54 protein-coding genes and 1 pseudogene (1 of these 55 only partly in view) are annotated in these 55,784 nt (G+C 74.5%); 29 read left to right on the top strand and 26 right to left on the bottom strand.

Annotated elements, in window-relative coordinates; all coding sequences use genetic code 11:
- Together ACFY00_RS11720 and ACFY00_RS11715 are read right to left on the bottom strand one after the other, a co-directional pair.
- A protein-coding gene (locus ACFY00_RS11720) for a hypothetical protein (protein WP_388029992.1) crosses the window boundary here: on the bottom strand, positions 1-462 show its 5' portion. 309 nt of this gene lie to the left of the window's left edge; 462 of the gene's 771 nt are visible here — the first part of the coding sequence; the start codon lies at positions 460-462; its stop codon lies beyond the left edge, outside the window.
- Between the two features lie 130 nt (positions 463-592).
- Positions 593-1,729: a Cmx/CmrA family chloramphenicol efflux MFS transporter gene (locus ACFY00_RS11715; RefSeq protein ID WP_388029989.1), complete on the bottom strand. Its 1,137-nt coding sequence runs from the start codon at positions 1,727-1,729 to the stop codon at positions 593-595.
- Positions 1,730-2,178: 449 nt separating this feature from the next.
- On the opposite strand from ACFY00_RS11715, the gene ACFY00_RS11710 reads away from it, so the two are divergent.
- On the top strand, positions 2,179-2,472 hold the full coding sequence (locus ACFY00_RS11710) for a hypothetical protein (RefSeq protein WP_388029987.1): 294 nt from the start codon (positions 2,179-2,181) through the stop codon (positions 2,470-2,472).
- A 14-nt stretch (positions 2,473-2,486) separates the two neighbouring features.
- Here ACFY00_RS11710 and ACFY00_RS11705 read toward each other — a convergent pair whose 3' ends face one another.
- Together ACFY00_RS11705 and ACFY00_RS11700 are read right to left on the bottom strand one after the other, a co-directional pair.
- Entirely contained in the window at positions 2,487-2,885 is a 399-nt protein-coding gene (locus tag ACFY00_RS11705; protein WP_388029985.1) for a DUF1992 domain-containing protein, read from the bottom strand.
- Positions 2,886-3,118: 233 nt separating this feature from the next.
- Positions 3,119-4,135 (bottom strand): ROK family protein, encoded by a 1,017-nt coding sequence (locus ACFY00_RS11700; protein ID WP_388029984.1) that lies wholly within the window; start codon positions 4,133-4,135, stop codon positions 3,119-3,121.
- Between the two features lie 339 nt (positions 4,136-4,474).
- Between ACFY00_RS11700 and ACFY00_RS11695 the strand changes: the two genes are divergently transcribed.
- From ACFY00_RS11695 to ACFY00_RS11670, 6 genes are all read left to right on the top strand, one after another.
- Positions 4,475-5,785, top strand: a complete 1,311-nt coding sequence (locus ACFY00_RS11695; protein ID WP_388029983.1) for an extracellular solute-binding protein — start codon at positions 4,475-4,477, stop codon at positions 5,783-5,785.
- 98 nt (positions 5,786-5,883) lie between these two features.
- Positions 5,884-6,858, top strand: coding sequence for a carbohydrate ABC transporter permease (locus tag ACFY00_RS11690; protein WP_388029981.1), 975 nt, complete (start codon positions 5,884-5,886; stop codon positions 6,856-6,858).
- A gap of 71 nt (positions 6,859-6,929) precedes the next feature.
- The gene (locus ACFY00_RS11685; protein WP_388030232.1) at positions 6,930-7,721 is read left to right on the top strand and encodes a carbohydrate ABC transporter permease; all 792 of its coding nucleotides are present in this window, start codon (positions 6,930-6,932) and stop codon (positions 7,719-7,721) included.
- 62 nt (positions 7,722-7,783) lie between these two features.
- Positions 7,784-8,821: a LacI family DNA-binding transcriptional regulator gene (locus ACFY00_RS11680; protein ID WP_388029978.1), complete on the top strand. Its 1,038-nt coding sequence runs from the start codon at positions 7,784-7,786 to the stop codon at positions 8,819-8,821.
- Between the two features lie 217 nt (positions 8,822-9,038).
- Complete coding sequence (locus ACFY00_RS11675; RefSeq protein WP_388029977.1) at positions 9,039-9,650, top strand: SGNH/GDSL hydrolase family protein; 612 nt, start codon at positions 9,039-9,041, stop codon at positions 9,648-9,650.
- A gap of 120 nt (positions 9,651-9,770) precedes the next feature.
- Complete coding sequence (locus tag ACFY00_RS11670) at positions 9,771-10,802, top strand: LacI family DNA-binding transcriptional regulator (protein ID WP_388029974.1); 1,032 nt, start codon at positions 9,771-9,773, stop codon at positions 10,800-10,802.
- A 142-nt stretch (positions 10,803-10,944) separates the two neighbouring features.
- Here the strand turns inward: ACFY00_RS11670 and ACFY00_RS11665 are convergent, their stop codons facing one another.
- Positions 10,945-11,604: a hypothetical protein gene (locus ACFY00_RS11665; RefSeq protein ID WP_388029972.1), complete on the bottom strand. Its 660-nt coding sequence runs from the start codon at positions 11,602-11,604 to the stop codon at positions 10,945-10,947.
- A 146-nt stretch (positions 11,605-11,750) separates the two neighbouring features.
- On the opposite strand from ACFY00_RS11665, the gene ACFY00_RS11660 reads away from it, so the two are divergent.
- Complete coding sequence (locus tag ACFY00_RS11660; RefSeq protein ID WP_388030229.1) at positions 11,751-12,767, top strand: LacI family DNA-binding transcriptional regulator; 1,017 nt, start codon at positions 11,751-11,753, stop codon at positions 12,765-12,767.
- A gap of 17 nt (positions 12,768-12,784) precedes the next feature.
- Here the strand turns inward: ACFY00_RS11660 and ACFY00_RS11655 are convergent, their stop codons facing one another.
- The 4 genes from ACFY00_RS11655 to ACFY00_RS11640 all read right to left on the bottom strand — a co-directional run bounded on the left by ACFY00_RS11655 (position 12,785) and on the right by ACFY00_RS11640 (position 17,536).
- Positions 12,785-13,189, bottom strand: coding sequence for a hypothetical protein (locus tag ACFY00_RS11655; protein WP_388029970.1), 405 nt, complete (start codon positions 13,187-13,189; stop codon positions 12,785-12,787).
- Between the two features lie 112 nt (positions 13,190-13,301).
- Positions 13,302-13,790 (bottom strand): hypothetical protein, encoded by a 489-nt coding sequence (locus ACFY00_RS11650; RefSeq protein ID WP_388029968.1) that lies wholly within the window; start codon positions 13,788-13,790, stop codon positions 13,302-13,304.
- A gap of 328 nt (positions 13,791-14,118) precedes the next feature.
- Positions 14,119-15,972 carry a hypothetical protein gene (locus ACFY00_RS11645; RefSeq protein WP_388029966.1) on the bottom strand — a complete coding sequence of 618 codons (1,854 nt, stop codon included), beginning with the start codon at positions 15,970-15,972 and terminating at the stop codon, positions 14,119-14,121.
- A 511-nt stretch (positions 15,973-16,483) separates the two neighbouring features.
- A complete protein-coding gene (locus ACFY00_RS11640) occupies positions 16,484-17,536 on the bottom strand; it encodes a LacI family DNA-binding transcriptional regulator (protein ID WP_388029964.1) in 1,053 nt (350 codons plus the stop codon).
- Between the two features lie 296 nt (positions 17,537-17,832).
- On the opposite strand from ACFY00_RS11640, the gene ACFY00_RS11635 reads away from it, so the two are divergent.
- The 3 genes from ACFY00_RS11635 (at position 17,833) to ACFY00_RS11625 (ending at position 23,483) form a co-directional block, all read left to right on the top strand.
- The gene (locus ACFY00_RS11635; protein ID WP_388029961.1) at positions 17,833-19,488 is read left to right on the top strand and encodes a cellulose binding domain-containing protein; all 1,656 of its coding nucleotides are present in this window, start codon (positions 17,833-17,835) and stop codon (positions 19,486-19,488) included.
- Positions 19,489-19,772: 284 nt separating this feature from the next.
- A complete protein-coding gene (locus tag ACFY00_RS11630; RefSeq protein WP_388029958.1) occupies positions 19,773-22,253 on the top strand; it encodes a glycoside hydrolase family 2 protein in 2,481 nt (826 codons plus the stop codon).
- Positions 22,254-22,373: 120 nt separating this feature from the next.
- Positions 22,374-23,483: an ADP-ribosylglycohydrolase family protein gene (locus ACFY00_RS11625; protein WP_388029956.1), complete on the top strand. Its 1,110-nt coding sequence runs from the start codon at positions 22,374-22,376 to the stop codon at positions 23,481-23,483.
- A 31-nt stretch (positions 23,484-23,514) separates the two neighbouring features.
- Here the strand turns inward: ACFY00_RS11625 and ACFY00_RS11620 are convergent, their stop codons facing one another.
- Positions 23,515-24,420: an aldo/keto reductase gene (locus ACFY00_RS11620; protein ID WP_388030226.1), complete on the bottom strand. Its 906-nt coding sequence runs from the start codon at positions 24,418-24,420 to the stop codon at positions 23,515-23,517.
- Between the two features lie 297 nt (positions 24,421-24,717).
- On the opposite strand from ACFY00_RS11620, the gene ACFY00_RS11615 reads away from it, so the two are divergent.
- The 3 genes from ACFY00_RS11615 (at position 24,718) to ACFY00_RS11605 (ending at position 27,158) form a co-directional block, all read left to right on the top strand.
- On the top strand, positions 24,718-25,392 hold the full coding sequence (locus tag ACFY00_RS11615; protein ID WP_388029954.1) for a DedA family protein: 675 nt from the start codon (positions 24,718-24,720) through the stop codon (positions 25,390-25,392).
- 136 nt (positions 25,393-25,528) lie between these two features.
- Entirely contained in the window at positions 25,529-26,206 is a 678-nt protein-coding gene (locus ACFY00_RS11610; RefSeq protein ID WP_388029953.1) for an O-methyltransferase, read from the top strand.
- Between the two features lie 61 nt (positions 26,207-26,267).
- A complete protein-coding gene (locus ACFY00_RS11605) occupies positions 26,268-27,158 on the top strand; it encodes a Gfo/Idh/MocA family protein (RefSeq protein WP_388029951.1) in 891 nt (296 codons plus the stop codon).
- 39 nt (positions 27,159-27,197) lie between these two features.
- Here the strand turns inward: ACFY00_RS11605 and ACFY00_RS11600 are convergent, their stop codons facing one another.
- Positions 27,198-28,286, bottom strand: coding sequence for a hypothetical protein (locus ACFY00_RS11600; RefSeq protein WP_388029949.1), 1,089 nt, complete (start codon positions 28,284-28,286; stop codon positions 27,198-27,200).
- 109 nt (positions 28,287-28,395) lie between these two features.
- On the opposite strand from ACFY00_RS11600, the gene ACFY00_RS11595 reads away from it, so the two are divergent.
- Positions 28,396-29,556, top strand: a complete 1,161-nt coding sequence (locus tag ACFY00_RS11595) for a damage-control phosphatase ARMT1 family protein (RefSeq protein ID WP_388029947.1) — start codon at positions 28,396-28,398, stop codon at positions 29,554-29,556.
- A 33-nt stretch (positions 29,557-29,589) separates the two neighbouring features.
- Here the strand turns inward: ACFY00_RS11595 and ACFY00_RS11590 are convergent, their stop codons facing one another.
- Positions 29,590-30,291 carry a hypothetical protein gene (locus ACFY00_RS11590; protein ID WP_388029945.1) on the bottom strand — a complete coding sequence of 234 codons (702 nt, stop codon included), beginning with the start codon at positions 30,289-30,291 and terminating at the stop codon, positions 29,590-29,592.
- A 241-nt stretch (positions 30,292-30,532) separates the two neighbouring features.
- Here ACFY00_RS11590 and ACFY00_RS11585 point away from each other — a divergent pair, with 241 nt between their 5' ends.
- Positions 30,533-30,721 carry a hypothetical protein gene (locus ACFY00_RS11585; RefSeq protein WP_388029943.1) on the top strand — a complete coding sequence of 63 codons (189 nt, stop codon included), beginning with the start codon at positions 30,533-30,535 and terminating at the stop codon, positions 30,719-30,721.
- Positions 30,722-30,759: 38 nt separating this feature from the next.
- Here ACFY00_RS11585 and ACFY00_RS11580 read toward each other — a convergent pair whose 3' ends face one another.
- The 4 genes from ACFY00_RS11580 to ACFY00_RS11565 form a co-directional block, all read right to left on the bottom strand.
- Complete coding sequence (locus ACFY00_RS11580) at positions 30,760-32,118, bottom strand: hypothetical protein (protein ID WP_388029941.1); 1,359 nt, start codon at positions 32,116-32,118, stop codon at positions 30,760-30,762.
- A 177-nt stretch (positions 32,119-32,295) separates the two neighbouring features.
- On the bottom strand, positions 32,296-33,486 hold the full coding sequence (locus ACFY00_RS11575) for a barstar family protein (protein ID WP_388029940.1): 1,191 nt from the start codon (positions 33,484-33,486) through the stop codon (positions 32,296-32,298).
- Between the two features lie 47 nt (positions 33,487-33,533).
- On the bottom strand, positions 33,534-34,049 hold the full coding sequence (locus tag ACFY00_RS11570) for a DinB family protein (RefSeq protein ID WP_388029939.1): 516 nt from the start codon (positions 34,047-34,049) through the stop codon (positions 33,534-33,536).
- A gap of 145 nt (positions 34,050-34,194) precedes the next feature.
- A complete protein-coding gene (locus tag ACFY00_RS11565) occupies positions 34,195-36,597 on the bottom strand; it encodes a bifunctional serine/threonine protein kinase/MFS transporter (RefSeq protein WP_388029936.1) in 2,403 nt (800 codons plus the stop codon).
- Between the two features lie 170 nt (positions 36,598-36,767).
- Between ACFY00_RS11565 and ACFY00_RS11560 the strand changes: the two genes are divergently transcribed.
- Positions 36,768-37,718 (top strand): GNAT family N-acetyltransferase, encoded by a 951-nt coding sequence (locus tag ACFY00_RS11560; protein WP_388029934.1) that lies wholly within the window; start codon positions 36,768-36,770, stop codon positions 37,716-37,718.
- Positions 37,719-37,756: 38 nt separating this feature from the next.
- The gene (locus ACFY00_RS11555; RefSeq protein WP_388029931.1) at positions 37,757-38,491 is read left to right on the top strand and encodes a class I SAM-dependent methyltransferase; all 735 of its coding nucleotides are present in this window, start codon (positions 37,757-37,759) and stop codon (positions 38,489-38,491) included.
- 72 nt (positions 38,492-38,563) lie between these two features.
- On the opposite strand, the gene ACFY00_RS11550 is transcribed toward ACFY00_RS11555, so the two are convergent.
- Positions 38,564-39,436 (bottom strand): lysozyme, encoded by an 873-nt coding sequence (locus ACFY00_RS11550; protein WP_388029929.1) that lies wholly within the window; start codon positions 39,434-39,436, stop codon positions 38,564-38,566.
- A gap of 317 nt (positions 39,437-39,753) precedes the next feature.
- Here ACFY00_RS11550 and ACFY00_RS11545 point away from each other — a divergent pair, with 317 nt between their 5' ends.
- A complete protein-coding gene (locus ACFY00_RS11545) occupies positions 39,754-40,629 on the top strand; it encodes a metallophosphoesterase family protein (protein WP_388029926.1) in 876 nt (291 codons plus the stop codon).
- Positions 40,630-40,692: 63 nt separating this feature from the next.
- On the top strand, positions 40,693-41,889 hold the full coding sequence (locus tag ACFY00_RS11540) for a DNA glycosylase AlkZ-like family protein (RefSeq protein WP_388029923.1): 1,197 nt from the start codon (positions 40,693-40,695) through the stop codon (positions 41,887-41,889).
- Here the strand turns inward: ACFY00_RS11540 and ACFY00_RS11535 are convergent, their stop codons facing one another.
- Positions 41,890-42,474 (bottom strand): hypothetical protein, encoded by a 585-nt coding sequence (locus ACFY00_RS11535; protein WP_388029921.1) that lies wholly within the window; start codon positions 42,472-42,474, stop codon positions 41,890-41,892.
- 318 nt (positions 42,475-42,792) lie between these two features.
- Here ACFY00_RS11535 and ACFY00_RS11530 point away from each other — a divergent pair, with 318 nt between their 5' ends.
- A complete protein-coding gene (locus ACFY00_RS11530) occupies positions 42,793-43,371 on the top strand; it encodes a GNAT family N-acetyltransferase (RefSeq protein WP_388029919.1) in 579 nt (192 codons plus the stop codon).
- Positions 43,372-43,402: 31 nt separating this feature from the next.
- Here ACFY00_RS11530 and ACFY00_RS11525 read toward each other — a convergent pair whose 3' ends face one another.
- Complete coding sequence (locus ACFY00_RS11525; protein ID WP_388029917.1) at positions 43,403-45,454, bottom strand: glycosyl hydrolase family 28-related protein; 2,052 nt, start codon at positions 45,452-45,454, stop codon at positions 43,403-43,405.
- 114 nt (positions 45,455-45,568) lie between these two features.
- A complete protein-coding gene (locus tag ACFY00_RS11520; RefSeq protein WP_388029914.1) occupies positions 45,569-45,949 on the bottom strand; it encodes a YkvA family protein in 381 nt (126 codons plus the stop codon).
- Positions 45,950-46,155: 206 nt separating this feature from the next.
- Here ACFY00_RS11520 and ACFY00_RS11515 point away from each other — a divergent pair, with 206 nt between their 5' ends.
- Entirely contained in the window at positions 46,156-46,398 is a 243-nt protein-coding gene (locus tag ACFY00_RS11515) for a hypothetical protein (protein ID WP_388029911.1), read from the top strand.
- Between the two features lie 33 nt (positions 46,399-46,431).
- Here the strand turns inward: ACFY00_RS11515 and ACFY00_RS11510 are convergent, their stop codons facing one another.
- Together ACFY00_RS11510 and ACFY00_RS11505 are read right to left on the bottom strand one after the other, a co-directional pair.
- The gene (locus tag ACFY00_RS11510; RefSeq protein ID WP_388029908.1) at positions 46,432-47,016 is read right to left on the bottom strand and encodes an isochorismatase family protein; all 585 of its coding nucleotides are present in this window, start codon (positions 47,014-47,016) and stop codon (positions 46,432-46,434) included.
- Between the two features lie 116 nt (positions 47,017-47,132).
- Entirely contained in the window at positions 47,133-47,627 is a 495-nt protein-coding gene (locus ACFY00_RS11505) for a glutathione peroxidase (protein WP_388029905.1), read from the bottom strand.
- A 236-nt stretch (positions 47,628-47,863) separates the two neighbouring features.
- On the opposite strand from ACFY00_RS11505, the gene ACFY00_RS11500 reads away from it, so the two are divergent.
- On the top strand, positions 47,864-48,064 hold the full coding sequence (locus tag ACFY00_RS11500; protein ID WP_388029903.1) for a hypothetical protein: 201 nt from the start codon (positions 47,864-47,866) through the stop codon (positions 48,062-48,064).
- A 106-nt stretch (positions 48,065-48,170) separates the two neighbouring features.
- Positions 48,171-48,887, top strand: a complete 717-nt coding sequence (locus ACFY00_RS11495) for a flavodoxin family protein (RefSeq protein ID WP_388029901.1) — start codon at positions 48,171-48,173, stop codon at positions 48,885-48,887.
- 93 nt (positions 48,888-48,980) lie between these two features.
- Here the strand turns inward: ACFY00_RS11495 and fxlM are convergent.
- Together fxlM and ACFY00_RS11485 are read right to left on the bottom strand one after the other, a co-directional pair.
- Positions 48,981-49,901: pseudogene (gene fxlM / locus ACFY00_RS11490) on the bottom strand (methyltransferase, FxLD system); the annotation flags it as partial.
- A gap of 178 nt (positions 49,902-50,079) precedes the next feature.
- Entirely contained in the window at positions 50,080-50,514 is a 435-nt protein-coding gene (locus ACFY00_RS11485) for an ATP-binding protein (protein ID WP_388029898.1), read from the bottom strand.
- A gap of 175 nt (positions 50,515-50,689) precedes the next feature.
- Here ACFY00_RS11485 and ACFY00_RS11480 point away from each other — a divergent pair, with 175 nt between their 5' ends.
- On the top strand, positions 50,690-52,081 hold the full coding sequence (locus tag ACFY00_RS11480) for a Tat pathway signal protein (RefSeq protein ID WP_388029895.1): 1,392 nt from the start codon (positions 50,690-50,692) through the stop codon (positions 52,079-52,081).
- Positions 52,082-52,124: 43 nt separating this feature from the next.
- On the top strand, positions 52,125-52,640 hold the full coding sequence (locus ACFY00_RS11475; protein WP_388029893.1) for a TrmO family methyltransferase: 516 nt from the start codon (positions 52,125-52,127) through the stop codon (positions 52,638-52,640).
- A 108-nt stretch (positions 52,641-52,748) separates the two neighbouring features.
- On the opposite strand, the gene ACFY00_RS11470 is transcribed toward ACFY00_RS11475, so the two are convergent.
- Entirely contained in the window at positions 52,749-53,366 is a 618-nt protein-coding gene (locus ACFY00_RS11470) for a hypothetical protein (protein ID WP_388029890.1), read from the bottom strand.
- A 309-nt stretch (positions 53,367-53,675) separates the two neighbouring features.
- On the opposite strand from ACFY00_RS11470, the gene ACFY00_RS11465 reads away from it, so the two are divergent.
- Positions 53,676-54,212, top strand: coding sequence for a hypothetical protein (locus tag ACFY00_RS11465; protein WP_388029887.1), 537 nt, complete (start codon positions 53,676-53,678; stop codon positions 54,210-54,212).
- Positions 54,212-54,919: an ATP-binding protein gene (locus ACFY00_RS11460; RefSeq protein WP_388029886.1), complete on the top strand. Its 708-nt coding sequence runs from the start codon at positions 54,212-54,214 to the stop codon at positions 54,917-54,919. Before ACFY00_RS11465 ends, ACFY00_RS11460 begins: the two co-directional genes overlap by 1 nt.
- 51 nt (positions 54,920-54,970) lie before the next feature.
- Here ACFY00_RS11460 and ACFY00_RS11455 read toward each other — a convergent pair whose 3' ends face one another.
- On the bottom strand, positions 54,971-55,303 hold the full coding sequence (locus ACFY00_RS11455; RefSeq protein ID WP_388029884.1) for a hypothetical protein: 333 nt from the start codon (positions 55,301-55,303) through the stop codon (positions 54,971-54,973).
- Between the two features lie 49 nt (positions 55,304-55,352).
- On the opposite strand from ACFY00_RS11455, the gene ACFY00_RS11450 reads away from it, so the two are divergent.
- Complete coding sequence (locus tag ACFY00_RS11450; RefSeq protein ID WP_388029882.1) at positions 55,353-55,577, top strand: hypothetical protein; 225 nt, start codon at positions 55,353-55,355, stop codon at positions 55,575-55,577.
- Positions 55,578-55,784 lie beyond the last annotated feature (207 nt).

The following is a 55,784-nucleotide window of genomic DNA, read 5'->3' as shown; positions in this document are numbered from 1 at the left end:
CGAGCCGCCGGTCGGCGAGTAGCCGCCGAGCATCGCGGTCGCGGCCTGCGCGGCGTCCGGGAACGAGCCCTCCATCGCCACCGCCAGCAGCTCGCTCTCCCGCAGGCCGGTGGCGCCCGGCTGCCCGTACCCCTGCACCTGGACGACCCGCGGGACGTAGCGCCTGCTCCGCTGCGCCTCGTACTCGGCCCGGAGGGTGCGCAGGTCCTGGTCCTCGGCGACCCGGGGCAGGTTCGCGAACCCGGTCGGCAGCGCCACCCGGTGCTGGGTGATCTCCGAGTCCAGCGACCGGATCGCCAGGCACGCCACCAGCAGCACGGCCAGGCAGCCCGCCGTGACGCCGACCTGCCTCCGCGTCACCCGCCGGTGCCAGGGCGGCACCGGCTGCCCGCCCGCCGCCCAGATCGAGCGCAGGCTGTCGATCGACCGCGCTCTCTCCCGGTCCTGCTCGGTGCTCGGCACGGCGCCCCCTCGCATAGCGGAATGCAATCTTCCGGTTGATGTTCGCGAGCACTGTACCGGCGCCCCGGACCGGGCCGCCGCCGGGCCCGGGGTTCACGAACCGCCGCAGGTCGGGGTGGGCGCCGGTGGCTCAGCCGCGGGTCAGGGGACGGCCTACCGCCCCGAGCAGCAGCGCCACCGCGACCAGCGCCGCGGCCGCCCGGAACGGCCCGGTCGCGGACGGCAGGGTGGTGGCGGCCAGCAGTGGGCCGACGGCCGCGCCGAGGTTCAGCGCGGCCGTCGCGTACCCGCCCGCCATCGTCGGCGCGCCCGAGGCCTCGTACAGCGCCCGGGTGACCAGCGTCGCGCCGACCGCGAAGGACAGCGCGCCCAGCAGCAGGACCAGCGGCAGCAGCAGCGCCGGACGACCCGCGCACACCGCCAGCGCGGGCCAGCCGAGCAGCAGCAACGGGCCTCCCACACACAGGAGTTGACGGGACCAGGTGTCGGCCAGCCGCCCCGCCGCGCTCACCCCCAGGAAGGTGCCCGCGCCGAACAGCACCAGCACCACCGGCACCCAGCCCCGCCCCAGTCCCGCCGGGCCGGTCACCACCGGGGCCAGGAAGGTGAACGCGCCGAACGTCGCCGCGTTCACCAGCGCCGCCAGCAGCAGCGTCAACCACAGCCGCGGCCGGGCCAGTTGGGCCAGCTCGGCGCGCAACGCCGGAGCCCCGGACGCCTCCGCCCCGGCCGGGACGCCCAGCAGCACCCCGACCGCGGCCGGGACGCACAGCGCCGCCACCGCCCAGAACGCGGCCCGCCAGTCCAGCAGTTGGCCCAGCAGCGCCCCCGCCGGAACCCCCACGACGGTCGCCGCCGTCGTCCCCGACAGCAGCACCCCCACCGCCCGCCCCTTGCGGTCCGGCGCCACCAGCGCGGCCGCGGTGACCACCGCCAGCGCCAGGAACCCGGCGTTCGCCAGCGCCGCCACCACCCGGGTCGCGAACAGCACCGCGAACGACCCCGTCACCGCACCGACCGCGTGCGCCGCCGCGAACACCGCCACGAACCCGAACAACCCGGCCCGGCGCGGCCACCGCCGGGCCCACGCCGCCATCAGCGGCGCACCCGCCACCATCCCGAGCGCGAAGGCGGACGCGAGCGTGCCCGCCGCCTCGACCGACACGTCGAGACCGGCGGCGATCTCCGGCAGCAGACCGGCCGGGAGGAACTCCGAAGTACCCGTGGCGAACACCGCCAGGGCGAGCAAGTACAGGGCGAGAGGCATCGAACGCGACTCCGAGGTGAGGGGGAACGAAGAGGGACCTCGTCTCGGCACCACGGCCACCCCCGCCGCCCGACCGCCACCGGCACCCGCGACACCCGCGGCGCGCGGGCACGCGGGTGGGCCACCCGGCGCGCGGCGCACGGGAGTTCAGGCGTTCAGGGCTTCAGGACGTCCAGGGCTTCAGGGGGCTGACGGCGGAACCGAAAGCCCCCACCTCGTCCGACTCGGGACTCACCACGCCTCCCACCTTACCCACTCCTCGGTGCGCGACGGCGAGTTCGCCGGCCGGGAGGCGCGGGCGGCGGAGCCGGATGGGGGCCCGGCGGGGCGTCGGGCGCGGGCTGAGGGCGCGGGCTGAGAGCGCCGGGAACCGGGTGGAGGTGCCAACCGTTGGCCTCCGCACGGGAGTTCGGAGGCTTCCGTACCGGAAGCGGAGAAGGGGGAGAGTGATGCCGACAGGTGTCCCGTGGACGGCGGACGACGCGGTGGGCGGACCGGTGGATTCGGTGATCGCCGGGGTGCGGGCGGCCTTTCCCGACCTGGAGGTCAGACGGCTGCGGGTGAGCCACCCGGCGGACGACGACGACCTGTGGTTCCTCTCCCGCCCGGACACGCCCGAAGTCCAGCTGGAGACCGGTCCGGACCGGGCGCCGCCGTTCCTCGTCGAGTCCGACGCCGACCGCAGGGAGCCCGGGTCGGTCGACGAGGCCGTCCGGATCCTGTGCGACTGGCTGGTCGGTTGAGAGGACCGCGCGGTTCAGGGGTGGGTGTGGCGCCACTCGGCGACGGCCGTCTCGACGTCCACCGGGGCCAGACCCAGCGGGGGACCCTCGATCGGACGGCGCAGGGCGGCTTCGATGCGGGCGTTGGCCTCGGCGAGGCGGCTGCGCAGCAGGGGTTCGGTCGGGGCCAGCCGGGCGGTGTCCAGGGCCTCGCGGAGTTCGGCCCGCAGGGCGAGGGACGGCGGCAGGTAGGAGAGGCCCTCGCGCTCCATCTTCGCCCGGATCCACCACATCTCGTGGTACGGCTGGTGCTCGTCGGCCAGCGGCTTGCCCGTGCCCGGCAGGTCGTCGAACGCGCCGCGCTCGGCGGCCTCGCGGATCTGCCGGTCGACCCAGCTCTCGAAGGTCACGCCGGGGGGCTTGCGTTCCGTCATGCGGTGGTCCTCCCGTACCAGAGGGGGCGCCCAGCAGAAGGGTCGTCCTCCCGATCCTACGGGAGGGCCCGCCCGCCCGGCGGCCGGGGACGGGGGGTGCGGGAGGGCGGGGGCGCACCCGTGGAGGGGGGAGGGGCGCGCCCGGTTCTGCCCGCCCTCCCGCGTCCGGACCGGTGCGACCGGCCGCGGGCGCGGGAGGGGTCGACCGGGGGCGGGTGGGGGCGCGGCGGGGTTCAGGGGTGGGCGGGCACCCGGTGGAGGGTGAGGGCGGCGGCGCCGATCAGGCCGGCGTCGGTGCCGAGGCGGGCGGGGTGGAGGGCGAGGTGGCGGGTGAAGGCGAGGGTGGCGTAGCTGGTGAGGTGCCGGGCGAGCGGCTCGAAGAGCACGGACCCGGCGCGGGCGACGCCGCCGCCGATGACGGCCGCGTCGAGTTCGACCAGGGTGGCGGTGGCGGCGATGCCCGCGGCGAGGGCGCGGGCGGCCCGGTCGAAGGCGGCGAGGGCGAGCGGGTCGCCGTCGTGGGCGGCGCGGGCGACGGCGGTGGTGGTGGCGTCGCCGTCGGGGCCGGGGGTCCAGCCGAGTTCGGCGGCGGTGCGGGCGATGGCGGTGCCGGAGGCGAGGCCTTCGAGGCAGCCGCGTGAACCGCAGGGGCAGGGGCGGCCGTTGTAGTCGACGGTGATGTGGCCGAGGTGTCCGGCGTTGCCGGTGGTGCCGGGGTGCAGGGCGCCGTCGAGGACGAGTCCGGCGCCGACGCCGGTGGAGACGACCAGGCACAGGGCGTTGCGGTAGGGGCGGGCGGCGCCCTGCCAGTGCTCGGCGGCGGTCATCGCGACGGCGTCGCCGCCGAGGGTGACCGGCAGGTGGGCGGCGGCGGGGTGCCGGCCGGTCTCCTCCCGGAGCGGGAACTCGCGCCAGCCGGGGAGGTTGACGGGGCTGACGGTGCCGCGGGCGGTGTCGACGGGCCCGGCGCTGCCGATGCCGAGGGACTGGACGTGCTGCCAGTGGGGGTGGCGGGCGAGGTCGTCGAGGACGCGGTCGACGGCGGCCATCAGCTCGCGGTGGTCGCCGGTGGCGGGGGTGGGCACCTGGAGCCGGTGGTGCAGGGCGCCGTCGGTGCCCACCAGCCCTCCGGCGATCTTGGTGCCGCCGATGTCGAGGGCCGCGATCAGCGGCCCGGGGGCGGCGGCGCCGTCCGGCGGGGACCCGTGGGGTCCGGCTGCGGCGGTGGTACCGGCCATGTCGTAACTCATTGTGACGTCTCCGCTGGTGTGGCAAGGGAGCGCCACGGTGCTGGGCAGGGCGCTGCCGGATCGTACCCGGTGATTCTCGCCCGCCTTGACAACGTTGTCCAGCGATTCCCGGTCGCGGTCCGATAACGAAGCCTGGTGTGCCAGATGGTTAAGCAAACTTTTAGTAAATGCAGCCTTGCTCGGCAACAGAACTCGTGGATATCAATGTTGACCGCTCTATGGACATGGCCGTGATGTGACGTCTACGTTAAGCAGCCGAGCAGCCCGGAAGGTCGATCACGCCCTGTCGGCTGTCGCTTCCCCCCGTCATACGGACGATCAGCGTGAAGGATGAGCGAGATGCGCAGAGGATGGCTGGCCGTCGGGGCCGCTTCCATGGTGGTGCTCACTGCCTGTAGCGGCAGTGGTGGTGGCGGGACGTCCGCCGCGCCGGCGGTGAACTCCGATCCGACGAAGGTCACGGGCTCGATCACCGTGCTGACCAACCGCACCGACCAGGTGGGCGACGGCACGCTCGACAGGTACGCCGCGGAGTTCGCCAAGCTCTACCCGAACGTCAAGGTGAAGTTCGAGGCGATGAAGGACTACGAGGGCGAAGTCAAGATCCGCATGAACACCGAGAACTACGGTGACGTGCTGCCGATCCCCTCCGACCTGTCCATCGCCCAGCTTCCCAACTTCTTCTCCTCGCTGGGCAGTTCGGACGAGCTGTCGAAGACCTACCAGTGGACCGACTACGGCACCGTCGACGGCAAGGTCTACGGCATCGCCAACTTCGGCACCGTCACCGGCTTCGTCTACAACAAGAAGGTCTGGGCGGACGCGGGCGTCACCGCCTGGCCGAAGACCCCCGAGGAGTTCCTCGCCGACCTGAAGGCCGTCAAGGCCAAGGGCCAGGCCGTCCCGTACTACACCAACTACCACGACGGCTGGCCGCTGCGGCAGTGGACCGACGCGATCGGCTCGCCGTCCTGCGACGAGGGCGCCAAGGACGCGCTGGCGACCGCCGCGCAGCCCTGGAGCGCGGGCAGCGACCTGTACACCGTCGACAGCCTGGTGTACTCGATCGTCGAGCAGAAGCTCGCCGAGGACGACCCGACCACCACCAACTGGGACCAGTCCAAGGTGCTGCTGGGCACCGGCAAGATCGGCACGATGTACCTGGGCTCCTGGTCGGTCTCCCAGATGCGCGACGCGGCGACCAAGGCGGGCGCCAACCCGGACGACATCGGCTACATGCCCTTCCCGTCCACCTCGGGCAAGGCGTGCACCGTCCTGCAGCCGGACTACAAGTACGGCATCAACAAGCACTCCAAGAACCAGGAAGCCGCCCGGGCCTGGCTGGAGTGGTACATCACCAAGTCCGGCGCGGCGCAGGCCGAGCAGGGCATCTCCTCGGTCAAGGGCGCCGAACTGCCCGCCACCCTCAAGCCGTTCACCGAGCAGGGCGTGCAGCTGATCGGGCAGAAGCAGGACAAGTCCGCCACCGTCAAGAAGATCGACAAGGGTGCGGAGATCAACCTCGACGCCCCCGACTACCGGCAGAAGCTGGTCGACATCGCCCGCGGCGCCGCCCCCGGCGACCGGGACGGCTACTTCGCCGAGCTCAACAAGAAGTGGTCCCAGGCCCAGAAGACCGTCAACGGCTGACCTCACCGGCCCAGTTGGCCGAGCAGTACGGCGCGGCGCGGCCGGTCCCCACCGGCCGCGCCGCCCACCGGGCGCCAGGACGCGAGAAGGAACGGAAGATGACTGCACTGCAGAGGGACCGGGGCGCCGGAAAGCCCCCCGCGCAGGCCGCGGCGGAGGGCGGGGCCGCCCCGGCCGACCGGCGCCGCGCCCCCCGGCGCAAGGCCGTGCGCCGCCACTGGTGGTTCACGCCGTGGCTGTACCTGCTGGTACCGCTGGCGTTCCTGGTGACGTTCACGTACCTGCCGATCGGGGACATGATCGGCTACAGCTTCACCGACTGGGACGGGATCAGCCCGGAGCGCGACAACGTCGGCCTGAAGAACTACACCGACCTGTTCACCCGGCCCGAGCTGTTCAAGGTCTTCCTGGTCTCCGGCGTCTACCTGGTCGCCGCGGTGCTGCAGATCGCGCTGGCCCTGTACTTCGCCACCGTACTGAGCTTCAACACCCGCTTCCGGAACCTGTTCAAGGGCATCCTGTTCTTCCCGTACCTGATCAACGGCGTGGCGATCGGCTTCGTCTTCCTGTTCTTCTTCCAGCCGCACGGCACCCTGGACTCGCTGCTGTCGCTGGTCGGCGTGCACGGCAAGCACCAGTGGCTCGGCGACCCGGACCTGGTCAACAAGTCGCTGGCCGGCGTGTCGGTGTGGCGCTACACCGGGTTGAACCTGGTGCTGTTCCTGGGCGCCATCCAGTCCATCCCGCCGCACCTGTACGAGGCCGCCTCGCTGGACGGCGCCAACCGCTGGCAACAGTTCCGGCACATCATCGCGCCGAGCATCAAGCCGGTGATCAGCCTCAGCGCGATCCTGGCGGTCTCCGGCTCGCTCGCCGTCTTCGAGATCCCGTACATCATGACCGGCGGCGCCAACGGCTCGCAGACCTTCGTCATCCAGAGCATCAACATGGCGTTCAAGTTCGACAAGTTCGGCCTCGCCTCGGCCAGTGCCGTCGTGCTGATCGTCCTGATCCTGCTCGTCACCTGGATCCAGCGCCGCCTGGTGCCGGAGGAGAGGGTGGAACTGTCGTGACCACCAATGCCGTTGCGAACCGTCGCCGCCGCTTCCACGCCCGCAGCGCGGCCGCGTCCGGCGCCAAGTACCTGTCGCTGGTGCTGGCCAGCGCCGTGGTGCTGGTGCCGCTGCTGGTGATCCTGTTCACCTCGCTGAAGACCCGCAAGGAGGCCCTGAGCACCGGGCCGCTGGACCTGCCCGCCGACTGGTCCAACTTCGAGAACTTCCGGATCGCCTTCACCCAGGGCCACATGCTGCCCGCCTTCCTGAACACCGGGATCATCCTGCTGGTGTCCGTCACCGGCACCGTGCTGATCGGCTCGATGACCGCCTACGCCATCGACCGCTTCGAGTTCCGGCTCAAGAAGCTGGTGATGGCCGCGTTCCTGCTCGCCAGCCTGGTGCCGTCGGTGACCACCCAGGTCGCCACCTTCCGGATCGTCAACGACCTCGGCGCGTTCAACAGCCGCTGGGCGCCGATCCTGCTCTACCTGGGCACCGACATCATCTCCATCTACATCTTCCTGCAGTTCATCCGCTCCATCCCGGTCTCGCTCGACGAGGCGGCCCGGCTCGACGGCGCGAACTCCTTCACCATCTACCGGCGGATCATCCTGCCGATGCTCAAGCCCGCCGTCGCCACCGTGGTGATCGTCAAGGGGGTGACGGTGTACAACGACTTCTTCATCCCGTTCCTGTACATGCCCTCCACCGACCTGGGCACCATCTCCACCTCGCTGTTCCGCTTCCAGGGCCCGTTCGGCGTCAACTGGGAGATCATCTCGGCCGGGGCGATCCTGGTGATCCTCCCCACCCTGGTCGTCTTCCTCGCCCTGCAGCGCCTCATCTACGCCGGCTTCGCGGCCGGCTCCACCAAGTGACACCGGGCGGGCCGCCGCACCGGGGGGAACGGGCGGCGGGCGGGGCCGCGGGAGGGGGAGCGGTGAGCGGACGCGTGACCATCCGGGAGGTCGCCGCCCTCGCCGGGGTCTCGGCCGGGGCCGTCTCGCTCGCGCTGAACGACCGGCCCGGGGTGTCCGCGTCCACCCGGGAGCGGATCCGGGCCGCGGCCGAGCAGCTCGGCTGGGTGCCCAGCCAGGCCGCCCGCAGCCTGGCCCGGCTCACGCCCGGCAGCGACACCGTCGGACTGGTCGTCACCCGCCCGGCCCGCCAACTCGGCCTGGAACCTTTCTACATGGAGTTCGTCTCCGGCATCCAGAGCGTGCTGGAGGAACGCTCCGCGACCCTGCTGCTGCGGCTGGTCCGCGACCGGGAGCAGGAACTCGCCGTGCACCGCGCCTGGTGGCGCACCCGCCGGGTCAGCGGCGCCGTCCTGGTCGACCTCACCGAGGCCGACCCGCGGATCCCCGCCCTCGCCGCACTCGGCATGCCGACCGTCGCGGCGGGCCACCCCGGCCTGGCCGGAGGGGAGTCGGCCGCCGTCTGGACCGACGACTCGGCCGCCGTCGAGGACGCCGTCCGCTACCTCGCGATGCTCGGCCACCGCCGGATCGCCCGGGTCGGCGGCGACCCCGACCTCGGCCACACCGCGATCCGCACCAGGGCACTGGCCGCCGTCGCCGCACAGCTCGGACTGGAGCCGCCGCGCAGCGTCCCCACCGACTTCTCCGGCCGGGCCGGGGCCCGGGCCACCCGGATGCTGCTGGCCTCCGCCCACCGCCCCACCGCGATCATCTACGACAACGACATCATGGCCGTCGCGGGCATCTCGGTCGCCGCCGAGTTCGGCCTGCACGTCCCCGCCGACCTGTCCCTGATCGCCTGGGACGACTCCCAGCTGTGCCGCCTCACCCACCCCGCGCTGTCCGCGATGAGCCACGACGTGCACGGCTACGGCGCCCTGGTCGCCCGCACCCTGTTCGACGTCATCGAGCGCCGCGGCACCCCCGCCGGACCGGCGCCCACGCCCGTCCTCGTCCCGCGCGGCAGCAGCGCCCCGCCGACCCGCCCCCTCCCGTAGACTCCCGACCCGTCCCCGACCCCCTCCGAGGGTGCGGAAGTCCGCGGCCGGGCCGGGCGCCGCGGTCCCGCCGGAACGGCGGCATGCTCGTGGGGCGACGGGGAACGCGCTCGTCCGTTGATCCGTCCGCCCGTCCGTTGATCCGCCCGTCCGCCCGTCCGCCCGCCGCCCGGTGACCGTCGGCCCGGGCGGCGGGCCCCCGCGCGAGGAGAGCCGCATGCAGCCCGCCGCCACCGTCCTGTTCCAGGGCGACAGCATCACCGACGCCGGACGCGACCGCGCCCGCCCCGACGACCTCGGCCGCGGCTACGCGGCCATGGTCGCCGCCGCGCTGCCCGGCACCCCGACCGTCCTCAACCGCGGCATCGGCGGGAACCGCCTCGTCGACCTGCGCGCGCGCTGGGACGCCGACACCCTCGCCCACCGGCCGGACCTGGTCTCGCTGCTGATCGGCGTCAACGACACCTGGCGCCAGTACGACAGCGGGCTGCACAGCCCCGTCGACGCCTGGGAGGACGCGTACCGGGAACTGCTGCACCGCCTGCACGACCACTGCGCCCCCCGACTCGTCCTGATCGAGCCCTTCCTCGTCCCCGTCACCGCCGAGCAGTGGGCCTGGCGCGCGGACCTCGACGCGCGCATCCAGGCCGTCCGCCGCCTCGCCGCCGAGCACGACGCCCTGCTGCTCGCCGCCGACGGCCTGCTCAACCAGGCCGCCCGCACCGCGGGCGACCCCGCCCGGATCGTCCTCGACGGCGTCCACCCCACCACCCTCGGCCACCGCCTGCTCGCCGACGCCTGGCTGGCCCTGGTCACCGACGGGGCGTGAACCCGGCCGCCGTCTGGGCGCAGCGGACCCTGGGCTGAACGCGGCGCCCGGCGGCCGGAAGCGGACGGGGGAGGGGGCGGGCGTGCCGGGTGGGGTGGTGGGCGCACTATTCTCCCTGGCATGACCAGCCGCCCCGTCAGCAGCTCGCGCAGTGCCCGGCCGACGATGAAGGACGTCGCGGCGGCCGCCGGGGTCGGGCTGAAGACGGTCTCCCGGGTCGTGAACGGCGAGAGCGGCGTGACCCCCGAGATGGCGGCCCGGGTGCGGGTCGCGATCGAGGCGCTCGGGTTCCGGCGCAACGACAGCGCCCGGCTGCTGCGCACCGGCCGCACCGCCAGCGTCGCCCTGCTGCTGGAGGACATCAGCGACCCGTTCTCCTCCGCGCTCTCCCGGGCCGTCGAACAGGTCGCCGCCGCCGAGGGCTGCCTGCTGTTCACCGGCTCCAGTGCCGAGGACCCGGCGCGGGAACGGGAGTTGGCGCTCGCCTTCTGCGCCCGCCGGGTCGACGGGCTGATCGTCGTCCCGGCCGGGGACGACCACCGCTACCTGCTGCCCGAGATCGAGTCCGGCACGCCCGTGGTCTTCCTGGACCGCCCCGGCGCGGGCATCGACGCCGACGCCGTCCTCAGCGACAACGCGGGCGGCGCGCAGGCCGGCACCGCCCACCTGATCGCCCACGGCCACCGCCGGATCGGCTTCATCGGCGACCAGCCCACCATCCACACCGCCGCCGAACGCGTCCGTGGCTACCGCACGGCGATGGCCGAGGCCGGACTGCCCGTCGACGAGCGCTGGATCGACTGCGGCCCCACCGACCGCGCCCGGGTCGCCGCCGCCGTCCACCGCCTCACCAGCGGCCCCGAGGCCGTCACCGCCCTGTTCGCCGCCAACAACCGCGTCACCCTCGCCGCCCTGCACCACCTCCCCGCCGACCGGCGCCCCGCCCTGGTCGGCTTCGACGACCTCGAGCTCGCCGACCTCCTGACCCCCGGCCTCACCGTCGTCGCCCAGGACCCGGTCGCCCTCGGCGCCCTCGCCGCCCGCCGCCTCTTCGACCGCCTCGCGGGCGAGAGTTCGCCTCCGGCGCGGCTGGAGATCCCGACGCTGCTCATCCCGCGCGGCTCGGGCGAGACACCGCCCGGCGGGCACTGACCGACCGGGTGCACCGCCGTTGCGCGTCGGGGCTTCCGGTTCCGTTCGAGACACGCGGCAGTACGGGCCTTCGCCGGGCTCCGGCCGTCAGCAGTACGGCCCGGCCGTTCCCCGGGCCCCGGTGGTGCGTGCCCGCCGTCCTTCACGTCCGGTAGACCGTGTCCAGCCAGTGGCGCCGTTCCTCGTCGAGGAGGCGGGGCGGCAGGGTGGCGATCCAGGCGGCGACCTCGGGGCCGACCGGGAGTTCGCCGTAGAAGCCGAGGCGGAGGTCGGGGAGCCGGTTGAAGTACAGCCAGTCGTCGATGGTGCGGATGAGGTGCCGCTCGGAGGTCGGGGTGCGGGTCTCGGACCAGGCGGTGAGCCAGGGGGTGACGGTGCCGGTGGCGACGGCCAGGGTCTCCAGGACGTCGGCGGCGCTCGCGCCGGGGTCGGCGAGGGCGACGGGCCACCAGGCGTCCAGGACGTCCCGGACGAGTTCGGCGCGGTGCCAGGAGGTCCAGTCGGCGGCGACCAGCCGGGAGGCGATCAGCGGACTGTCGATGTGCAGCGTGCCGGTGGTCAACTGCCGTAGTACGCGCGGGGCGAGGCGGCGGTAGAGGGTGGGGAAGTCGTCCCAGTGGTCGGGGTTCTTCGCGGCGACCGAGTGCAGCAGCCGGTCCGGGATCAGGTCGGGCGGACCGGAGAGGACGGCCAACTGCTCGTCGGTGTAGCAGTGTCCGCAGCCGTCGACCGCCGGCCCGGGGCGGGCGGTGCGGCCGAGGGCGTCCAGGGCGTGGTGCAGGCGCTGCTGCGCGGTCGTCATGCCGGGTCCCCCGCTGGGTACTCCGCCGGGCCCACCCGGCGAAGGGAGCGACGCTACCAGGAGCCGACGCGCCGTCCGGCAGCGGGGACCTGACAGGATGGGGACCCGCAGGTGGCGGCTACGGAGTGGACGGGGTGAGCGGCAGGATGCAGCGCCGGGTGACGATCCGGGACGTGGCGGCCCGGGCCGGGGTGTCGGCCGGTGCGGTCTCGCTGGCCCTCAACGACCGGCCGGGCGTCTCCGACGCGACGCGGCGGCGGATCGTCGAGGCGGCCCGCGAACTCGGCTGGTCGCCGAACCTCGCGGCCCGCTCGCTCGCCCGGGGCGACCGGGTGCACACCGTCGGCATGGCGCTGACCCGGGGCGGGGCCGGGCTCGACCAGGTGCAGATGGCGCTGATCGGCGGCATCGAGCAGGTCCTCGCGGAGCGGCCGTGCGCGCTGCTGCTGCACACCGTCCCGGACCGGGACGCGGAGATCGCGCTGTACCGGCAGTGGTGGCAGTCCGGGCGGGTCAACGGGTCGGTGCTGGTCGGCGTGGTCGCCGACGACCCCCGGCTGGAGCCCGTGCACAGGCTCGGCATGCCCGCCGTCGCGGTCAGCCAGCCCGCGCTGTCCGGCCCGTTCCCCGCCGTGTGGACCGACGACGACGCCGCGATCGCCGAGGCCGTCCGCTACCTCGCCCTGCTCGGCCACCGCCGGATCGCCCACGTCACCGGCCCCGCGCCGCTCGGCCGCACCCTGCTGCGCGGCGAGGCCTTCGCGGCGACCGCCGCCCAGCTCCCCGGCGTCACCGCCCGCACCCTCCCCACCGACCTCTCCGCGCACGCGGGCGCCCGGGCCACCCGCACCCTGCTGACGGCCGCCGACCGGCCCACCGCGATCGTCTACGACAACGACCTGATGGCCGTCGCCGCGATCGCCGTCGCCGGGGAACTCGGGCTGCGCGTCCCGCAGGACGTCTCGCTGGTCGCCTGGGACGACTCCGACCTGTGCCGGATCACCCGCCCCCAGCTCTCCGCCCTCAGCCACGACCCGTTCGCGGTCGGCGAGGAGGTCGCCCGCTGCCTGCTGGAACTCGTCGACGAGGGCCGCGCCCCGTCCCGCCCGGCCGGCACGCCGGTGCTGGTGCCGCGCGGCAGCACCGGGCCCGCGCCGTCCTGAGCGACGGGGAGGGTCCGTCAGTCGCGCTGCCGTTCGGAGGTGCGCCGGGTCAGGGCCCCGCAGACGACGCCCGTCAGCAGGAAGAGGGCGGTGAGGGCCGCGGCGGTGCCGAGCAGCCGCGGTTCCCACGGGTCGGGCGGGGCGGTCCGGTCCGGGTGCAGGGCCGGGTGCAGGCCGACCGCCGCGGCGACCGGCCCGGCGAGGAGCGCCGCCAGCAGCAGCGGGAACCGGCGCGGGCGGGCGTGGCCGAGCAGCAGGCCCAGGGGGAGGGCGGGCACCAGGACCAGCAGGGGGAAGGCGGTCAGCGTCGGTGCGCCGGACAGCCGCGGGCCCAGGGCGGCGAGCCCGACCCAGAGCGCGCAGAGGCTCCAGGCGGGGCCCGGGCGGCTCGTCCGGTGGCGGCGTTCGGGTGCGGTCGGCATCGGTCCCCCTGCGGTGTGCGGCTCCCGGCGGGAGCGGCGTGCCGCCAGCATACTGAACGCGTTCAATTTGACGGCTCCCCGGCCCCCGGCTCCCGGCTCCCGGCTCCCCGGCTCACGGCCCGGGCGGCGTCCAGAGCACCCTGACCCGGTCGGCGGCCGCGTCGTACCCGAGCAGCGGCTCCGTGCCGCCGCCCTCGGGGTAGAGCGGGACCGACTTGCCCAGCCGCCGTCCGATCGCGGACAGGAAGTCGCACAGCACGTCCAGCCGTTCCTGGCCCTGGAGTTCGCGCAGGTCGACGTCGAAGTCGATCTCCTCGTCGGAGAGGAAGCGGAAGATCGCGCAGACCTCCGGACTCGGCCGCACCAGCAGGGACGGGCACTCGGCGTCGTCCGGGCGGGACAGCACGGCCTCGGCCCGCGGCAGCGGCAGCACCGTGTCGCCCTCGCGGTACTCGTGGGCCCAGCCCCGTCGTTCGACCAGGTCGAGGACGGCCTGCCAGTCCGCCGTCGTCGTCCCCGCGACGAACACGTCGGGCAGGCAGCCCCCTTCGGAGGGGTCGAGCAGCCACGCGGTCAGGTCGTCCCACGCCAGGTCGGTCATCCCGCCATCCTGCCCGCCGGGGCACCGCCCGGCCGAACGGATTTACCGGGCCGGGCGCCTCGGCGGGCGGCGGGGCGCGGGCGGTGGCGAGCAGTACGGCCGGGGTGGGCGGGGCGGCTGTCCGTGGACCCGCTGCGGCGGGTGCCGGTGCGGCCCGCGCCGCCGGAGGCCGCGCTGCGGCGTACCGCCCGGCCGCTGCGCCTCCGGCTCGTCGGGCACGCCGGGGCCTCCTCGGTGCCCGAACCGCCCCCGGAACTCGACGACTCGGGAAGGCTTCCGGTCGAGTCCCGGGCGCGCCGGGGTGGTTGAGGGCCAGAGGCCGGCGGGGTCAGGTGCGCAGCAGGGCGAGGGCGAGGGCGCGGGCCCGGTAGTCGGGCAGGCCGCCGCCGGAGTGGCCGAGGGGGTCGTCGGTCAGCAGGCGGTGCGGGGAGAAGGCCAGGCCGCGCAGGAACGGGCGGGCCTCCTCGGGGAGCCGGGGCAGGGCGGCGAGCAGCGGCAGGGCGTCCAGGACGTTCCGGTCCGGGGCGAGTTGGGCGATCAGGTCGGCGGCGGGCAGCCCCGGGTCGCCGGCGATGCGGTGGTGCGCCCGGGCCGCAGCCAGCCGGACGTACGGGCGGCGGCTGCCGAGCAGCGGGACGACCAGCGGGAGCAGTGGTGCCGCGGCGGCCCCGAGCGGCGCCAACTCGTCCAGCGCCCAAGGGGGTTGGTCGTCGGCGAGCAGGTCGGGGAAGACCCGGAGCACCTCCGTGAGGTCCCCGGTCAGCCGGTGCAGCGCGACGGCGGCCGCCGCCCGCAGCGCCCCGTCCTCCGCGCGCGTCGACTCCCGTAGCAGGACGGCGAGTTCGGCGGGGGCGGTGGCGGCCGTGGTGCGCCCCAGCGCGCGGGCGGCCTGCACGGCGGCCCGGCCCTCGCGCAGGCAGGCGAGCAGTTCGGGGGTGCCGCCGCCGAGCAGGTCGAGCGTCCCGACAAGTCTCCGGCTCTCGTACTCGTCGCTGTCGGCCGCCAGTCGGCGGGAGGTCAGCGCGCGCAGCCGCGGGCGCTCCCGGGCGGGCAGCAGGCGGGCCGCCTCCGCGAGCAGCGCGGCCTCGGGGCGGCCCGGCAGCAGGTCGAGGACGCCCGGGACGCGGGCCCGGACCAGGCCGAGCAGGGCGGCGGGATCACGGTCCAGGTGGGCGCGCAGGGCGTCCAGCAGGGCGGCGGGCGGGGTGCGCAGGTGCTCGATCCAGTGCGCGGCGGTGCGCAGCAGGTGGCCCGGGTCCTCGTGGTGGTGGGGGAGCGCGGCCGACACCAGGTCGAGCACCGCGGCCTCGCGGTCGCGCCAGACCTCGACGACCGCCTCGGCCAGCCAACTGCCCTGGTGGCGATCGGTTCCGGCCCCGTCCCCGTCGGCGATCCAGCGTCCCGCGACCGCCAGCGCCGCGTCCGGGTCGTCCAGCAGCAGTTCGTGCAGGTGCGTGTCCGGGCTGCCGGTGACCGGCCACGGGATGCCCGGGCCGTCCGAGGCCCCGTCGGCGGCGAACACCGCGACCGCCTGCGCCGGGTACGGCGGCCCGTGCCGCTCCGCGACCAGCACCGCCGAGACCTGCCGGACCTCGGCCGACGGGCTGTCCAGGAAAGCCAGTTCGCACCCGAGCCGGTCCAGCGCCACCAGCGCGTCGGCCCGGACCGACGGCGAGGCGTCCGCCTGGTGCAACCCGCCCACCAGCTCGGCCAGTTCGTCCCGCTGCGCCTGCGGCAGCAGGTCGGCGACCGCGGCCACCACCCGCAGCGCGAGCTGCCGGGTCTCCTCCTCCGGATCCGCCAGGCACGGCAGCAGCCAGGGCAGCACCCGCTCCAACGCGCGGCAGACCGCGGCCGTCGCGCTCCCGGCCCAGCGCGGGGCGGCGAGCTCCTCCGACTCGTGCTCCGCCATCAGGAACAGCAGCGCCAGCGCGTCGTTCCGGCCCGCCGCCAGCGGGGCGTGCAGCGCCGCGTGCGCCAGGAACGGGACGGCGGCGGCCGACGCCGAGTAGACGCTGCCCTGGTGGCAGACGGCGCCGACCAGCTCGTACTGCGCCTCCTCGACCGCCGCCGGGTCCTGCCCGTACAGCCCGGCCAGCAGCTCGGGCAGGTCCTCCGCCGAGCCGTACGCGTGCTCCAGCGCCGACCAGTCGACCCGGTCGAGTTCGGCGGGCGGTCTCATGCTGCGTGTCCCCTCGGTCGGTTCGGGCCCGGACCCGACCCTATCGTCGCCGCTCCGGCGCGTCCGGGGTCTTCCGGCAGCCGGGCCAACTCCATTGGTCCGTCGGCGGATCGGCCGCGGCGCACGGCGTCCGGAAGCCGTCCCCGGAAGGAACACCCGCCGCCCGTGCGCACATCGTCGAGAACCCCGCAGCTCCTGCGGACGTGCTGCTGCGGTTGCTCTCCGAGGAAGCCTCGTGCGTCTGGAAGCCCCTGGCCCGGGGGCCGCTGCCCGATCGGGTCGTCGACGCGATCGTGACCTCGCCGCACGGGCGGGTGGTGGAACTGCTCGGGGACGAGGAGTCGCAGACCTCGATCCGGGCGGCGGCCGATCCGACGCTGCCGCCGTCCCTCATGCACCGACTGCTCGACGCCGCAGGGATTCCCCGGGCTGCCCGCCGAGGTCCGGCGGGTGACGGCTGTTCAGGGCGGTCGACGCCGGGCCGGGGGGCGTCCCGGTCCGCGGGGTCGGGTCAGCGGGTGGGCGGGGCGGCGGTGGAGCCGCGCGGGGTGAGCTGGGGGGCCTGGTCCTCGTAGCCGTCGACGGGGCGGCCCGCGACGAGGTCGAGGAGGGTGCGGGCGGCGTGGGCGCCGTAGGCGTGGATGTCGCGGGTGAGGGCGGTGAGCGGGGGGCGGACGACCTGGACGAGGGGGGAGTCGTCCCAGGCGACCAGGGAGAGGTCCCGGGGGACGGAGAGGCCGAGTTCCTGGGCGACGGACAGGCCGGCGACGGCGGTGATGTCGTTGTCGTAGAGGATCGCGGTGGGGCGGGCGGGGGAGAGCAGCAGGCGGCGGGTGGCGCGGGCGCCCTCCTCGCCGGTGTAGTCGGTGTGGACGGTGGGCGGCGCGTCCAGGCCGAGGTCGGCGCAGGCGGCGGTGAAGGCCTCGTCGCGGATGGCGGTGTGGACCAGGCCGGTGAGTCCGGCGACGCGGCCGACCCGGCGGTGGCCGAGGGCGGCGAGGTACTCCACGGTCTCGCGGACGGCGGCGGCGTCGTCGGACCAGACGGGCGTGAGCCTCCCGGAGCCGGAGGGGTGCCCGATCACCACGGTGGGCAGGCCCATCTCCTCCAGGGCGGGCACCCGGGCGTCGTCGCGGCGCAGGTCGACCAGGATCGCGCCGTCGATGTGGCGCTCGCCCCACCAGCGGCGGTACGCCTCCAGGCCGCGTTCGTGGTCGGAGACGACCTGGAGGGCGAGCGAGTAGGAGGCGTCGGAGAGGACCTTCTCGATGCCGCCGATGAGTTCCATGAAGAAGGGTTCGGTGCCGAGCATCCGGGCGGGCCGGCAGAGCGCGAGGCCGACGGCGGCGGCCTTGGCGCCGCTGAGGGCGCGGGCGGCGCTGTTGCGGACGAAGCCGAGCTCCTCGGCGACGGCGGCGATCTTCGCGCGGGTGGCGTCCGAGACGCCGGGTTGACCGTTCAAGGCGTTGGAGACGGAGACCTTGGACACGCCCACGATCCTGGCGATGTCGGCGATGGTCGGCCGCTTCGCCGGCGGGCTCTGCTGCTGGGACACCTGCTCCACGGAACCTTTCAGGACTGCTCGTCGACCGCCCGTCGACCGTTCTGGTGCCGGACGCGGACCTGTTGTGCCCCCTCAAGCTACTACGCGCGCCCCCGCCCGCTGTAGCCCGGCGCTCCCGTGGGGAGTGGGTCGGCAGCGAACGGTTAACCGGCTGTTGACAACGATGTCGAGCCGCTCGTACGGTCTTCACGCCTTAATCGGTTAATAGCCGATCGGGCAGGCCGCTGGACGCCTGCCCCGCGCAAGAGGAGCACCTCCCACCCCCACCCCCCCCACCCGGGACGAAAGGCACTCGCGTGAACCCGAGACTCCAGCACCACCGCCCCCGCACCTCCGCCAAGCGCCTGGCGCCGATGGCCCTGCTGCTCGCCGCGTCCGTCGCCGCGACCGGGCTGACCCTCGGCCGGGCCGACACCGCACAGGCGGCCGGGGCGGACTCGTTCGCGACCCGCTGCGGCACGCACTTCTGCCTGGACGGCAAGGAGTACTACTTCGCGGGCACCAACACCTACGACCTGTTCACCTACGGCTCGGCGTCCGGCGACACCGAGACGCAGTTCATGGACAAGGCCCGGATCGACGCCCAGTTCGCCAACCTGCGGGCCGACAAGGTCGACGTGGTGCGGCTGTGGATGTTCAGCCACGAGAACTGGCACGGCTTCGAGAAGTCCAAGGGCGTCTACGACGAGCAGGAGTTCGCCCAGTTCGACTACATCGTCCAGTCCGCCAAGGCGCACGGCATCCGGCTCGTCCCGGTCTTCGAGAACTACTGGGAGGCGTACGGCGGCATCGACACCCGCCTGCAGTGGGAGGGCCTCTCCGGCGGCCAGCCCGGCCGGGCCGCGTTCTTCGACAAGTCCCGCTGCCCGGGCTGCTTCACCTCGTACAAGAACTACGTCTCGTACGCGCTGAACCGGGTCAACCACTACAGCGGCGTCAAGTACAAGGACGACCCGACCATCTTCGCCTGGGACCTGATGAACGAACCCCGGTACGAGGGCCAGAGCGCCGCCGAGAACGTCAACGGGACGACGCTGCGCGCCTGGGTGGACGAGATGGGCGCGTTCGTGAAGTCGATCGACTCCAAGCACCTGCTGGGCGTCGGCCTGGAGGGCCACGGCAGCAACTACGGCTTCGGCGGGGACGAGGGCAACCCCTTCGTCCACGTGCAGCAGTCGCCGTACCTCGACTACACCTCCGCGCACCCGTACCCGACCGAGTCCTGGGCGAACCTGAGCCTCGACCAGACCAAGGCGCTGATCCGCTCGTGGATCGCCGACTCGCACGACAAGGTCGGAAAGCCGTTCTTCATGGGCGAGTTCAACGTCCACAACGTCGACCGCTCGGCCTGGTGGGGGCAGATCTACCCCGACTTCGAGGCCGCGGGCGGCGACGGCAGCGCGTTCTGGTGGTACGCGGACCGCAGCGTGGACGGGAAGTTCGGGGTGATGGCCGGGGCGCCCGAACTGTCGGTGTTCCGGGCTCACTCGGACCGGATGCGCGCCAAGTCGGGCCTGAACGGCGGGACTTCGAGCCCGACGCCGACGGGCGGCGCGAGCCCGAGCGCGAGTGCCAGCGCGTCCGCGAGCCCGTCCTCGTCCGCCAGCGCCAGCGCCAGTGTGCCGACCGGGAGTTGTGCGGTGCACTACGGACTGTCGGACTGGGGCAGCACCTTCAACGGCGACGTGACGGTGAGGAACACCGGCAGCGCGCCGGTCAACGGCTGGCGGGTGGCGTTCTCGTTCCCCGGTGACCAGAAGGTCACCACCATGTGGAACGCGGTGCCGGTGCAGACCGGCAGGCAGGTGGTGGCGAGCAACCCGGCCTCGTACAACACGGTGATCCCGGCCGGCGGCAGCGTCAACTTCGGCTTCAGCGGCACCTCCAGCGTGGGCACCAACGGCGTTCCGGCCATCTTCACGCTCAACGGCCAGCCCTGCGGCATGTACTGACGTACCGTCAGTTCACTCGGGCCCGAGGCGGCGGGCGTGCCCAGCCGACCGGTCCGTCTGATGAACCGGTAAACCTGCTGCCCCATCCAGCGCGCCCGTGGCTGATGGGGCAGCAGTGCCGTTTTCGGTCTTTCCGGCAGCTAGCAGTGGAGTTGACGGGCACTGAAACCCATCAAGCCATTCACGTAACCGGTTTATGGACAGGGTCGCTCCGGCGGGTTACGGTTCTGCTCGCGCCGCAAACCCGACCACCGGTCCGGCCGAACGACCAAGGAGCCGCACGCATGAAGGACACCACCCCGCTCGACCAGGGCTGGAGCCTGCACCACGAAGGGAACCGGCTGCCCGCCACCGTCCCGGGCTGCGTCCACACCGACCTGCTGGACGCCGGGCTGATCCCCGACCCCTTCCTGGACGCCAACGAGCGGGAGGTGGCCTGGGTCAGCCGCCGCGACTGGACCTACACGCTGGAACTGCCCGCCCACGGCAGCCGCCACGAGCGCACCGACCTGGTCTTCGACGGCCTCGACACCGCAGCCACCGTCACCCTCGGCGGCACCGAGCTCGGCTCCACCCGCAACATGCACCGCCGCCACCGCTTCGACGCCACCGGCCTGGACGGCGAGCTGCGGGTCGCCTTCACCAGCGCCTACACCGAGGCCGAACGCGTCCGCGCCCTGGTCGGCGACCGGCCCAACGTCTACCCCGAGCCGTTCCAGTACATCCGCAAGACGGCCAGCAGCTTCGGCTGGGACTGGGGCCCCACCCTGCCCGGCGCGGGCATCTGGAAGCCCGCCCGGCTGGAGCACTGGTCCACCGCCCGGATCGCCGAGGTCCGCCCGCTGGTCACCGTCGACGGCAGCACCGGCCGGGTCAAGCTCCACGTCACCCTGGAGCGCACCGCCACCGGCACCGGCCGCCCGCTCACCCTGCGCGCCTCGGTGGCCGGGGCCCGCGCCGAGACCGTCACCGACGGCGACCGCGCCGTCCTCACCCTGGAGGCCCCCGACGTCGCCCGGTGGTGGCCCCGCGGCTACGGCGAGCAGCCCCGCTACGACCTCGCCCTCACCCTGGCCGACACCGGGACCGGCGGCGACGGCCCGCTCGACACCTGGCAGCGCCGGATCGGCTTCCGCACCGTCGAACTGCGCCGCACCCCCGACGCCACCGGCACCCCCTTCACCCTGGTCGTCAACGGCGAGCCGCTGTTCGTCCGCGGCGCCAACTGGATCCCCGACGACACCCTGATCACCCGCGTCACCCCCGCCCGCTACCGCCACCGCCTCCAGCAGGCCGCCGACGCCAACATCGACCTGATCCGGGTCTGGGGCGGCGGCGTCTACGAGCAGGAGGCCTTCTACGAGACCTGCGACGAACTCGGCCTGCTGGTCTGGCAGGACTTCCTGTTCGCCTGCTCCGCCTACCCCGAGGAGCAGCCGCTGCGCGGCGAGATCGAGGCCGAGGCCCGCGACAACGTGGTGCGCCTGATGCCGCACCCCTCGCTGGTGCTGTGGAACGGCAACAACGAGAACCTGTGGGGCTTCCGCGACTGGGGCTGGGAGGAGGAGCTCAAGGGCGACCGCGCGGGGGGCGACTCCTGGGGCGAGGGCTACTACCTCGGCCTGCTGCCCCGGATCGTCGCCGAACTCGACCCCACCCGCCCGTACGCGGCCGGCAGCCCCTGGTCCGGCAGTTGGGACCACCACCCCAACGACGTCGACCACGGCACCCACCACTCCTGGGAGGTCTGGAACCGCCAGGACTTCGCCGAGTACCGCGCCAGCGTCCCCCGCTTCGTCGCCGAGTTCGGCTGGCAGGCCCCGCCCGCCTACGCCACCCTGCGCCGCGCCCTGCCGACCGAGGAACTCGCCGCCGACTCGCCCGGCATGCTGCACCACCAGAAGGCCGAGGACGGCAACGGCAAGCTCGACCGCGGCGTCGCACGGCACTTCGAACCGCCCACCGGCCCCGGCGCGTTCGACCGCTGGCACTACCTCACCCAACTCGTCCAGGCCCGCGCGGTCGCCACCGGCATCGAACACTGGCGCTCGCACTGGCCGCACTGCACCGGCACCGTCGTCTGGCAGCTCAACGACTGCTGGCCGGTCTCCTCCTGGGCCGCCGTCGACGGCGACGGGCGGCTCAAGCCGCTCCACCACGAACTGCGCCGCCTGTACGCCGACCGGCTGCTCACCCTGCAGCCCGCCGACCGCGACGGCGCCCCCCGGATCGCCCTGGTCAACCAGTCCGCCGAGGCCTGGACCACCGCGCTGCGCCTGCGCCGCCTGGACGCCGACGGCCAGGTGCGCGCCGAGACCACCGTCGAGCTCACCGCCGACCCCCGGAGCGTGCGCCGGCTCCCCGTCCCCGACGGGCTGCTGCCCGCCGACGGCTCCGACAAGGAGTACCTGGTCGCGGACGCGGACGGCCTGCGCGCCGTGCACTTCCCCGTCCCCGACAAGGACTTCGCCTACCCGCGGCCGGAGTTCGACCTGGCCGTCGCGACGGCCGGGGACGGCGCCCTCGAGGTGGCCGTCACCGCCCGCACCCTCGTCCGCGACCTGCTGCTGCAGGCCGACCGGATCGACCCGGCCGCCGCCGCCGACCGCGGCCTGACCACCCTGCTGCCCGGCGAGCGCACCACCGTCCGGGTGCACGGCCTCACCGGCACGCCGACCGCCGAACAGGTCCGGGCGGCCGTCTTCTGCGTCGAGCCCGCCGGAACGGCCGAACCCGCCGGAACGGCTGGAACGGCCGGGCGGTAGCGCGGCGTCGGTGCCCGCGGCTCCCGGTCGGCGCCCTCGCCCCGGCGACCAGGAGCGGTCCCACCGGGGCCTGACCGGGTTCCGGAAATCCGACGACCCCCGCCGGGCGGTGCTGACAGGATGCGCGGCATGACCATCCCCACCGCCACCGCCCGGCAGGCCGCCCGCGACGCCCTGGAGGGCCTGGCCCTCGGGGACGCCTTCGGGGAGCGCTGGTTCGGGCTGTTCCGGACGCCCGCCGAGGCGTTCGAGCAGATCCGGGCCCGACGCACCCCCGCCGAGGCGCCCTGGCACTGGACGGACGACACCGCGATGGCGCTGTGCGTGTACCGGGCGCTGCTCGACCAGGACGGCGTCAACCGCACCCAGCTCGCCGCGATGTTCGGCGCCACCTTCCTGGCCGACCCGGGCCGCGGCTACGGCCACGGCATGAAGCGGCTGCTGCCCGTCCTCGCCGAGCAGCCGCAGCGCTGGGAGAGCGAGGCGGCGACGCTGTTCGACGGGCAGGGCAGCCTCGGCAACGGCGCCGCGATGCGGGTCGCCCCGCTCGGCGCCTGGTTCGCCGACGACCTCGACGAGACCGCCGAACAGGCCGCCTACTCCGCCGAGGTCACCCACGCCCACCCCGAGGGCGTCGCCGGGGCGGTCGCCGTCGCCCTCAGACCCTCTCGTCCGGATCTTGCCGGGCGCCCGCCGCCGGGCATCCCGCCTGGAAGCACCGGCGAAACACCCAAGTACACCCAGTACGAGGGCGTTCCGCCGGCACTCCCAGCCGGGCGCCCAACGACGCGCGCTGATCCGACAAGATCCGAACGAGAGGGCCTGGCCGCCGCGCTCGCCGCCCGCGGCCGGACGGACGGCGGCGCCCCGGCCGGGGCGCCACTGCTGCGCGAGGTCGCCGCCCGCACCCCCGCCGGGGCGGTCCGCGAAGGCGTCCGGGCCGCCGCCGAGCTGTCCCCCGGCACGGAGCCGTGGCGGGCCGCCGACCTGCTCGGCAACGGGCAGCGGGTCCGAGCCTCCGACACCGTGCCGTTCGCGCTCTGGTCCGCCGCCCACCACCTCGACAGCCTCACCGACGCGCTGTGGACCACCGCCGAGGGCCTCGGCGACGTCGACACCACCTGCGCGATCACCGGCGGCGTGGTCGCCGCCCGCACCGGCCTGACCGCCGTCCCGGCGGCCTGGCGCGAGCGCCGCGAGGGGCTGCCGGGGTGGGTGGCGCAGGAGTAGCCGCCGCTACCGGGCGGGGGAGCGGCCGGTCCTACCCGGCCGGGGCGTCCAGCAGGGCGAGCTCGGCGGCGGTCAGGCGCAGGGCCGCGGCGGCGAGGTTCTGACGCAGGTGCGCGGGGTTCCTGGTGCCGGGGATGGCCAGCACGTGCGGGCCGCGGTGCAGCGTCCAGGCCAGCCGGACCTGGGCGGGCGTCGCGCCGTGCGCGTCGGCGACGGCCCGGACCCGGGCGTCCCGCTCGGCGGCGGGGGCGGCCTCCCGGGCCGTGCCGGAGATGGCGAAGAACGGGACGAAGGCGATGCCGAGCTCGCCGCACAGTTCCAGCAGCCCGTTCTCGTCGGCCAGGCGGCGGTCCAGCCCGTAGGAGTTCTGCACGCACACCACGGGGGCGATCTCCCGGGCCTGGTGGACGTGCTCGGGGCGGACGTTGGACAGGCCCAGGTGCCGGATCAGCCCGGCCCGCCGCAGCTCGGCGAGGGCGCCGAAGTGCTCGGCGACGGACTCCACGTCCGGCCCGTTGCGGCGCAGGTTCACCACGTCCAGGTGGTCGGTGCCCAGCTGGCGCAGGTTCTCCTCGACCTGGGCGCGCAACCGTTCGGGCCGGGCCATGGTGCACCACGCCCCGTCGGGGGTGCGGCCGGGCCCGACCTTGGTCACCACGGTGACCCGGTGGCCGCGCCAGCCCGACAGCGCCCGGTTGATCAGCTCGTTGGCGGAGCGCAGCGGCGAGAAGTAGAACGAGGCGGTGTCGACGTGGTCGACGCCCTGTTCGAACGCCTCGTGCAGCAGCCGGACGGCGGCCGCCCGGTCGATCGGCGGGCCGTCGGAGTTGCCGTGCATACCGTTGCCGGTCAGCCGCATCGCGCCGTAGCCGAGCCGGTTCACCTCCAGGTCGCCGAGCCGCCACGTACCGGCCGCCGCTGCCGCCGCGTCACCCATGCGCACTTCCCCTCCGTCGGATGCCAGGAGACGGAGTATGGGCCGGTCAGGGGGCGGGCCGACAGGGCCCGCGGGTGCGGGGAATCTCACCCCGGGGCGGGGAACGAACGCACCGGCGCCGGGAGTTGGATCCGGTGTACGAGGGGACGCCGACCGGCCGTCGGCGGGCCCGGGGGAGGGGGTCCGCCGGGGCGGCAGCAGCGGATAGGCTGGCCCGGCTGGTTCTTTGCCGAAATTTTCCTGTGCGCCGTACGACGTGTCGACGGCCTTGTCCTGCCCAGACGGAGGTACTCCGCCTTGCACGTCGACCAATGGATCAATGACGTCCCGCCGACCCTGGTGTACGTCATCATCGGCCTGATCATCGGGCTGGAGAGCCTGGGCATCCCGCTGCCCGGCGAGATCGCCCTGGTCACCGCCGCGCTGCTGGCCGCCAAGGGCACGGTCAGCCCGTGGGGCGTGGCGCTCTGCGCGATCGCGGGCGCGATCATCGGCGACTCGATCGGCTACGCGATCGGGCACAAGGGCGGCAGGCCGCTGTTCGAGAAACTCGGCCGGAAGTTCCCCAAGCACTTCGGGCCCGACCACCTGGCCACCGCCGAGCGGCAGTTCCAGCGCTGGGGCATGTGGGCCGTCTTCTTCGGCCGCTTCGTCGCGCTGCTGCGGATCTTCGCGGGCCCGCTGGCGGGCACCCTGCGGATGCCGTACTGGAAGTTCCTGATCGCCAACGTGCTGGGCGGCGTGGTCTGGGCGGGCGGCACCACGCTGCTGGTCTACCAGGTCGGCAAGGTCGCCGAGAAGTACCTGCAGGGCGCCTCGTACATCGGACTGGGCGCGGCCGTGCTGTTCGGCGCGGGCTCGGCGCTGTGGCTCAAGCGGAAGGCCAGGAAGTCCCGGGCCGAGCACCCCGAGCAGTCCGGCGGCAAGAGCGGCGAGCCGCTCGCCGAGACCTTCGCGGAGAGCACCGACTGAGCCCGCGCCGCCGTCCGTCCCGCGCCGCCCCGCCGAGGCCGCCGCGAACCCACCGGGTTCCGGCGGCCCCGGCGTGTCCCGGGGTGCGGGCGGGTAGGTTCGGCGGGTCCGAAGTGATCGCGAAGTGGGGAGCACCATGCAGAACGACCCGCAGCTGTGGGCCGCGGTGGACGAGTACGCCGAGGCGCTGCTGATCGGCCCGGACGAGGCCCTGGACGCCGCGCTGGAGGCCGCCGACGAGGCCGGGCTGCCGCCGATCGCGGTCGCCGCCAACCAGGGCAAGCTGCTGCACCTGCTGGCCCGGATCCGCGGCGCCCGGCGGATCCTGGAGATCGGCACGCTGGCCGGCTACAGCACCATCTGGCTGGCCCGCGCGCTGCCCGACGGCGGCAGCCTGACCACCCTGGAGCTCGACCCGGCGCACGCCGCCGTCGCCACCGCCAACCTGGAGCGGGCCGGTCTCGCCGACCGCGTCGAGGTCCGCCTCGGCCCGGCCCTGGACACCCTGGCGGAACTGATCGCGCAGGGCACCGAACCGTACGACTTCTTCTTCGTCGACGCCGACAAGGCCGCCATCCCGCAGTACGTCGAGGCCGCCCTCGCGCTGGCCAGCCCCGGCGCGGTGATCGTGGTCGACAACGTGGTGCGCGAGGGCCGGCTCGCCGACGCCGACAGCACCGACCCGGCCGTGCTCGGCGTGCGGCGGATGCACGAGCTGATCGCGGACGAGAAGCGGCTGGACGCCACCACCGTGCAGACCGTCGGCGGTCGCGGCCACGACGGGTTCACCCTGATCAGGGTCCTGGAGGAGTAGGCCCGCCGCCCCGGGGCCCCGTGCTCCCGGCGGCCGGTGCCGAGGTGGAAGACTGGGCGGCATGCGCATCGGACTCCTCGGCACCGGCCCCTGGGCGGGCTTCGTGCACGCCCCCGCCCTGGCCGCCCACCCCGACGTCACCTTCGCCGGTCTCTGGGGGCGCCGCCCCGAGGCCGCCGCCGAACTCGCGGCCGTCCACGGCGTCCCCGCCTACCCGACGGTCGAGGCCCTGCTGGCCGACGTGGACGCGGTCGCCGTCGCCCTCCCGCCGGACGTGCAGGCCGAGTACGCGGCCCAGGCCGCCCGGGCGGGCAAGCACCTGCTGCTGGACAAGCCGGTCGCCGCGACCGTCGACGCCGCCTGCGCCGTGGAGGACGCGGCCGCCGCCTCCGGCGTCGCCTCGGTGGTCTTCTTCACCACCCGCTTCGGCCCCACCCAGGAAGCCTGGATCACCGAACAGGCCGCCACCGGCGGCTGGTTCACCGCCCACTGCCACTGGATCGGCTCGATCTTCACCACCGACAGCCCGTTCGCCGCCTCCCCCTGGCGCCAGCAGAAGGGCGCGCTGTGGGACGTCGGCCCGCACGCCCTCTCCGTCCTGCTGCCCGTCCTCGGCGAGGTCGAGCAGCTCACCGCCGCCCCCGGCCCCGCCGACACCGCCCACCTGGTGCTGCGCCACCGCGACGGCGCCTCCAGCACCGTCACCCTCGCCCTGACCGCCCCGCCCGCCGCCTCCGCGAACGGCGCGGCCCTCGAACTGCGCGGCGCCTCCGGCGTCACCACCCTCCCCGAACGCGACACCGAGGCCACCGACGCCTTCGCCCGCGCGATCGACGCCCTGCTCGCCGCCGCGCGCACCGGCACCCCGCACGCCTGCGACATCGCCTTCGGACGGCAGGTGGTCGAGGTGCTCGCCGCCGCCGAGGAGCAGCTGCTGCGCGGCGGGAGGTAGGACCGCCGAGGGCGGGCCGACCCGCGGCGGGTCGGCCCGTCAGGGGCCGACGGGCCGCCGGTCGGCCGGGCGGCGCGGCGGGATCGGGGTCGCCGGGAAGTCGCGCGGGCCGGTCCACAGGGCCGGGACGGCGTCCGCCCGGCGGGCCAACTCGTAGGCGACCGCCTCGTAGTTGACCCGCCAGCCCCGGAAGTGCGGCCAGGCCTCGGTGACCGTCCGCTCCAGGCCCATGCCCGCCGAGGTGACCAGCTCCGCCGCCGCGTAGAACTCCTCGAAGGTCAGCCGGATCGGCCCGTCCGGGTCCGGGTCCGGCTCGAACGGGATGCGCAGCGCCGTCGCGATGTCGCGCAGCGCGGTGAACCCGGCGCGCAGCAGCAGCCGGGCCTCCGGCGGGGCCGAGCGCGGGTTCAGCGCCAACTGCATCGCGGCCGCGTCCATCACCGCGATCAGGCCCACCACCCAGCTGCGGTACGGCTGCGGGGAGCGGAACGAGATCAGCACCGGGTAGTTGGAGTGCCCCTCGCCCAGGTCGGCCGCCAGTCGCTCCCAGTCCCGGTACAGCTCCGGCAGTTCGCTCTCGGTGCGCACCAGCGCCTGCCGGGCCAGCAGTTCCGGCCCCCAGGCCGGTTCGCCCGCCCGCGACTGCAGCAGCGTCACCTCCAACTCCCGCCGGTTGTACGCCCCGTAGAGCGTCGGCAGGTAGGCGATCAGCAGGGCGATGATCAGCGGGCCGTTGGCCGCCGCCAGGAAGTCGATCACCGACAGGTGCAGCCGGTCGCCGCTGGCGAAACCCAGCGTGAACAGGCTCGACCCGGCCTCCCGGAACGCCACCCGCCACCCCAGCTCGGACGTCCCGCGCAGCAGCAGCGTGTACGCGAGCAGCGTCGACAGCAGCCAGCAGCCCAGCATCCCCAGCAGGATCAGCGGCGCCAGCCAGGTCTGCGCCCGGTCGATCGCCCGGTAGCCGCCGAACGGCGCCGCGACCGTCCGCACCACCCGGCGCAGCACCGACCACAGCCGGATCACCAGCGCCGAGTACAGCCCGCGCGGCACCACCAGCGTCCGCAGGATGCTGGCCGCCGTGACCAGCAGCAGGGCGGCCCCGGCCACCGTGAAGATCACTCTCATGCGGCCATTGTGACGCCCGCCCGGCCCGATCCCCGCCAGCGGCCGGTCCGCGTGAAAGCATCGGGGCGACCGCCGTCCGCCCGCCAGAGAACCGAGCCCCGACGTGCCCGTGCCGACGCCCCCCGACGCGCCCGTGATCCGCATCGACGCCCCCGGCTCCTTCCCCCGCGCCGTCTTCCACGAGCGCCACCCCGTCCTGGTCCGGCAGGTGCTGGACGCACTGCCCTACGGCCCGCGGCAGCGGGCGGCCCTGGAGGAACTGCTCGCCCGCAGCACCGGCGGCGGCCCGCTGGAACCCCTCGGCCCGGACGCCCCCGACGCCGCGCAGTGGCGGGCCTGGGGCGAGGGGCTGTGGGGACGGCCGTGGGACGAGGCGCCGTTCCTGTGGGCGGAGAGCTGGTTCTACCGGCTGCTGCTGGAGGCCACCGGCTACTTCCGCCCCGACGGCGCCTGGCGGGGCGTCGACCCGTTCGCGCCGTTCAAGGCCGCCGAACTCACCGGCCCGGCCGTGGACGCCGAACTCGCCGCCCTGGACGCCCTGCCCCCCGACCCGCGGCCCGCCCTGCTGTCCGCCGCCCTGTGGGGCAACCGCGCCGACCTCAGCTTCCGGCTCACCGCGCAGGGCGGCGGCCGGGCGCCCGACCTGGTCGCCGACGACGGCGCCCGGCTCTGGGCCGCCCTCGAACGCACCCCGGGCGGCCGGGTCAACCTGGTCGCGGACAACGCCGGACGGGAACTCCTCCCCGACCTGGTGCTGGCCGACCACCTGCTCGCCTCCGGCCTCGCCGGACACGTCGCCCTGTACGTCAAACCCCAGCCGTACTACGTCTCCGACGCCACCACCGCCGACGCCCTCGCCACCCTCACCCGCCTGCGCGCCGCCCCCGGCCGGGCCGCCGCCGCGACCGGTGAACGACTGTGGCGGGCCACCGCCGACGGCACGCTGACCGTCCGCACCCACCCGTTCTTCTGCGCCCCGCTGCCCTACGCCGCGATGCCCGCCGACCTGCGCGCCGAACTCTCCGGCGCCACCCTGACGGTCCTCAAGGGCGACCTCAACTACCGCCGCCTGCTGGAGGACCGCCACTGGCCCGCCACCACCCCCTTCGCCGCCCTCACCGCCCACTTCCCCACCCCCGTCGCCGCCCTGCGCACCCTCAAGTCGGACGTCCTGGCGGGCGTCACCCCGGACACCCTCGCCCGCCTCGACGCCGAGGGCCCCGGCTGGCGCACCGACGGCCGCCACGCCCTCGTCCAGGTCCGCGCCTAGGGCTGCCCGGTCGGACCTGTCGGACCTGTCGGATCAGAGCGCGGCGCCGTAGCCCGTCGACCCCGCCAGCAGGCGGCGGTGGCCGTCGGCGGCGGGCTCCCGTTCGGCGATCCGGCGGGCCCCGGCCAGCAGCGGGGCGGCCTCCGGCAGGTGGTCGGGGTGCTCCAGCGGGAAGGCGCGGGCGAGCAGGTCGCGGACCTCCCGGTCCGGGCAGGCGGTGAAGCACGCGGCGGCGGCCAGCCAGAACCGCGGCCACAGGTCGGCGTACGGCTCGGCGGGCAGGTGGGCGAGCCGCAGCGCCTCCGGGTAGCGCGCCCGGGCCTGGTCGAGGGTGAGCCGGCCGTCGCGGTGGTCCGCGGCCAGGGCGGCCAGCGGGGCCGGGTCGCGGTGGAAGCGCAGGTGGTAGGCGGCCGCGGCGGCATTCCCGCGCTGCTGCCAACTACCGTGCTGCACCAGCTCGGTGAGGCGCGCCAGGGTGGCCCGGTGGCCGATCGCGCCGACCAGCGGGCCCATCAGCTGGGCGGTCCACGGCCGCTCCAGCACCAGCAGCCGCAGCACCCGTCCGGCCAGCCGCGCGGTCGCCGCCCGGTCCGCCGCCAGCGCCGCGCCCAGCGCCAACCGGGCGGCCTCGACCCGCTCGTAGGCGTCCTGGTCGGCGCCGCGGCGCCCCGCCTCGGCCAGCAGCGCGCCGAACGCGTCCAGCCGGGCGGCCAGTTCGGCGTCCCGCTCGGTCAACCCCACTGCCCCTCCGTCGAATCCGTGCCGGTCCCGGCGGCGTGCCGGGTCGTACGCCGATCGTCCCGGGCGTCCGCGCCCGCGGGCCGATGGACGTGAGACCCGGCCCGTGGCCGATCATCGGGCACAACGGTTCGTGAGCGCAACGACGGGGAGGCGGGCCGCACATGTGGGGCGAGTGGATCGACTGCACGGTGCCGGAGGCCGTGCGGGGGCGGTTCTCCGCCGCCCGGGCGGGCAGGTGGGCTGCGCGGAATGGACCGCAGCCGAGCGGCAGGCATACGCCAACGACCTGGACGAACCGCGGGCGCTGATCGCGGTGTCCGCGAAGTCGAACCGGTCGAAGGCGGACAAGGACATCGCGGAGTGGCTGCCGCCCGCGGTCGGCTATCGCTGCACCGGCTCGCCGAGGCGAGGGCTGTCCCCATGAGCAGCTCACCGTCACCCGCGCCCGCTGAACAGTCGGAGTCAGAGCGGAGATGTGTCGGCCCACAGGTCCGGCGTCGGGGTCGGTGGGGGCGGGGGAGCGGTGTGCTGGAGGACGACCACGGCTTCCCCGACGCGGTCGAGCTCGATGAGGTACTCGGCGCGTGCCTGCCGGTGGGCGGGGGGCGGTCCGAGGAGCGCGAGGGCTTCTTCGGCGCGGCCGGATGCGGCGAGCAGGTCGGCGACCGAGCAGATCGCGTACCCCGTGCTGCCTTCGGGACGGGCCCGGGCGAGGTCGGCCACTTCGTCGATCCGGCCGCAGGCGGCCATGAGCGCGAGCCTCGACTCGAAGAACTCCCACCCCTCCTCCTGGCCGCGGTGGCGCTCCCTCATGGCATCCAGGTACGCCAGGCCGTCGAGGGCCCGGCCCTGATCGGCGTACAGGGTGCACAGCTCCGCGACGACCCAGTCCTCCCCGTTGCCGGGCGCCTCCGTGTACGCCCGCAGCTCCTCGACCGCCTCACCGGCGCGCCCGTGGCGGGCCAGCAGCCGCGCCAGCAGCACGGCGTGGTTCTCCCGCCAGTGCTCCGGATTGCCCGGGTGCCGGTAGAGCGCCGCCGCGCCGTCCACGTCGCCGCGCGCCTCCAGCACCTCGGCCAGGCACTGCGTGGCGGACCCGAAGTGCTCGTCGGCCGCGTAGGCGCGCAGCTCGTCGATGCGGCCGTGCCGGGCCAGCAGGTCCGCCAGCCGGTCGCGACCGTTGACCTGGACGGTGCGTTGCTGCCGGAGCAGGGCGGTGGCCTCGTCGACGCGGCCCTGCCGTTCGCGGATGACGGCGAGCAGTCCGCGGGCGGTGTCGGTGTCGAAGCCGCGGCAGCACCAGGGGAAGTCGGTGCACCGGTGCTCGGCGATCCGGGCGGCGAGCAGCTCGGCGGCCTCCTCCTCGCGGCCGGCCGCGAGGGCGGCCTCGACCAAGGCGTTGATGCGCCCGCGTTCGTCGGCGTGCGGCAGCAGCAGGTCGAACGCCTCCGAGGCGCGGCCGTGTCGGGCGAGCAGCCGGGCGTAGTGCTCCAGCGCGTGCGGGTGGCCCAGGGCCATCCGGGCCCGGACGGTCTCGATCGCCTCCTCGGTGCGGCCCGCGTCCTCCAGCAGCCCGGCCACCTCCACGACGGCCGTCCACCACGTCGTCGCGGCGTACGGCGCCAGCACCCCCAACGCCTCCTCCAGCCTGCCGTCCCCCGCCAGCACCCGGGCCCACGCCCTGGCGCAGAACCACTCACCCCGCCCGGCCTGCTCCGCCACCACCGCGCCGTGCCCGCGCTCCAGCAGCCGCTCCACCAGCTCCAACGGGATCCAACCGGATCCGGTAAGGTACCGGCGCTCAAGATCGTCAGCGTCCATGGCGGAGCACCGTAGCGTCCGCCTCCGACACCGGTCGGCGTAGGCGGCCACCGGGGAATACGGCACGGTCGGAATGACGCTCCCCGTCAGTCCGGCCGCCGCAGCGGGGTGCTCGGCCCGGCCTGGTGGAGGTCTGACGTCACGCTGCGGCCTCAGGTGCGACCGTGGAGGCGGCCTTCAGCGGAGCACGACGGTGACGCCCTTCTCGCGCAGGATGTTCACGGTCGCCTCGAAGTAGGACAGGCCGCCGAGGTGGTGCAGGACGTGTCCGGCGAGGGCCTGGCGGGCGGTGTCGGCGTGGTGCCACACGAGGGTGAACGGGGGGACGACGGCGGGCCCGCCGCACAGGCAGTCGTGCACCGCGTCCAGGTTTGTGCCGTAGTTGGCGCCGGGGCCGAGCAGGGCTTCGCCGAGCGCCAGGAGCAGGCCGGCCCGGTCGGTGGCGTGCTGCCCGTCCAGGTGGTACGTCCCGCCGGAGAGGCCGTCCGGCCCCCACGGGCCGAGGTGGGTGAGGTTCAGCCACTCGGACCGGCCCTCGGCGTCGAACTGTGCCCACTGGTTGGGCAGGGTGGGGATACCGTCGGACCAGGTTTCCCAGACGGGGCGGGCGGCCAGGGCGGGGCGGTCGTCGCCGGGGTCTGTGATGGTGACGTCGATCAGGGTTCCGCCGAGAACGGACGGGCGGGCCTCGACCATGTGCAGGTCGAGGCGGTACCCGGTCATCGTCCGGCCGTGGCGGTCGAGGCGCCGGAGCGTGATCGGGTCGCCCTTCTGCGGAAGGGGACGGCGCAGCAGGGCCAGAAACGGTGCGGCGGGTTCGCAGCCGATCAGGTGCACGGGCGGGGTGGGTTGCTGCGGGCGCGGAGTGAGCAGGCCGTCAATGGAACGGCAACCCTCCGACGGGCCGGCCCCGTGGATCGGGGGGAACCACAGGTCGAACCGCGGGCTCGAAGGCAGCCGCCTGCCGCCCCCGGAGCTGTCCTCCCTGACGCCGGTCCCCACGACGACGTCCACGCGCCCGGGATCGCCCGGCGTGGGCCACTGGGCCAGGACGGTCGTGTCCTCCAAGTCCCAGAGGCGGTGCGGCCCGTCGTTCGACGGATCCACGGGTTCGATCGAGAGCATGCCGTCCCCCAGCAGCCGCACCGGTCCGGCGCTGTCCGTCACGCGCCGGACCAGCAGGCTCTCGCGCGGGCAGCCGCGGAGCGTCAGGACCTCCCGCGGCAGCGGGGGCGGGTCCGCGAACAGGCCCTCGGCCTCCGCGCACCGCCCCCACAGCACGTCCTCCTCCTCGTGGACGTCCTCCCGCACCAGGAGGTACCGGACCGGGAAGTCCCGCTCCCACTCCGCGTGTTCCTCGGACCGCACGCTTCCCCCTGCCGTCGAGTTGTCGTGGCGCACTCGCCCCGCGGGGCTCAGCTGCCGGTGCGGCCGTCGAGGAGTTCGCGCACGACGTCGAGGTGGCCGTTGTGGCGGGAGGTCTCCTCGATCAGGTGGAGCAGGATCCAGCGCAGGTCGGGGTGGAGGCCGCCGCGGATCGACTGCTTCGCCGGGGTGTCCAGCTCGTGCGCGGCGACCAACTCCCGGAAGCGGGCGCACTGCTCCTCGTACTCGGCCAGCAGCTGGGGCAGCGGGACGTCGACCGCGGTGCGCATCTCCGGGTCGGGGTCGTCCTCGGTGGCGTGGACGAGGGGGCCCTGCTCCTCGCGGCCGAGGAAGACCACGTCCAGCCAGTAGTGCTCGACCCAGCGCAGGTGGCTGATCAGGCCGCAGGGCGTCATCAGGGGCGAGGCGGGCAGCGGGGAACGGCGGGCGTCCTCCGCGGAGAGGCCCTCGCACTTGGCGCGGGCGGTGGCCCGGGCGTAGTCGAGGAAGGTGGTCAGCTGGGTGCGCTCGTCCCAGGAGGGCGGCGTGTCGGTTCGCTCGGTCATCGCGGGCAGTCTGTCGCACCCCTGACGCGGCGTCGACGGGTTTTCCGCTCGGACGGCGACGCGCCCTGCTGGAGCGGCCCAGAGGGTGATCGCCCGGGACCGGGACCGGGACGGGGCAGGGGCAGGGGCAGGGCGGTCGGTGGGGTCAGGGGCGCGGGGTGGGGACCGCCAGGTCGTCGTGCGGGGGCGGGGTCGGGGTGCGGCCCGGGAGGGAGGTGCGGGCCAGCAGGGCGGCGAGCAGCAGGCAGGCGGCCGCCCACCAGGGCGGGGTGTCGGCGGTGGCGTACAGCACCGAGGTGCCGAGGGCCTGCCCGGCGAGCTGGGCGGCGAGCACGGCGCCCGCGGCCCCGCCCGCCCGGTGGGTGTCGGTGGTGGCGGTCGCGCAGCAGTACACCGGCACCAGGGCCAGGCCGGAGCCCAGGCCCGCGACGGCCGTGCCGATCGGCAGGAAGGTGTCCGTCTGCCCGCTCGCCAAGGCGAGGATGCCCCCCGCCACGCCCGCCACGGTGGTCAGCAGGCCCGTCACGGCCAGGGCGCGGGGCGAGGCCGCCGGGCGCCGCAGGCGGGCGCGGGCCGAGGCGGCGCCGACGGCGGCCCCGGCGGCCAGCAGCAGCATCGGCACGCAGGTGGCGAGGACGGCGCCGTCGGCCGCGTCCTCCACCATGTCGGTCAGCGGCGGCAGCAGGCACAGGAAGCCCGCGCCCGTGAGCACCGCGACCAGCAGACCGCCGATCCGGTCGCCGCCGGTGACGACGTCCGGTGGGAGCAGTCGGCCCGGGTCACGGCGCTGCTGCCACCAGAAGAGCCCGAGCAGGACGAGTCCGGCGGCGGACGGCCCGACCACCCAGAAGTTCGGCCACGGCCAGCCGGTGCCGACCAGCAGCAGCCCGGGGCCGAAGGCGCCGAGCAGCGCGCCCGGCAGGGAGAGGCGGCCGCGCGGCGGGGGGTCCGACGGCAGGGTGCGGACGCCGGCCAGCGCGGCCAGCGCGGCGACCGAGCAGGCGAGCAGGAGGACGTCCGAGGACAGCAGCCGGAGGGCGAGCAGTCCGGCCACCGCGGCGCCGACGCAGACCGCGGCGTACCTCCCGAAGGTTCCGGTCCGCTCCCGAGGGGCGCGCGGGCCGGTGGCGGTGACGGCCAGCGAGGCGGTCAGCGCGAGCGCGCCGCAGCCGCCCTGCAGGACGGCGGCGGCGTGCCGCACCGGATCGGTCAGGTCGAGCGCCTCGCCGAACACGCCGAGCAGGCAGGCCACCGCGAACCCGGTCAGCCCGAGGGCCAGGGTGCCCCGGCGCCCCCTGACGTCCGCCAGGTGGCCGCCGGGCAGCAGCAGCGCGGCGAAGGCCACCGCGCTCCAGGACAGCCCCGGGCCCCAACGGTAGGAGGCGTCCGGACCCCAGACCCCCTGCACCAGCCCGAGCAGCACGGCCACCTGCGCCAGCCCGAGCGCCACCCGACCCCCGCGGCGGCCGGGCACCGGGGCGGCGGTGGGCGCGGGGACGTGGGCGCGTTCCGTCGGGGTGTAGCCGGGTGCGGGCGGCGCGGGTGCGGGCGCGGGCGGCGCGGGCGTCGGTGTGGGCGGCGCGCTCCGGGGCTCCGGCACGTAGTCCAGCAACTGGGCGGCGTGGCGCCCGAGTTGGGCCAGGATCTCGCCGGGCAGCCAGACGCCCCCGTCGTCCCTCCCGCTCCCGCTCCCGTCCCCGCTCCCGTCCCCGCGCCCGCTCCCGTCCCCGCTCCCGCCGATCGCGGCGGAGATCTGCGCCGGGGTGGGCCGCCGCGCCGGGTCCTTGTCCAGGCAGGCGCGCACCAGGCCCTCCAGGGAGGCCGGGACGCCGGTCAGGTCCGGCTCCTCCTCGGCGACCCGGAAGAGGTGGGCGTTCAGGTTGGAGTCCGCGGCGCCGAACAGCAGCCGCCCGGTGGCGGCGTACACCAGGACCGCCCCGAGGCAGAACACGTCGCTGGCGGGGGTGAGTTCGAGGCCCCGGACCTGCTCCGGGGACATGAAGCCGGGAGAGCCGATCAGCATGCCGGTGCGGGTGTGCAGGCTGTCGCCGACCAGGCCGTCCATGGCCCGGACGATGCCGAAGTCGATGACCCGCGGCCCGTCCACCGTCACCAGCACGTTGGACGGCTTGAGGTCGCGGTGGATCAGGCCCGCCCCGTGCACGGCCCGCAGGGCGAGGGCCAGCCGGTCGGCGAGGATCCGCACCGAGCGTTCGGGCAGCGGGCCGAAGTCCCGGGCGACGACCGCGGTCAGACTCGGCCCCGGCACGTACTGGGTGGCCACCCAGGGCACGTCGGCCCCGGTGTCCGCGTCCAGGACGCCCGCCGTCCAACTCCCGCCCACCCGCCGGGCCGCGTCCACCTCGCGGGCGAACCGCCTGCGGAACTCGGCCTGTTCGGCGTACTCGGCCTGGACGACCTTCACCGCGACGGTGCGGCCCGCCTCGGAGCGGCCGAGGTAGACCAGCCCCATGCCTCCGGCGCCCAGCCGGGCGATCAGGCGGTAGGGGCCGATGTGCGAGGGGTCCTCGGCGGTCAACTGATCCACGGTCAGGAATGTAGCGGAGGCGGTCGGTGCGGGGGAGGCAACCGCGGCACCGGGCCGGACGGCGGCGAAAACCGGTTGGGGGGACCGGGCGCGGACGGGTAGAAAGGCCGGGTTTGCCGGACGGGCGACGGGCGACGTCGCACCAGGAAGCACGAGGAGAGGAACACGACATGGCACTGCCGGACGGAATGACGGTGCGACCCGCCACGGTCGCGGACGCGGCGGCGGTCTGCGCGCTGCTGAACCGGGTGGACGAGATCGAGACCGGCGAGGCGGGCACCGACCTCGCCGAGGTCGAGCAGGAACTCGCCCACCCCGAAGTGGACTTGGCCGCCGACAGCTGGCTCCTGCACGACGCCGACGGGCAGTTGGTCGGCTACGGGCTGGTGCGCGACCGCTCCGGCGGCGAGCGGATCGACCTCGACCAGTACCTGCTGCCCGACCAACTCGCGGGCGGCCTGCACCTGTTCGACCTGATGGAGGCCCGCGCCGCCGAACTCGCCCGCGGCAACGGCGCCGAACGGGCCGTGCTGCACCTGCTGCTCAACAGCACGCCCACCACCGACACCGACGCGCTCCGCGCCCGCGGCTGGCGGCTGGTCCGCCGCCACCACTCCCTGCACCGCGCGATCTCCCCGGCCACCGACCCGCTGCCCGAGCCCCCGGCGGGCGTGCGGCTGCGCGACTGCGCCGAGGAGGCCGACCGGCAGGTCGCGCACCGGCTGATCCAGCAGACCTTCGCCGCGCACTACGACTTCAAGCCCCGTACGTACCGGCAGTGGCTGCAGGACATCGGCGGCGAGACGGTCGACTGGTCCCTGGTGTGGGTCGCCGCGCTCGACGGCCACGGCGACGTCGCCGTGCTGCGCACCGGCGTCCGGCCGCCCGGCACCGCGTGGGCGTCCAACATCGGCGTGCTGCCCGCCGCCCGCGGCCGCGGCCTCGGCGGGTACCTGCTGCGGCACTTCTTCGCCGCGCACGCCGCCCGCGGCCTGACCGGCGCGGGTCTGGGCGTCGACACCGAGAACGCCACCGGCGCGATGGAGCTGTACCTCAAGAACGGCATGGAGCTCCAGTTCGCCGTCGACACCTGGGAGTCGGTGCTGCCGACCACCGTCTGAACCCCGTTCCCGCCCCCACCGACCCGAGGACGCCCGCCGTGTACGACGCCCGCACCGCCGCCGACTACCGGGCGGCCCGCGAACTCCCCCGCGAGGGCCTGACCGCCTGGCGGGAGGCGATCGCCGAGTACGCCGCACCGCGCCCCGGCAGCACCCTGCTCGACGTCGGCGCGGGCACCGGGGCCTTCGCCACCGCCTTCCGCGACTGGTACGGCGTGCACGTGCTGGCCGTCGAACCGGCGCCCGCCATGCGGGAGTTGATCCCGGTGGGGGAGGGCGTCACGGTGCTCGACGGGCGGGCCGAGCAGCTCCCCGTCGCGGACGCGAGCGCGGACGCCGCCTGGCTCGGCTCCGTCCTGCACCACCTCACCGATCTCACCGCCGCCGCACGGGAGTTGCACCGGGTGCTGCGCCCCGGCGCCCCGGTGCTGATCCGCAACGCCTTCCCCGGCCGGTGCGAACGCGACCTGCGGGTGCGGTACTTCCCCGAGACCGCCGCCGGGATCGACGCCTACCCGGGCGTGGAGCACGTCACCGAGGTCTTCGCCGCGGCCGGGTTCACCCGGACCGCCCTGCGCCCGCTCCCGCAGCGCTCCGCCCCGACCCTGGCCGCGTACGCCGCCGGCCTGCGCCGCGCCGCGGACGGCAAGCTGCGGGCGCTGAGCGACGAGGCCTGGCAGGCCGGCCTGGCCCGGCTGCGCCGCGCGGCCGCGCGGCGGCCGGACGAGCCCGCCGTCAGCTGGATGGACCTGCTGGTGCTGCGACGGAGTTGAGCCCGCCCGCGGCCGGTGCGGGGCGTGTTCCGGCCGCGGGCGGGCTGGTGGTGCGTCGGGGCGGAAGGCGGGTCAGCCGTTGGCGAGGGCCTGGACGCGGTCGAGGGCGCCGTTGAAGTAGTCCTGGTCGCCGGGCAGGGTGCCGGAGTCGGAGTACTGCCAGATGGTCTGGTACGACCAGCCGGCCGGGAGGGTGCCGACCGCGGTGGAGTAGCGGGCTATCCAGAGCGGGTTGGTGCCGGCGAAGGAGCTGTTGTTGCCGGTGCAGGTGCTCCACCAGTTGGTGGTGGTGTAGATCACCGGGTAGCGGCCGGTCTTGGTGTGCACCGTGTTGGAGAAGTCGCGGATCCAGCTGACCATCCCGGCCTGGCTCAGGCCGTAGCAGGTCGCGCCGTACGGGTTGTACTCGATGTCGAGGGCGGGCGGCAGGGTCTTGCCGTCCTTGGACCAGCCGCCGCCGTGGGCGACGAAGTACGCGGCCTGGGTGGCGCCGCTGGAGACGTTCGGGAGCGCGAAGTGGTAGGCGCCGCGGATCATCCCGACGTTGTAGGAGCCGTTGTACTGCTGGGTGAAGTACGGGTTGGTGTAGCTGGTGCCCTCGGTGGCCTTGACGTACGCGAACCGGCCGCCGTTGGCGTACGCGGTGCTCCAGGCGACGTTGCCCTGGTAGCCGGAGACGTCCATGCCCTTGGTCTGGGTGGCGGCCAGTGCGGCGAAGGTGCTCGCGGTGCCGGCTGGGTCGGTCGCCCGCGCGTTGCCGCGGCCCTCGTGGGCGGGGACGGTCGAGCCGGCGTAGTCCAGTTCGGGGTGGAAGCCGGGCGGGGTGGTCGGCTTGGCGGCCTGCGCGGGGGCGGCGGCGACGCCGAGGGCGCCGACGAGCAGGGCGGCGGAGGCGGCCGCGGTGGCGGCGCGGCGCAGGGAGCGGGTGGTGCCGGAAGCGGGCATGACGACTCCATCAATCCGGTGGCGGCGGCCGGGTCGGCCGCATGCGGTGAAGATATAGTCATGGCCCCGTCAGTCAACAGAGTGTTGAAACCACATATCGAATGACCGTATGTAGAGCGAACATCCATAGGTGTGACAACTGAACGTCCGGAGTTTGCAAGAATGTTGACGGAGTGGCAGAAGCGGCTCCTGCTGGCGAACCCGACCGCCCCGGCGGTAGCGTGTCAACGCGCGTCCCACTGCCGGAACGACCGGAACGGGCAGGGGCGAACCGATGCGGGCCGGACGACCGGCCGGCGCGAGGAGACGGGGGAGCGGTGCCGGACGGACGCCTGCTCGCGGTGAGCGACCTGCACGTCGGCGTCGCCGAGAACCGGGCCACCCTGGAGGCCCTGCGCCCCACCGGCCCCGACGACTGGCTGATCGTCGCCGGGGACGTCGCCGAACGCGTCCGCGACGTCGAGGCCGCCCTGCGCCTGCTCGCCGACCGCTTCGCCAAGGTCGTCTGGACGCCCGGCAACCACGAACTGTGGAGCACCGCCGACGACGAGGCCGACCTCGCCGCCCCCGCCCGCTACCGGCTGCTGGTCGAGCGCTGCCGCGCCCTCGGCGTCAGCACCCCCGAGGACCCGTACCCCGTCTGGCAGGGGCCCGACGGCCCGTACGCCGTCGCCCCCGTCTTCGCCCTCTACGACTACAGCTGGCGGGTGCCCGGCGTCACCGACAAGCGGCAGTCGCTCGCCCGCGCCCGCGCCAACGGCATCGTCTGCACCGACGAGTACCGGATCGACCCCGCCCCGTACCCCGCCGTCGAACACTGGTGCCGCGAACGCGTCGAGGCCACCGAGAAGGCGCTCGCCGCCCACGACTCCGCCCTGCCGCTGGTCCTGGCGAGCCACTGGCCGCTCGACCGCCGCCCCACCGACGTCCTGCACCACCCCGACTTCGCCCAGTGGTGCGGCACCGACCTCACCGCCGACTGGCACCGCCGCTACAACGTCGCCGCCGTCGTCTACGGCCACCTGCACATCCCCCGCACCACCTGGTACGAGGGCGTCCGCTTCGAGGAGGTCTCGCTCGGCTACCCCCGCGAATGGCGCCGTCGCGGCCACCCGCGCGGACTGCTCCGCCAGATCCTCCCGCACCCCGCCCCGCCCGAGCAGCCCGTCCCCGCGCCCGAGCCCGCGTCCTGAACGGCCGTTGACGGTGCCGACCGCTAGCCTTCGGAGCAGGCCACACGAAGGGGGAGTCGGACGGTGGGAACGGTCGAACTGACGACGGACCAGGTGCTGCGGTGGCGCCTGCGCAGGCAGCACCTGGACGCGCAGGCACCGGTCGACGGCCCGGTCGACGGCCCAGTCGAGGGCCCAGTCGAGGGCCCGCCCACCGCCGCAGCCGTCGTCGCCCTGGTCGAACGGCTCGCCGGAGTGCAGGCGCAGGTCCCGTCCGCCGCCGAACTCGCCGTCGCCCTGCGCACCGGGCCCGACGGCCCCGCCGCCCTGCGCGCCGCCCACGCCGAGGGCCGCCTGCTGCGCACCTGGGCCCAGCGCGGCACCCTGCACCTGCTCGACCCGCGCACCGCCGCCGACGCGCTCGCCCTGATCGGCTCCGCCCGCACCTGGGAGAAACCCGCCTGGGTCCGGGAGTTCGGCGCCACCCCCGCCCAGGTCGCCCAACTCGTCGAAGCCGTCGGCGAGTTGCTGAGCGGCGCGGTGCTGACCAGGGAGGAGCTCACCGCGGAGCTCGCCGCCGACCCCCGCTTCGCCCCGCTCGCCGAACAACTCGCCTCCGGCTGGGGCACCCTGTTGAAACCCCTCGCCTGGCAGGGCGTGCTCTGCCACGCACCCGCCCCCGGCGGCCGCGCCGCCTTCACCCACCCGGCCCACCACAGCCCCGACTGGCCCGGCCTCCCCCCGGTCGACCAGGCCGGGCCGCGCCTGCTCACCGCCTACCTCGGCGCGTACGGCCCCGCCGGGCTCGACCGGTTCGACGCCTGGCTGTCGCGCAACAGCCTGCGCAAGAGCGTCCTCAAGGGCTTCGCCGCCACCCTCGGCGACCGCCTCACCACCGTCACCGTCGACGGCGCACCGGCCCTCGCCCTCACCGAACACCTCGACGACCTGGCCGCCAGCCCGGCCACCCCCGCCACCCCGTCCGCCCCGCGCGTGCACCTGCTCGGCCCCTACGACCAGTACGTGCTGGGCCCCGGCACCAAGGCCACCGAGATCCTGCCCGCCGCCCACCGCACCGCGGTCAGCCGCACCGCGGGCCGGATCGCCCCGCTGCTCCTCGTCGACGGCCGCATCGCCGGGACCTGGGAGCAGGACGGCCCGACCGTCACCGTCACCCCCTTCGAGCAGCCCCCGCCGGCCGCCGCGCTCCGCGCCGCCGCCGAACGCCTCGCCGCGGCCACCGCCACCCCCGACCTCACCGCCCGGGTGGCCACCGCCTGATCACCCCCGCGGCAGCCCGACCGTCAGGTAGAGGTCGCTCCCCTCCACCCAGGCGCGAGCGGCCCCGCCGGTCAGCGCCACCGCGGACCCCGGCGCCACCCCCTCCGCCCGCACCGCCATCGCGTGCTCCGAGCAGCCCATCGCGAGGTACCGGAACGGCGGCCCGGCCGGACCGGCGGCCTGCGTGGAGGGGCCGGGCAGCAGGGTGCCGGGGAAGGCGCCCCGCCCCTCCGCCGCCCCCTCCGCGCCGACGGGCCGGGACGCGCCGACGGCGAGGGGCCCGGCGTCCGCCCCCGCGGGGACGGTGGCCGCGAAGCAGGTGTCGCCCCGCACGGCGGCCACCAGCCACCCGCCCGTGACCTCGGCGACCCCGAGGACCCGGGCGGGCGCGGCGGCGGTCAGCGCGTCGAGCTTCGCCTGCAACTCGGGCTCCAGCACGGCCGGTTGCACGGACAGCAGCGCCCACGGCCCGGTGGGGGCGGGCGGGCGTCCGTCGGAGGAGGACCCGGTGGTGCAGGCGGCCGAGAACGAGAGGGCGGCGACGGCCGCCGCACCCGTCCACCGCCTCCAACGGTGACGCCCCATCCGTGCCGCCCCCTCCCGCCGCGAACGTGCACCCATCGTAGGGCGGGTACGTACCGCCCCGTCGGCGTTTCCCGGCCCCCGCCCGCCCACCTGCCGCCCCCGCCCGCCCACCTGCCGGGCGGGCCCGCCCCGCCCGCCGGTCGCGCCCGCCCGCCGCGGACGGGTGGCGGGCGGCGCGGTCGGCCCCCGGCCCGGGGCCGACCGCGCCGGGTCGGTGGGGGTGCGCCGCCCCGGCGGGGGCGGGCGCTGTGGCACCATGGCGGTTCCGGCGCCCCGCCGCGGAGCGCGCCCGCCGTCCCCCCGCCCGAGGAGAGCCCGATGACCGCCGCCGAGCCGACGTCCGCCCCGACGTCCGCCCCGACCGCCCCGGCCCAGCCGGTCTTCCGGACCGCGCAACTGCGGGACGTGCCGGGCCTGGTGGCGCTGGTGGAGTCGGCCTACCGGGGGGAGTCCAGCCGGGCGGGCTGGACCACCGAGGCGGACCTGCTGGAGGGGCAGCGCACCGACGAGGCCGCGGTGGCCGACCTGCTGGGGCGCCCCGACTCGGTGGTGCTGGTGGTCGACGGCGACGACGGCGCCCCGATCGCCTGCTGCCACCTGGAACGGCGCGGCACGGCCGCGTACTTCGGCATGTTCTCGGTCTCCCCGGCCGTGCAGGGCGGCGGCCTGGGCCGGCAGGTGCTGGCCCGGGCCGAGGAGTGGGCCCGGGCCGAGTGGGGCGTCGGCGCGATGGAGATGACGGTCATCGAGCAGCGCGCCGACCTGATCGCCTGGTACGAGCGCCGCGGCTTCGTCCGCACCGGCGAGTTCGAGCCCTTCCCGTACGGGGACGAGCGCTTCGGCGTGCCGCTCCGCGCCGACCTGCGCTTCGCCAAGTTGGCGAAGCCGCTGGCGTAGCCGCCCGCTCCCGCGCTACCGCGTCACGACGTCACCACGCGGACGGCGCGGGCGGGGCGACCACCGGCGGGCGGTCGTCGCAGGTGAGGGTGTTGGGCAGCTCCCAGGGGGCCAGCCAGTCGCCGGTGGTGCCGCTGCCGGAGTTGCCGCCCAGGTCGGTGACCGTGAACTCGGAACCGGCCGGGGTGAAGTGGAAGGTGCCGCAGTTGTTGATGCCGACGGCGCCGACGTTGCGGGCGGCCACGTTCCGGAAGCTCGCGGACCCGGCGACGCGGGCGCTGAGCACCGAGGTGCCGGTGCCGTCGATCCGCACGTCCTCGAACGCCAGGTTCGACAGCTTGTACCGGTCCTTCACGCCCCAGTCGGCGACCGCCATGATCGCGTTGTAGGTGGAGTCCAGGTAGTGGTCGCCGCTGACCTTGACGTCGGCGTCGACGTCCCGGTCCAGCACCTCGAACCAGATCGCGCCGAGACCGATGTTCCAGTTCAGCTCGTAGGTGCCCGCCCGCACGGTGGTGTTGTCGGTGAAGTGCAGGTACCCGGCGAACGGCTCGGCGCCGAAGCGGGAGCCCGCGTGCAGGCCGGAGCCCTCGCGGACCGGGTCGGCGACCAGGTTGTTCGAGACGGTGGTGTCGGTGCCGCCGTACACCGCGACGGCATTGGCCAGGGTCGGCGACTGCACGGTGTTGTGGTCGACGGTGACCCGGGCGTCCGCGGCCTTCTCCGACCAGAGCGCGATGCCGTCGTCGCCGGTGTTGCGCAGGAAGTTGTCGCGGATCACCGAGTCGGTGACGCCGGTGTGGAAGTTGATGCCGTCGGCGATCTGGTCGGCGATCTGGTTGCCGCTGATCGTCAGGTTCTTCATCGGGCCGTCCAGCCAGATGCCGACCTTGGTGTGGTGGAGGTACAGGCCCTCGATGCTGGAGTCGCTGAACGCGCCGCCGACGCCGTTGACCTGGTCGGTGTCGATCCGCTCCCGGACGTCTCCCTCGATCGCGAAGCCGGAGAGGTGGACGTTGCGGCTGCCGCCCTGCGCCGCGTCCTTGCCGTAGAGGCCGACGCCGGTGTGCACGCTGCCGTCGGGCGCGGGGGTCGACAGCGTCTGCTGGGTGCCCTTCAGCACGGTGTACCAGCTGCCCGCACCGACCAGCGTCACGTCGTCCACCACCAGGTGCCGGTTGACCTGGAACACGCCCGGCGGCAGGTAGACCGGCACCCGCAGCGCCCTGGCCAGCCCGATCGCCCGCTCGATGGCGTCCGCCGAGTCGCGCCGCCCGGTCGGGTCCGCGCCCGTCACCAGGACGTTGACGGCCTTCGGCTCGACGTGCGGGGCGGCGACCAGCTGCGAGTCCAGCAGGTCGATCGCCGCCCAGGGCGCCTTCGACCCGGCGGGCAGCGCGACGCGGACCCGGTCGCCCGCCCGGTAGGTGCGGCCCAGCAACAGCCGCTGCTCGTCGTACACGTGACCGGGCCGGAACGGGGTGGCCACCGTCGGCGCGGGGGTGGTCGCGGCGGGCACGCAGCCGCACTCGGTGATCCACCAGTCCGGGTGCAGCAGCCCGGCCTTCGGGTCGTTGGTGAACGGGTACTGGTTGTACAGCCAGGAGTACTGGCTGGTGGCCGTGAGCCGGCGGCGGTCCTTGCCGTTGACGGTGACGTCCAGCGGCGCGGTGATCCCGCCGCCGTCCGCCGCGTCGGGGAGGCTGTAGCGGACGGTGATGGCGTTGGCGGCCGCGGGCAGGGTGAACTCGACGTACTGTCCGGGGGCCAGCTTCACCGCGCTGCGGCCCGAGGCCTCCGCGGCCAGGGTGTACGCGGTGCGGTCGGCGGCGATCACGCTGCCGGTGGTGGCGGCGTTCTCGGCCTCCTGCTCCTGGAAGTCGACCCGGGCGCCGCGGCCCGCGGTCAGCGCCGGGTCGATCCCGGCCCTGGTCACCACGGCGCGCCCGGAGGAGGACGCGGCCTGCGCGGCCGGGGCGCACAGCGCGACCCCCAGCCCGAGCACGGAGGCGACCACGACCGCCCCGGCGCGGGCCGAGCGGGGCAGGACGGAGCGGGCGGGGGAGGCGGAGGCAGCAGGCATCGGGGACCGGCTCTCTGGAAGGCGTGGTGGAGGTGAGCCGACAGTAGGGGCGCACCCCCGACCACCACAAGAGAGTTGCGTGGAAATTTCTCCCTGGTGTCAGATTCTTGCGATCTATGAGTCAATCGTTGCGGTACGGTCGGCCTTCCACTCCAGGTACCGGCCCGACTCCCGGGTCAGGCCCGCCAGGAACCACAGCAGCAGCGCCGTGTCGTCGCCCCAGCCCAGCACCGGCAGGAAGTCCGGCACCGCGTCGACCGGACTCAGCAGGTACACCCCCACCGCCAGCGTCAACGCCGCCAGCTTCCCCGGCCCCACCCCCGGGTACCGCCCCGCCAGCGCGTCCCGCAGCAGCCGCGGCAGCGCCCGCACCCGCGCCACCGCCCCCGGCGCGCCCGGCCGCCGGGTCTCCCGGTACAGCCCCCACGCCGACCGCGTCACCGCCACCCCGTCCAGCCCCCGCACCCGGGCCGCCCTGTCCTTGCCACTGCCCATGGGGCCCTCCCCGAACGAACGCGCCGACTCCCCCACGGTACGGGAGCGCCCCCGCCGCACCGGGGCCCGTACCGAACCGCGACACGTCCGTGCGGAACCCGGGACACGCCGCGCCCCCTGCGACACGCCGCCCGACGCGCCGTACGACACGCCGTCCGGCGCACCGCGGGCGTGCGCCGCGCGGGGGGACGGCCGATGCTGGCCGCATGACGAGCACGAGCAGCAACAGCGCCACCGACGAGCCCCTGGTCCGGGTCGCCGAGTTCCGCACCGACAGCCGCTACCGGCTGGTCCACTTCCAGGGCGCGGGCTGGAAGCCGCTGGCCCCCGAGGAGTTCGAACCCGAGGTGCACCGGCACTTCCCCGACCTCGACCCGCGCGACCCAGTCCGGGTGCGCTGGGACGACCGCCCCTGGGAGTGGCCCGCCTGGCACCCCGGCGAAGCCTGACCCCTCCCCGCGCCCGGACCCGCGTTCGGCCGCTCAGCGCGAACCGGCCAGCAGCGCCAGCACCTCCTCGGTGGTGCCGGTCTCGCCCAGCCGCGGGAAGATCCGCTGCACGCTGTTGCGGTGCGCCTCCGCGTCCAGGTCGCTCATCGCGTCGACCGCCAGCGTCACGTGGTAGCCGTGCTCGTGCGCGGCCCGGGCGGTGGACTCCACGCCGATGCTGGTCGCCACACCGGCCAGCACGATCTGCGTCACGCCGCGGCGGCGCAGCTGCACGTCCAGGTCGGTGCCGTGGAAGGCGCCCCAGTTGTGCTTGGTGACCACCAGGTCGGACGGGTCCAGCAGCTCCTCGGAGAGCCGGTCCCAGCCCGCGGGGCGGGCCGCGCCGGAACCGCCCCGGTTCTGCTCGGTGCGGCCGGGCGGCACGTCCCCGCCGTCCGCGGCGAAGGACACCCGCACCAGCACCACCGGCAGCTTCGCGGCGCGGAACGCCCCGGCCAGCGCGATGCTGCGCTCCAGCACCTCGCGGGCCGGGTACGGGGCGGTGGGGGCGGCCAGGATGCCCTGCTGGAGGTCGATGACGACCAGGGCGGTGTTCGGGTCGAGCGCGGTGACGGACACGGCGGGCCTTTCGTCGGGCGGTGCGCGGACGGCCCGGAGCCCGGACCGTCCAGTTTCACTGCGCAGGTTACCTGTACAGTTCGGACGGCCGGGCCCCGGCCCCGCCGCGCACCCGCTCAGCCCGCCAGCTGCGCCTCGATCGCCGCCACCAGCTCCGCCGACTCCGGCTCGATCCGCGGCCGGAACCGACCGACCACCTCGCCGTCCGCCGACACCAGGAACTTCTCGAAGTTCCACTGCACGTCACCGGCCTCGCCCGTGGCGTCCGCGACCTCGGTCAGCCGCGCGTACACCGGGTGCCGCCGGGGCCCGTTCACGTCGACCTTCTCGAACAGCGGGAACGACACCCCGTACGTGGTCGAGCAGAACTCCTGGATCTCCTCCGCCGACCCCGGCTCCTGGCCCCCGAACTGGTTGCACGGAAACCCGAGCACCGTGAACCCGCGCTCCCCGTACTTCTCCTGCAACCGCTCCAGGCCCGTGTACTGCGGCGTCAACCCGCACTTCGACGCGACGTTCACCAGCAGCAGCACCTTGCCCCGGTGCTCGCCCAGCGAGGACGGCTCGCCCGCCAGCGTCCGGATCGGGAGATCGAACAGCGAATCCGCCATGACCCGCACCTGCTTTCTCTGAGACGACATGCCAACGCCCCCGAACCTACCCCGCCGCCCCGCCCCGGCGGAGCCTCCCGGCCGCCCACCCGCCCGCGTGGGCGGACCACCGGAATCGCCACCGCCCTGCTGCTCTCGACGCCAAACAGTGCGGCTGTGGCACGGGCCTGGCGGAGAAGCGCTCTGCTGCCAGGCCCGGCCACGGCGCGAAGCCCGAGATCAAGAGCGCGTTCCGGTTGACCGGGGCGCCCTCGCCCGGGGTGTTCGAGTTCGCCACCTCGTCGTGGACGCTGGCCGGGACGTTGGAACCCGTACTGCGGGCGTTCGCCGGGGGCCGGGCGTCGCTGCGATGCGGGCTCAGGATCGAGTCCCGCGGCTTCGAGACGTCCGACGGCGTGCAAGTGACCTGCCACGAGCCGGTGCTCGTCCTCGGCTGAGCCGTTGGAGCGGGATCGCGGTCCGACCGGGTGAGCCTGTCAGCCGGTCGGACCCGTGGCTGGTGAGCTGACCCGAACGACCCGAGCAGCAGAAGGAGAGGAAGCCATGCCCGCGCCTGGCACGTCGTACGGTGACCTTCGAGCCCTGGTGATCAACTGCACGCTGAAGCGATCGCCGGAACGGAGCCACACTCAAGGCCTCATCGACATCAGCACGGGAATCATGGAACGCCAAGGCGTGTCGGTCGAAGTCCTCCGTGCCGTCGACATCGACATCGCGACCGGCGTGTGGCCGGACATGACGGAGCACGGGTGGGAGAGCGACGAATGGCCGGTCATCTACTCGAAGGTGATGGCCGCTGACATCCTGACGCTAGCCGGGCCCGTGTGGCTGGGAGACAACTCTTCCGTCATGAAGCGCGTCATCGAGCGGCTGTACTCCTGTTCCTCGGTCCTCAACGAGCACGGCCAGTACGCCTACTACGGCCGGGTCGGCGGCTGTCTGATCACCGGGAACGAGGACGGCGCCAAGCACTGCGCGATGAACGTGCTCTACAGCCTCCAGCACCTGGGGTACACGATCCCGCCGCAGGCCGACGCGGGCTGGGTCGGCCCGGCCGGCCCCGGGCCCTCCTACCTCGACGAGGGCTCAGGCGGCCCCGAGAACGACTTCACCAACCGCAACACCACCTTCATGACCTGGAACCAGCTCCACCTGGCCCGCCTGCTCAAGGACACGGGCGGCATCCCGGCCCACGGCAACCAGCGCTCCGAGTGGGACGCGGGCTGCCGCTTCGACTTCGAGAACCCCGAGCACCGGTAGGGCTCTTCGTCGGACCTGGTGGTCCTGGCAGGCGATGTGCTCACGGCCGCGACGGCGAAGGGGCCCGGCGGCGGCCTTGGTGAGGACGGCGGTGGCCAGCTCCGGGTCGACGGACATCAATCCGAACCCGGGCAGCGAGGACGCCAGCCACAGGTGGAGCGAGTCGAAGGGCTCCTGGTTGCCGACCGTCACCCGGGTCCACCGCTCCGCGCGAGGCGTCTCCAGCACGCCGCCCAGACGGCCGGTGTCCGGGCGCTCCAGCTCGTCGAAGCGCAGCCCCACCTCCTTCGTGCCACGCGGCAGCACCAGGAACTCGTCGTGCGCGTCCATGCCCTGCACCTTGACGAAGCCGCACACCTCGGCGGACACGCTCACCAGCCGTTCGCCCTCCCGGCGGAAGGTGATCGAGCGGGTCAGCCCGTGCATCCGCAGCGGCACGGTGATCGTCCCGCCCTCCGCGAGAGCGCCGGTCCACGTCGGCGGCAGGTCCCACGCCCCGACCGTGACGACGATCCGGTCGAACGGGCCGCCCTCCACCGGCTCGGAGCCGTCCGCCAGCACCACCCGCACCCGCTCGTACCCGGCCTCCGCGAGGTACTTCTCCGCGCGGTCGGTGACGAACGGGTCGATGTCGACCGTCACCACCTCGCCTGCCGGGCCGACGAGTTCGGCGATCAGCGCCGCGTTGTAGCCACCCGAGCCGATCTCCAGCACCCGCATCCCCGGCCGCGCGTCCGCCTGCTCCAGCATCTGCGCCTGGATCCGCGCGGCCGACACCGAGCTGACCGCCAGCCCGTGCTCGTTCCGCTTGGTCACCAGCGCCCGCTCGGGCTCGTACGCCTCCGCCAACGTCGCCTCCGGGGCGAACACGTGCGGGGGCACGGTCAGCAGCGCGGCCGCGACGGCGGCCGAGCGCACTGAGCCCGCTGCCCGTAGCGCTTCGGCCATCGCCACGCGCAGCGCCTCGTCCCCGTCCGGCAACGGCCGGCCGGCGGAGTCCGCCAAGGTGGACATCGTTCTCCTCCCGATCCGCCGTATGGATGCGGAACCGTTCCGGAGCCGGGACGCGGCAGCTTCCCAACTCCCTTGCTGGGAAAGTCATCAGCGCGTGTCCGGAGCAGATCGTCACAGTGCCGAGCCGCAGCCGGGCGATGCGAGCACCCGGCAGCCGCCCTCCGAGGCGCGCACCCACTCAAGCGGCCTCCCCGGCACCCGAGTGCTGCGGCTGCCCCGACAGCCGGGCCCACACGGCCTTCGTACCGAGATCTACCGTCACGCCCCAGTCATCGGACAGATCCGCAACCAGCAGAAGCCCCTGCCCGTCCACCCGTACGCCCGCGGGCCGCGGGCGCGGTCGGAGTTCGGACCGGTTGTCGCGGACCTCCAACCGGCAGTCACCGTCGATCTCCTGGAGCCGCACGGGTACGACCTCGCCGGCACGGCAGGCGTGGCGGATGGCGTTGGTGACCAGCTCCGAGCAGATCAGGACCATGTCGTCGATGCGCTCCGGAGTCCACCCCCACCCCAGGAGGGTCCGCCGGACAGCGCTACGGGCCAGTCGGGCCGATGCCGGTGTCGCCGGAAACTCCTGCTCCCACAGCCGGAGTCCCTGTACTGTCACGTCCACGCCCGCTCCCTCCGCCGTCTCCGGTCGCTGCCCCACGAACCGCGCGGTTTTTCCCGGCAGTTGGTGGTCGGACGGTGCCGCCCGCTCGCCCAAGACAACCGTGGTTGGCGACCGGGAGTAAGGTGTTGGCCTCTCCCAGCGGTTTAACCCGTTTAACGGGCAGTCAGGGGTCGTGATGGCGAAGGAAGTTCGGGTCAACGAGCGCCTGCAGCAGGCCATCGGGGAATCCCGGATGACGTACGACCGCCTGGCTCTGGAGCTGGGCATCGTCGCAGGTCGACACGGTGACGACGCCCGTCCGGGCAAGTCGTTGATCAGCCACTGGGTGCGCTACGGCGTGGTGCCGTCGGGGGACATGCCGTCCTACCTTGCCGCCGTGCTGTCCCGTCGGCTCGGACGGACCGTCACCCCGGCCGACCTCGGCCTGGCCGAAGAGGTGAGCGATCTTCGGGACTGGAGCTTGGATACGCTGAGCGTCCTGGCTGATCTCCGACGAATCGACGTGGACGACGTGGAAGTGGATCGCAGCACCGCCCTCCAGCTGATGGCCTACTCCGTCAGCGCGCTCGCACTTCCCACCGAGAGCTGGTGGGAGTCGATGGCGCGCACGGGCGGGGCACGCGGACGAGCCGGTGGTCGACGGGTCGGTGAAGCGGACGTCGAGGCGGTCCGCGACATGACCGGCCTGTTCTCCCAGGTCGACCAGCGACGCGGTGGCGGCCACGCCCGCACCGCCGTGGTGCAGTACCTCACCAGCGACGTCGCACGTTTCCTGAAGGGCACCTTCGCCTCGGAGCGGACGCGTCGGCAGATGTTCTCCGCAGCGGCCGAACTCGCCTACGTGGCGGGCTGGATGGCCTTCGACAGCGCCGACCACGCCGCAGCCCAGACCTACTTCGGGCAGGCGGTCCGGCTGGCGGCCGAAGCGGACGACCCGGCGATGGCCGGCCACGTCCTGCGGGCGATGGCCCACCAGGCGCTCGACCTCGGGCACCCGAAGCAGGCGCTCGACCTCGCCGCGGCGTCCATCAGCGGAGACCGGTACGCACTCGCCTGCCCGCGCGAACGCGCGCTGCTCGGAGTGATCCACGCCCGGGGCCTGGCGGCGACCGGACGGCACGCGGCCGCCACCGGCGCCCTGCTCCAGGCCCAGCGCGACCTCGCCGCCGCGGCGCCGGGCGACGACGAACCGGCCCGGGTGTTCTTCTTCGGCGAGGCGAGCCTGGCGCACGAGACCGCCTCCGCCCTGCGCGACACAGGCGATCTCACCGGTGCGGTGAAGGAGTTCCGGCACAGCGTCCAGACCCGCAAGGCCACCTCGTTCGCCCGGACGCACGCCGTCACCCTCGGCTACCTGGGCGCCGTTCACGTCCGGCTCAAGAACATCGAGGAAGCGTGCGCCGTCTGGTCGGACGCACTGGACGCGATGGAGCCCGTCCGGTCCGGGCGCACCCGGCAGACCGCGACGCACATGCGCACCGCCCTCTCGCCGTTCCGGCAGCGCGGCATCCGCAGCATCGACCGGGTCGACAGCCGGGCGGCCGCCTACCTGGAAGCCACCGCGTGAACCGACGTACCGTCACCACCTCGACCGCAGGAGGAGAACGATCATGACCGACCGCGAGGTGTTCGAAGTCGAGGCCCTCGGCCACGTGGTGGGCGGCCGCACCGAGCCCACCGACGACTTCTGGGGCGGCACCCGGGCGATCATCCGACTCGACGGCACCCGCTTCACCCCCGACGCCACCAAGGGACTGGAGGACTTCTCCCACCTGGAGGTCGTCTTCCGCTTCCACCTCACCGACCCCACCGACCTCAACCTCGGCGCCCGCCGCCCGCGCGACAACCCCGACTGGCCCGAGGTCGGCATCTTCGGCCACCGCAACATGCGCCGCCTGAACTGGCTCGGCGTCTCGCGCTGCCGACTCCTCGAGGTCGACGGCCTGGACCTCCACGTCGAGGACCTCGACGCCGTCGACGGCACCCCGATCCTGGACGTGAAGCCCTGGTTCGTCGACTTCGGCCCCCGCGGCGAGATCCACCAGGCGCAGTGGACCACCGACATGCTCGGCGACTACTTCGCCCCGGGCGGGGACGGCCGGGGCGCCGAGCAGTCGAGCGGGTAACCTCCCTCCGAGGAAGCCGGATCCGAAAGGAGACGTCCGAAGTGGCCTGCTGGGGGCCCCACTTCGGACGCCCCGGGTGAGCACCCCGGGCGGGGGCGCCCCGCTGGTTCAGCGCAGGAGGGCGAAGGCCAGGGCCGTGATGCTGCCGAGGGCGGTGCCGGCCAGGATCTGCGCGAGGGTGTGGGCTCTGAGGACCATGCGGGACCAGCCGATGGCCGCGGCGCCGAGCGCGGTGAGCAGCAGCCAGGGGCCGAGGGCGAGCACGAGGACCATGACGGTGCCGCCGGCGACGCTGTTGTGGAGGGAGATCTGCCACCCGGTGGTGACGAGGAGGGTGGAGACCAGCCCCACGAGCATCGCGACGACCAGCGCGGACACGTCGGCGGGGGCGCCGAGGGTGTGGAGCAGGGTGATGCCGGTGGCGACCGAGACCAGGCTGAGGGCCATGGGCAGGATGCGCTGGCGGCGGACGCGGATGTGCCTGTCGGTGAGGCCGCCGCGTTTCACCCCGAGCGCGATGATGCCGATCGGGATGACGCCGCAGAAGAGCGCGGCCAGCAGCCCCCAGCCGAGGCCGGACCATGAGCGCGTGCTGCGCCAGCCGATCAGCAGCAGGAGCGCGACGACCAGGTTGGCCGGGGCGAGGACGTCCGTGATGATCCGTGCGGCCTTCTGGCGGGGCGTGCTGTCGGCGAATGCGGGCAGGGTAGGCGGTTCGAACGTCACGGGGTGGCTCCGGCAAGGCGGTCGGGTCGTACGCGACGGCGTACGCGCGTGGTCTCCGGCCGCGCATCGGCGCGGCGCTCGCGCACAGCTTCTCAACAGTGAGCGGAAGACCGTGCGAAGGGGGGAAACCAAGGTCCGTCGTGACTGGTCAGGTGGCTGAACAGGGTGGATGAGTGCCCGCGGTGCGGCCTATGGTCCTGGTCCTGCCGCACACGGCGGACAGGCTGATGGGCCGCTGCCCACGTCGACCGGGGACGATACCGGCGCTCCAGAAGCACCAACTCCCGGACACCGTACCGGCCCTCCGAAGTGGCCGATTCCCCCAATGGGCAGCACCGGCAGCAGCAACACCACCGCTCCGGTGGTCGGCGAGAACCGCACGGCCGTCCCTGCCGCTGGAAGAAGCGCAGGTCAGAAGGCATTCGCCGAAGCCTCCCCGAAGATTCGGCCAAGCGTCCGGAAGCCCTCGACGCCTGGATCCTGGATCCTGGATCTTCTTTCCCTACGGGGCGGCAAGCGTTCAGGGCGGAGGTCGTCTCGGCGGGCCGGCTCGTCGGCGAGTACGTCGCCGCGTGCGAGCGGCGCCTGCCGAACGGCGTGCTCGGCCGCCTCGGCAAGAGCGTCAAGGGCCTGCTGGCCGAGGGCATCGACCCCGAGCACGTCCGGGCCGGGCTGCGGCGCTTCGCCGAGATCCAGGGCCACCTGTCCCGGCTGCCGAGCCTGGTCAACGACGCCATGAACGCCCGGAACGCTGGTTTGGTACGGCCGGGATTGCGCCCCAACCTGCCTGTTCGCCAGGCGTGGACCAACCCGGTCGACGCCGCCGCCTACGCCGAGGAGCTGTGATGCGCACCCACCGCGACCCGCGGACTCTCGCCGACGGCCCCTCCGTCCTCGACCGGATGGCCCGGATCCTCGCCGCCCGGGGCCTCGACCGCGCCCGAGTCGACGCTCTCCCGGACGAGCCGGAGCCGTTCTCGCCGGAGGCCGCGCTGTCCGCCGGGATGCCGCCCCGCTACCGCGACGCCGTCGCCGACCACCCGCTGGTCCTGGCCTGGACCCGGCAGGTCGCCGCCCAGGCCACCGCCCCGAGCACCGGAGCGCGCCGCCAGGTCACCTGCGGCCCCAGCCTGCTGATGGCCGGGGTGACCGGCGCGGGCAAGACCCACCATGCGTACGGAGCCCTCCGCGTCCTGGTGCGGGCCGGCCTCGGCGTGCGCTGGCGCGCGACCGCCGCCGCCGACCTCTACGCCGAACTCCGTCCCGGCACCACCACCGACGCCGAGCGGGTGCTCGCCGCCTACAGCCGGGTGCCGCTGCTGCTCCTCGACGACCTCGGCGCCGCCAAGGCCAGCGAGTTCGTCGAGGAGCAGACCTACCGGCTGATCAACCACCGCTACAACGCGGTGCTCCCGACCCTCATCACGACGAACCTGCAGATCAGGGACCTCAAGGCGTACCTCGGCGACCGCTTCACCTCCCGCCTCGCCGAAATGACCACCCGGGTCGAGTTCGAACCCGTCGACCGCAGATGCCACCAGCGCGCCGCCTGAACAACCGCCGCGCTGCCCCATCCCGGTGGTCACCGGTGCTCTCGGATCCAGTCAGCGGACCGCCCTCCCGGTCAGTGGCGGCCTGGTCAGTGACCGATCGGCCGAGGTTGCCCTGGTGACCGGCTCGCCGGTCAACCCAGTCACCGAGCTGCCGGTCACTGACCGGGCGGCTGACCAGGACACCGAGGAACTGCTGGAGATCGCCAGGCAGACGGTCAAGGAGGCGGACAACACGCGGTCGCGACCGCGATCCGCGGTCAGCAGATCCCGCTGTCCAGCGACACCCTGACCGAGCTGATGGCCCAGTTCCGCGAACAGCAGCGCAAGAACCAGCTCGTCGACGCCGACCGACACCGACCGGCCGGGGCCGACCGAGGAGGTCACTCCGGCCGGTCACCCACCCGCCACCCCACCACCGAAGTGGAGCACCGTCATGCGCACCACCCCCGCCACCTGGACCGAGGTAGACGCCTGGCTGGCTGTCCTGCACCAGCACGGCCACCTCCACCGCGCCGAAACCGCCGCCGACGGCACCCGCACCGTCCAACGAGGCCGGCACTCCCGGCCCTGGACCCTCCACCACCCGGTCCTGACCCTCGACTGGATCGAGGACCTCGTCCGCGACCTCGAGCAGCGCAACGCGGAGACCCGTCGATGACCGGCACCCGCCCGGAGCCGACCACCCCGCGACCGGACGTAGACCCCAATCAGGCCCCTGGCGGAGCAAGTTGTGGGGTAAGGAGTCCTTACCCCGCCCCCACCCCACGGGGGCGGGAGCACCCCGGGGGGGGGGGGGGGGGGGGGGGGGGGGGCGCCCCCCCGCCGGGGGGGGGCGGGGCGGGGGGGGGCGGGGGGGTGGGGGGGT

Source organism: Kitasatospora sp. NPDC001540 (assembly GCF_042894345.1).
Classification (GTDB): Bacteria; Actinomycetota; Actinomycetes; order Streptomycetales; family Streptomycetaceae; genus Kitasatospora; species Kitasatospora phosalacinea_C.
Note: the sequence above shows the minus strand (reverse complement) of the source record. Positions and strands in the feature narration are given on the sequence as shown.

Bases quoted from the DNA above. Each gene is read 5' to 3' on its own strand.
- ACFY00_RS11605 (WP_388029951.1), top strand. From the start codon at position 26,268: ATGCGCATCGGACTCCTCGGCACCGGCCCCTGGGCGGGCTTCGTGCAC.
- ACFY00_RS11520 (WP_388029914.1), bottom strand. From the start codon at position 45,949: ATGGGCAGTGGCAAGGACAGGGCGGCCCGGGTGCGGGGGCTGGACGGG.
- ACFY00_RS11700 (WP_388029984.1), bottom strand. From the start codon at position 4,135: ATGAGTTACGACATGGCCGGTACCACCGCCGCAGCCGGACCCCACGGG.
- ACFY00_RS11650 (WP_388029968.1), bottom strand. From the start codon at position 13,790: ATGACCGACCTGGCGTGGGACGACCTGACCGCGTGGCTGCTCGACCCC.
- ACFY00_RS11630 (WP_388029958.1), top strand. From the start codon at position 19,773: ATGAAGGACACCACCCCGCTCGACCAGGGCTGGAGCCTGCACCACGAA.
- ACFY00_RS11600 (WP_388029949.1), bottom strand. From the start codon at position 28,286: ATGAGAGTGATCTTCACGGTGGCCGGGGCCGCCCTGCTGCTGGTCACG.
- ACFY00_RS11620 (WP_388030226.1), bottom strand. From the start codon at position 24,420: ATGGGTGACGCGGCGGCAGCGGCGGCCGGTACGTGGCGGCTCGGCGAC.
- ACFY00_RS11655 (WP_388029970.1), bottom strand. From the start codon at position 13,189: ATGCCGACCGCACCCGAACGCCGCCACCGGACGAGCCGCCCGGGCCCC.
- ACFY00_RS11480 (WP_388029895.1), top strand. From the start codon at position 50,690: ATGGCGAAGGAAGTTCGGGTCAACGAGCGCCTGCAGCAGGCCATCGGG.
- ACFY00_RS11665 (WP_388029972.1), bottom strand. From the start codon at position 11,604: ATGACGACCGCGCAGCAGCGCCTGCACCACGCCCTGGACGCCCTCGGC.
- ACFY00_RS11660 (WP_388030229.1), top strand. From the start codon at position 11,751: ATGCAGCGCCGGGTGACGATCCGGGACGTGGCGGCCCGGGCCGGGGTG.
- ACFY00_RS11705 (WP_388029985.1), bottom strand. From the start codon at position 2,885: ATGACGGAACGCAAGCCCCCCGGCGTGACCTTCGAGAGCTGGGTCGAC.
- ACFY00_RS11675 (WP_388029977.1), top strand. From the start codon at position 9,039: ATGCAGCCCGCCGCCACCGTCCTGTTCCAGGGCGACAGCATCACCGAC.
- ACFY00_RS11570 (WP_388029939.1), bottom strand. From the start codon at position 34,049: ATGACCGAGCGAACCGACACGCCGCCCTCCTGGGACGAGCGCACCCAG.
- ACFY00_RS11580 (WP_388029941.1), bottom strand. From the start codon at position 32,118: ATGGACGCTGACGATCTTGAGCGCCGGTACCTTACCGGATCCGGTTGG.
- ACFY00_RS11505 (WP_388029905.1), bottom strand. From the start codon at position 47,627: ATGGCGGATTCGCTGTTCGATCTCCCGATCCGGACGCTGGCGGGCGAG.
- ACFY00_RS11495 (WP_388029901.1), top strand. From the start codon at position 48,171: ATGCCCGCGCCTGGCACGTCGTACGGTGACCTTCGAGCCCTGGTGATC.
- ACFY00_RS11515 (WP_388029911.1), top strand. From the start codon at position 46,156: ATGACGAGCACGAGCAGCAACAGCGCCACCGACGAGCCCCTGGTCCGG.
- ACFY00_RS11610 (WP_388029953.1), top strand. From the start codon at position 25,529: ATGCAGAACGACCCGCAGCTGTGGGCCGCGGTGGACGAGTACGCCGAG.
- ACFY00_RS11670 (WP_388029974.1), top strand. From the start codon at position 9,771: ATGACCAGCCGCCCCGTCAGCAGCTCGCGCAGTGCCCGGCCGACGATG.
- ACFY00_RS11695 (WP_388029983.1), top strand. From the start codon at position 4,475: ATGCGCAGAGGATGGCTGGCCGTCGGGGCCGCTTCCATGGTGGTGCTC.
- ACFY00_RS11530 (WP_388029919.1), top strand. From the start codon at position 42,793: ATGACCGCCGCCGAGCCGACGTCCGCCCCGACGTCCGCCCCGACCGCC.
- ACFY00_RS11690 (WP_388029981.1), top strand. From the start codon at position 5,884: ATGACTGCACTGCAGAGGGACCGGGGCGCCGGAAAGCCCCCCGCGCAG.
- ACFY00_RS11475 (WP_388029893.1), top strand. From the start codon at position 52,125: ATGACCGACCGCGAGGTGTTCGAAGTCGAGGCCCTCGGCCACGTGGTG.
- ACFY00_RS11535 (WP_388029921.1), bottom strand. From the start codon at position 42,474: ATGGGGCGTCACCGTTGGAGGCGGTGGACGGGTGCGGCGGCCGTCGCC.
- ACFY00_RS11645 (WP_388029966.1), bottom strand. From the start codon at position 15,972: ATGAGACCGCCCGCCGAACTCGACCGGGTCGACTGGTCGGCGCTGGAG.
- ACFY00_RS11710 (WP_388029987.1), top strand. From the start codon at position 2,179: ATGCCGACAGGTGTCCCGTGGACGGCGGACGACGCGGTGGGCGGACCG.
- ACFY00_RS11715 (WP_388029989.1), bottom strand. From the start codon at position 1,729: ATGCCTCTCGCCCTGTACTTGCTCGCCCTGGCGGTGTTCGCCACGGGT.
- ACFY00_RS11525 (WP_388029917.1), bottom strand. From the start codon at position 45,454: ATGCCTGCTGCCTCCGCCTCCCCCGCCCGCTCCGTCCTGCCCCGCTCG.
- ACFY00_RS11450 (WP_388029882.1), top strand. From the start codon at position 55,353: ATGCGCACCACCCCCGCCACCTGGACCGAGGTAGACGCCTGGCTGGCT.
- ACFY00_RS11550 (WP_388029929.1), bottom strand. From the start codon at position 39,436: ATGCCCGCTTCCGGCACCACCCGCTCCCTGCGCCGCGCCGCCACCGCG.
- ACFY00_RS11625 (WP_388029956.1), top strand. From the start codon at position 22,374: ATGCGCGGCATGACCATCCCCACCGCCACCGCCCGGCAGGCCGCCCGC.
- ACFY00_RS11560 (WP_388029934.1), top strand. From the start codon at position 36,768: ATGGCACTGCCGGACGGAATGACGGTGCGACCCGCCACGGTCGCGGAC.
- ACFY00_RS11460 (WP_388029886.1), top strand. From the start codon at position 54,212: ATGCGCACCCACCGCGACCCGCGGACTCTCGCCGACGGCCCCTCCGTC.